This window comes from Burkholderia sp. Bp8992, assembly GCF_003853705.1.
In the GTDB taxonomy this organism is placed as follows: domain Bacteria; phylum Pseudomonadota; class Gammaproteobacteria; order Burkholderiales; family Burkholderiaceae; genus Burkholderia.
Genome location: NZ_QTQI01000013.1, coordinates 1 through 55,284, shown reverse-complemented (window position 1 = coordinate 55,284; position 55,284 = coordinate 1). Strand labels below are relative to the sequence as shown.

At 66.6% G+C, this 55,284-nt stretch carries 55 protein-coding genes (1 of these 55 only partly in view); 27 read left to right on the top strand and 28 right to left on the bottom strand.

Features of this window, described 5'->3' with window-relative positions; translation table 11 throughout:
• Positions 1–24: the end of a LysR family transcriptional regulator gene (locus tag DIE03_RS19805; protein WP_124453232.1), read on the top strand. It extends 897 nt beyond the left edge of the window; only the last 24 of its 921 coding nucleotides appear in the window; its start codon lies off the left edge, out of view; the stop codon is at positions 22–24.
• Positions 25–144: 120 nt separating this feature from the next.
• On the opposite strand, the gene DIE03_RS19800 is transcribed toward DIE03_RS19805, so the two are convergent.
• On the bottom strand, positions 145–2,313 hold the full coding sequence (locus DIE03_RS19800) for a M1 family metallopeptidase (RefSeq protein ID WP_124453230.1): 2,169 nt from the start codon (positions 2,311–2,313) through the stop codon (positions 145–147).
• Between DIE03_RS19800 and DIE03_RS38330 the strand changes: the two genes are divergently transcribed.
• The 5 genes from DIE03_RS38330 (at position 2,312) to DIE03_RS19775 (ending at position 6,191) form a co-directional block, all read left to right on the top strand.
• On the top strand, positions 2,312–2,539 hold the full coding sequence (locus DIE03_RS38330; protein ID WP_185658184.1) for a hypothetical protein: 228 nt from the start codon (positions 2,312–2,314) through the stop codon (positions 2,537–2,539). The genes DIE03_RS19800 and DIE03_RS38330 overlap by 2 nt on opposite strands.
• A gap of 415 nt (positions 2,540–2,954) precedes the next feature.
• Entirely contained in the window at positions 2,955–3,449 is a 495-nt protein-coding gene (locus DIE03_RS19790) for an LEA type 2 family protein (protein ID WP_124453229.1), read from the top strand.
• Positions 3,450–3,602: 153 nt separating this feature from the next.
• A complete protein-coding gene (locus tag DIE03_RS19785; RefSeq protein ID WP_124453227.1) occupies positions 3,603–3,935 on the top strand; it encodes a YegP family protein in 333 nt (110 codons plus the stop codon).
• 136 nt (positions 3,936–4,071) lie between these two features.
• Positions 4,072–5,205 (top strand): class I SAM-dependent methyltransferase, encoded by a 1,134-nt coding sequence (locus DIE03_RS19780; protein WP_124453216.1) that lies wholly within the window; start codon positions 4,072–4,074, stop codon positions 5,203–5,205.
• A 95-nt stretch (positions 5,206–5,300) separates the two neighbouring features.
• Complete coding sequence (locus DIE03_RS19775) at positions 5,301–6,191, top strand: SAM-dependent methyltransferase (RefSeq protein ID WP_124453214.1); 891 nt, start codon at positions 5,301–5,303, stop codon at positions 6,189–6,191.
• Positions 6,192–6,246: 55 nt separating this feature from the next.
• On the opposite strand, the gene DIE03_RS19770 is transcribed toward DIE03_RS19775, so the two are convergent.
• Together DIE03_RS19770 and DIE03_RS19765 are read right to left on the bottom strand one after the other, a co-directional pair.
• Positions 6,247–6,819 carry a DUF1415 domain-containing protein gene (locus DIE03_RS19770; RefSeq protein WP_124453212.1) on the bottom strand — a complete coding sequence of 191 codons (573 nt, stop codon included), beginning with the start codon at positions 6,817–6,819 and terminating at the stop codon, positions 6,247–6,249.
• A 76-nt stretch (positions 6,820–6,895) separates the two neighbouring features.
• Entirely contained in the window at positions 6,896–7,516 is a 621-nt protein-coding gene (locus DIE03_RS19765; RefSeq protein ID WP_124453210.1) for a TetR/AcrR family transcriptional regulator, read from the bottom strand.
• Positions 7,517–7,736: 220 nt separating this feature from the next.
• On the opposite strand from DIE03_RS19765, the gene DIE03_RS19760 reads away from it, so the two are divergent.
• The 3 genes from DIE03_RS19760 (at position 7,737) to DIE03_RS19750 (ending at position 11,223) form a co-directional block, all read left to right on the top strand.
• Positions 7,737–9,020: an MFS transporter gene (locus DIE03_RS19760; RefSeq protein ID WP_124453208.1), complete on the top strand. Its 1,284-nt coding sequence runs from the start codon at positions 7,737–7,739 to the stop codon at positions 9,018–9,020.
• 157 nt (positions 9,021–9,177) lie between these two features.
• Positions 9,178–9,783 carry a nitroreductase family protein gene (locus DIE03_RS19755; protein ID WP_124453206.1) on the top strand — a complete coding sequence of 202 codons (606 nt, stop codon included), beginning with the start codon at positions 9,178–9,180 and terminating at the stop codon, positions 9,781–9,783.
• Between the two features lie 189 nt (positions 9,784–9,972).
• Positions 9,973–11,223 (top strand): Hsp70 family protein, encoded by a 1,251-nt coding sequence (locus DIE03_RS19750; protein ID WP_124453204.1) that lies wholly within the window; start codon positions 9,973–9,975, stop codon positions 11,221–11,223.
• 103 nt (positions 11,224–11,326) lie between these two features.
• Here DIE03_RS19750 and DIE03_RS19745 read toward each other — a convergent pair whose 3' ends face one another.
• Positions 11,327–11,530, bottom strand: a complete 204-nt coding sequence (locus tag DIE03_RS19745) for a cold-shock protein (protein WP_006477070.1) — start codon at positions 11,528–11,530, stop codon at positions 11,327–11,329.
• A 420-nt stretch (positions 11,531–11,950) separates the two neighbouring features.
• Between DIE03_RS19745 and DIE03_RS19735 the strand changes: the two genes are divergently transcribed.
• A complete protein-coding gene (locus DIE03_RS19735; protein WP_124453200.1) occupies positions 11,951–13,549 on the top strand; it encodes an APC family permease in 1,599 nt (532 codons plus the stop codon).
• Between the two features lie 109 nt (positions 13,550–13,658).
• Here the strand turns inward: DIE03_RS19735 and DIE03_RS19730 are convergent, their stop codons facing one another.
• The 7 genes from DIE03_RS19730 to DIE03_RS19700 form a co-directional block, all read right to left on the bottom strand.
• The gene (locus tag DIE03_RS19730) at positions 13,659–14,450 is read right to left on the bottom strand and encodes a class III extradiol ring-cleavage dioxygenase (protein ID WP_124453198.1); all 792 of its coding nucleotides are present in this window, start codon (positions 14,448–14,450) and stop codon (positions 13,659–13,661) included.
• Positions 14,451–14,660: 210 nt separating this feature from the next.
• On the bottom strand, positions 14,661–15,257 hold the full coding sequence (locus DIE03_RS19725) for a UbiX family flavin prenyltransferase (RefSeq protein ID WP_059236411.1): 597 nt from the start codon (positions 15,255–15,257) through the stop codon (positions 14,661–14,663).
• A 24-nt stretch (positions 15,258–15,281) separates the two neighbouring features.
• Positions 15,282–15,593 (bottom strand): Grx4 family monothiol glutaredoxin, encoded by a 312-nt coding sequence (gene grxD / locus DIE03_RS19720; protein ID WP_006477066.1) that lies wholly within the window; start codon positions 15,591–15,593, stop codon positions 15,282–15,284.
• Positions 15,594–15,660: 67 nt separating this feature from the next.
• Positions 15,661–16,503 carry a peptide chain release factor N(5)-glutamine methyltransferase gene (prmC, locus tag DIE03_RS19715; protein WP_124453196.1) on the bottom strand — a complete coding sequence of 281 codons (843 nt, stop codon included), beginning with the start codon at positions 16,501–16,503 and terminating at the stop codon, positions 15,661–15,663.
• 7 nt (positions 16,504–16,510) lie between these two features.
• Positions 16,511–17,593 (bottom strand): peptide chain release factor 1, encoded by a 1,083-nt coding sequence (prfA, locus tag DIE03_RS19710; RefSeq protein ID WP_124453194.1) that lies wholly within the window; start codon positions 17,591–17,593, stop codon positions 16,511–16,513.
• A gap of 93 nt (positions 17,594–17,686) precedes the next feature.
• The gene (hemA, locus tag DIE03_RS19705) at positions 17,687–18,985 is read right to left on the bottom strand and encodes a glutamyl-tRNA reductase (protein ID WP_011350794.1); all 1,299 of its coding nucleotides are present in this window, start codon (positions 18,983–18,985) and stop codon (positions 17,687–17,689) included.
• Between the two features lie 26 nt (positions 18,986–19,011).
• Positions 19,012–19,776, bottom strand: a complete 765-nt coding sequence (locus DIE03_RS19700) for a response regulator transcription factor (protein ID WP_124453192.1) — start codon at positions 19,774–19,776, stop codon at positions 19,012–19,014.
• A 171-nt stretch (positions 19,777–19,947) separates the two neighbouring features.
• Here DIE03_RS19700 and DIE03_RS19695 point away from each other — a divergent pair, with 171 nt between their 5' ends.
• Genes DIE03_RS19695 through DIE03_RS19680 form a run of 4 tightly spaced genes read left to right on the top strand, consistent with a single transcriptional unit; the run spans position 19,948 to position 23,261 of the window.
• Positions 19,948–20,202, top strand: coding sequence for a hypothetical protein (locus tag DIE03_RS19695; protein ID WP_124453190.1), 255 nt, complete (start codon positions 19,948–19,950; stop codon positions 20,200–20,202).
• Between the two features lie 18 nt (positions 20,203–20,220).
• Complete coding sequence (locus DIE03_RS19690; protein ID WP_124453188.1) at positions 20,221–22,035, top strand: aminopeptidase P family protein; 1,815 nt, start codon at positions 20,221–20,223, stop codon at positions 22,033–22,035.
• Between the two features lie 54 nt (positions 22,036–22,089).
• Complete coding sequence (locus tag DIE03_RS19685) at positions 22,090–22,641, top strand: isochorismatase family protein (RefSeq protein WP_124453186.1); 552 nt, start codon at positions 22,090–22,092, stop codon at positions 22,639–22,641.
• Positions 22,638–23,261 carry an HAD family hydrolase gene (locus DIE03_RS19680; protein ID WP_124453184.1) on the top strand — a complete coding sequence of 208 codons (624 nt, stop codon included), beginning with the start codon at positions 22,638–22,640 and terminating at the stop codon, positions 23,259–23,261. The genes DIE03_RS19685 and DIE03_RS19680 overlap by 4 nt, the downstream gene beginning before the upstream one ends.
• A gap of 131 nt (positions 23,262–23,392) precedes the next feature.
• On the opposite strand, the gene ettA is transcribed toward DIE03_RS19680, so the two are convergent.
• The 3 genes from ettA to gcvA all read right to left on the bottom strand — a co-directional run bounded on the left by ettA (position 23,393) and on the right by gcvA (position 26,545).
• Positions 23,393–25,060: an energy-dependent translational throttle protein EttA gene (ettA, locus tag DIE03_RS19675; protein WP_124453182.1), complete on the bottom strand. Its 1,668-nt coding sequence runs from the start codon at positions 25,058–25,060 to the stop codon at positions 23,393–23,395.
• A gap of 186 nt (positions 25,061–25,246) precedes the next feature.
• The gene (locus tag DIE03_RS19670) at positions 25,247–25,555 is read right to left on the bottom strand and encodes a DUF3761 domain-containing protein (RefSeq protein WP_124453179.1); all 309 of its coding nucleotides are present in this window, start codon (positions 25,553–25,555) and stop codon (positions 25,247–25,249) included.
• Between the two features lie 51 nt (positions 25,556–25,606).
• Positions 25,607–26,545: a transcriptional regulator GcvA gene (gcvA, locus tag DIE03_RS19665; protein WP_124453177.1), complete on the bottom strand. Its 939-nt coding sequence runs from the start codon at positions 26,543–26,545 to the stop codon at positions 25,607–25,609.
• Between the two features lie 193 nt (positions 26,546–26,738).
• On the opposite strand from gcvA, the gene DIE03_RS19660 reads away from it, so the two are divergent.
• The 6 genes from DIE03_RS19660 (at position 26,739) to DIE03_RS19635 (ending at position 32,899) form a co-directional block, all read left to right on the top strand.
• A complete protein-coding gene (locus DIE03_RS19660; RefSeq protein ID WP_124453175.1) occupies positions 26,739–28,001 on the top strand; it encodes an MFS transporter in 1,263 nt (420 codons plus the stop codon).
• Positions 28,002–28,084: 83 nt separating this feature from the next.
• Entirely contained in the window at positions 28,085–28,429 is a 345-nt protein-coding gene (locus tag DIE03_RS19655; protein WP_124453173.1) for an MmcQ/YjbR family DNA-binding protein, read from the top strand.
• 403 nt (positions 28,430–28,832) lie between these two features.
• Positions 28,833–30,224: a GABA permease gene (gene gabP, locus DIE03_RS19650; RefSeq protein WP_124453171.1), complete on the top strand. Its 1,392-nt coding sequence runs from the start codon at positions 28,833–28,835 to the stop codon at positions 30,222–30,224.
• 273 nt (positions 30,225–30,497) lie between these two features.
• On the top strand, positions 30,498–30,998 hold the full coding sequence (locus DIE03_RS19645; RefSeq protein WP_124453169.1) for a lysozyme: 501 nt from the start codon (positions 30,498–30,500) through the stop codon (positions 30,996–30,998).
• A gap of 8 nt (positions 30,999–31,006) precedes the next feature.
• The gene (locus DIE03_RS19640) at positions 31,007–31,420 is read left to right on the top strand and encodes a lysozyme inhibitor LprI family protein (RefSeq protein WP_124453166.1); all 414 of its coding nucleotides are present in this window, start codon (positions 31,007–31,009) and stop codon (positions 31,418–31,420) included.
• 267 nt (positions 31,421–31,687) lie between these two features.
• Positions 31,688–32,899, top strand: coding sequence for an MBL fold metallo-hydrolase (locus tag DIE03_RS19635; protein WP_124453164.1), 1,212 nt, complete (start codon positions 31,688–31,690; stop codon positions 32,897–32,899).
• A gap of 73 nt (positions 32,900–32,972) precedes the next feature.
• On the opposite strand, the gene ychF is transcribed toward DIE03_RS19635, so the two are convergent.
• On the bottom strand, positions 32,973–34,067 hold the full coding sequence (gene ychF, locus DIE03_RS19630; protein WP_124453163.1) for a redox-regulated ATPase YchF: 1,095 nt from the start codon (positions 34,065–34,067) through the stop codon (positions 32,973–32,975).
• Between the two features lie 246 nt (positions 34,068–34,313).
• On the opposite strand from ychF, the gene DIE03_RS19625 reads away from it, so the two are divergent.
• The 4 genes from DIE03_RS19625 to DIE03_RS19610 all read left to right on the top strand — a co-directional run bounded on the left by DIE03_RS19625 (position 34,314) and on the right by DIE03_RS19610 (position 38,960).
• Positions 34,314–35,492, top strand: coding sequence for a UbiH/UbiF family hydroxylase (locus DIE03_RS19625; protein WP_124453161.1), 1,179 nt, complete (start codon positions 34,314–34,316; stop codon positions 35,490–35,492).
• Positions 35,493–35,582: 90 nt separating this feature from the next.
• Positions 35,583–36,311 (top strand): DsbC family protein, encoded by a 729-nt coding sequence (locus tag DIE03_RS19620; RefSeq protein WP_124453159.1) that lies wholly within the window; start codon positions 35,583–35,585, stop codon positions 36,309–36,311.
• A gap of 105 nt (positions 36,312–36,416) precedes the next feature.
• Positions 36,417–38,216 (top strand): M61 family metallopeptidase, encoded by a 1,800-nt coding sequence (locus DIE03_RS19615; RefSeq protein WP_124453157.1) that lies wholly within the window; start codon positions 36,417–36,419, stop codon positions 38,214–38,216.
• Between the two features lie 147 nt (positions 38,217–38,363).
• Positions 38,364–38,960 (top strand): FMN-dependent NADH-azoreductase, encoded by a 597-nt coding sequence (locus DIE03_RS19610; protein WP_096472359.1) that lies wholly within the window; start codon positions 38,364–38,366, stop codon positions 38,958–38,960.
• Between the two features lie 128 nt (positions 38,961–39,088).
• Here the strand turns inward: DIE03_RS19610 and DIE03_RS19605 are convergent, their stop codons facing one another.
• From DIE03_RS19605 to rpe, 8 genes are all read right to left on the bottom strand, one after another.
• Entirely contained in the window at positions 39,089–40,000 is a 912-nt protein-coding gene (locus DIE03_RS19605) for a uracil-DNA glycosylase (RefSeq protein WP_124453155.1), read from the bottom strand.
• Positions 40,001–40,013: 13 nt separating this feature from the next.
• Entirely contained in the window at positions 40,014–40,640 is a 627-nt protein-coding gene (locus tag DIE03_RS19600) for a CYTH domain-containing protein (RefSeq protein WP_124453153.1), read from the bottom strand.
• A complete protein-coding gene (gene trpC / locus DIE03_RS19595; RefSeq protein ID WP_124453151.1) occupies positions 40,640–41,425 on the bottom strand; it encodes an indole-3-glycerol phosphate synthase TrpC in 786 nt (261 codons plus the stop codon). The genes DIE03_RS19600 and trpC overlap by 1 nt, the downstream gene beginning before the upstream one ends.
• A gap of 29 nt (positions 41,426–41,454) precedes the next feature.
• Positions 41,455–42,486, bottom strand: coding sequence for an anthranilate phosphoribosyltransferase (trpD, locus tag DIE03_RS19590; RefSeq protein ID WP_124453148.1), 1,032 nt, complete (start codon positions 42,484–42,486; stop codon positions 41,455–41,457).
• A gap of 13 nt (positions 42,487–42,499) precedes the next feature.
• Positions 42,500–43,090 (bottom strand): aminodeoxychorismate/anthranilate synthase component II, encoded by a 591-nt coding sequence (locus DIE03_RS19585; RefSeq protein ID WP_124453146.1) that lies wholly within the window; start codon positions 43,088–43,090, stop codon positions 42,500–42,502.
• 13 nt (positions 43,091–43,103) lie between these two features.
• Positions 43,104–44,597, bottom strand: a complete 1,494-nt coding sequence (gene trpE, locus DIE03_RS19580; protein WP_124453144.1) for an anthranilate synthase component I — start codon at positions 44,595–44,597, stop codon at positions 43,104–43,106.
• A gap of 357 nt (positions 44,598–44,954) precedes the next feature.
• Complete coding sequence (locus DIE03_RS19575; RefSeq protein ID WP_124453142.1) at positions 44,955–45,719, bottom strand: phosphoglycolate phosphatase; 765 nt, start codon at positions 45,717–45,719, stop codon at positions 44,955–44,957.
• Positions 45,720–45,723: 4 nt separating this feature from the next.
• Positions 45,724–46,410, bottom strand: a complete 687-nt coding sequence (rpe, locus tag DIE03_RS19570; RefSeq protein WP_011883156.1) for a ribulose-phosphate 3-epimerase — start codon at positions 46,408–46,410, stop codon at positions 45,724–45,726.
• 178 nt (positions 46,411–46,588) lie between these two features.
• Between rpe and apaG the strand changes: the two genes are divergently transcribed.
• Together apaG and DIE03_RS19560 are read left to right on the top strand one after the other, a co-directional pair.
• Complete coding sequence (gene apaG, locus DIE03_RS19565; RefSeq protein WP_011350820.1) at positions 46,589–46,963, top strand: Co2+/Mg2+ efflux protein ApaG; 375 nt, start codon at positions 46,589–46,591, stop codon at positions 46,961–46,963.
• 81 nt (positions 46,964–47,044) lie between these two features.
• Positions 47,045–48,277 carry a murein transglycosylase A gene (locus tag DIE03_RS19560; protein ID WP_124453140.1) on the top strand — a complete coding sequence of 411 codons (1,233 nt, stop codon included), beginning with the start codon at positions 47,045–47,047 and terminating at the stop codon, positions 48,275–48,277.
• A 249-nt stretch (positions 48,278–48,526) separates the two neighbouring features.
• Here DIE03_RS19560 and paaK read toward each other — a convergent pair whose 3' ends face one another.
• From paaK to paaN, 5 genes are all read right to left on the bottom strand, one after another.
• A complete protein-coding gene (gene paaK, locus DIE03_RS19555) occupies positions 48,527–49,825 on the bottom strand; it encodes a phenylacetate--CoA ligase PaaK (RefSeq protein ID WP_124453137.1) in 1,299 nt (432 codons plus the stop codon).
• A 38-nt stretch (positions 49,826–49,863) separates the two neighbouring features.
• On the bottom strand, positions 49,864–50,316 hold the full coding sequence (paaI, locus tag DIE03_RS19550; RefSeq protein WP_124453135.1) for a hydroxyphenylacetyl-CoA thioesterase PaaI: 453 nt from the start codon (positions 50,314–50,316) through the stop codon (positions 49,864–49,866).
• A 1-nt stretch (position 50,317) separates the two neighbouring features.
• Entirely contained in the window at positions 50,318–51,109 is a 792-nt protein-coding gene (gene paaG / locus DIE03_RS19545) for a 2-(1,2-epoxy-1,2-dihydrophenyl)acetyl-CoA isomerase PaaG (protein ID WP_124453134.1), read from the bottom strand.
• Positions 51,110–51,154: 45 nt separating this feature from the next.
• Complete coding sequence (gene pcaF, locus DIE03_RS19540) at positions 51,155–52,357, bottom strand: 3-oxoadipyl-CoA thiolase (protein ID WP_124453132.1); 1,203 nt, start codon at positions 52,355–52,357, stop codon at positions 51,155–51,157.
• An 87-nt stretch (positions 52,358–52,444) separates the two neighbouring features.
• Positions 52,445–54,151, bottom strand: a complete 1,707-nt coding sequence (paaN, locus tag DIE03_RS19535; protein WP_124453130.1) for a phenylacetic acid degradation protein PaaN — start codon at positions 54,149–54,151, stop codon at positions 52,445–52,447.
• Between the two features lie 131 nt (positions 54,152–54,282).
• Between paaN and DIE03_RS19530 the strand changes: the two genes are divergently transcribed.
• A complete protein-coding gene (locus DIE03_RS19530) occupies positions 54,283–55,059 on the top strand; it encodes an enoyl-CoA hydratase (protein ID WP_124453128.1) in 777 nt (258 codons plus the stop codon).
• The last annotated feature ends 225 nt before the right edge of the window (positions 55,060–55,284 follow it).

Genomic DNA, 55,284 nt, shown 5'->3' with positions numbered 1-55,284 from the left:
GCGTGGGATGCCGCGTGGGCGTGACGGCAAGCGGGCGCCGGCCGCAAGAAAAAAGGGCCTCGCACGCGAGGCCCGTCAAAGGTCGGAGAAGCCGGTACGCCGGCCGGCGCCGCAGGCTGCGCGGCGCCGGCCGGCTGCGCACCGTTACTGCGTCACTACCTTGCGCGGCTTGAAGACGCCCTGGTAGTGCAGTGCCGGGCGTTCCTTCGTCGTCAGCTCGACGCCGCCGAAGGTCGGCGTCTGGCGCAGCTTCATCGCGGCCGGCGAAGCGACCGAGCCGATCGACGTCGAGCGCGAGGCCGGCGCGAGGTTGTTCGCGACGAGCAGCGCGGCTTCGCTCTTCAGGTTCGCCAGCAGCACCGGATCGGTCGAGCCGTTGACCTGCGTGAGCAGCCCGCTCCAGGCCGCGTCGCTGTAGTTCACGACGTAGTAGTCGAGACCGCTCGGGTCGGCGACTACGCCCGTGCAGCCGTCGATCCGCGTCTGCGTCTGCGTGTCCTTCAGCGCGAGCGTCGTGCGTTTCGCGAGACCCTGGCCGTACGCGAGCGTGATCGGCACCGTCCACTGCACGCCCGGATACGCGTTCTTGTTCGGGAACGGCTGCTGTTTCAGCGTGACGACCGTCTGGTTCTTCGTCAGGTCGCACTGCGTGTCGAGCGAGATCAGCGGCACGCCGGTCTGGCGCACGTAGCTGTCGCCGATCGCGCCGATCGACTGGCCGCTTTCCTTCGACAGCGCATCCCACAGGCGCTTCGGCGTACCGTTGCCGAACGAGTAGTCGACCAGGTACTGCTGCAGGCCGCGGCGCAGCGTCTGCTCGCCGAGATAGTTCTCGAGCGTTTTCAGCACGTGGCCGCCCTTGTCGTACGTGAACGCGCTGGCGCTCAGCACGAAGTCGTTCGACGCCCAGCCGTTGAAGTTCGGCGCGACCGGGAACGCGTTCGGGCCGATGTCACGATTGATCACGCGGTACTTGTTCTTCACCTGGTCGAGCCAGCTGAACTCGTTGGGGAAGAACTGGATCGTCGTCTTCGTCTCGAAGAACGTCGCGAACGACTCGTTGAGCCAGACGTTGTCCCACCAGTCGGCCGTGACGAGATCGCCGAACCACTGGTGCGCGACTTCGTGCGTCAGCACCTCGTTGCCGTAGTGCGACATCGGCTGGCCCGGCTGCGGCAGGATGTCGTCGGCGAACTCGAGAATCGAGCCCCAGTTCTCCATCCCGCCGAAGTTCAGGTCCTTCTGATCCTTGAACGCGTCGTTCGCGGCCACCGTGTCGAACTTCGTCAGCGGCAGCGCGATGCCGGTGTAGCGGTAGTAGAAGTCGAGCGCCTGCTTGGTGCGGTCCATCGCCGGCTTCGCCCAGTCGCTCATGCCCGGCGGCGTGAACACGCGCAGGTGCAGGCCGCCCTTGCCGCCCGGCAGCGGGCTCGTGAAGTCGTCCTCGTACGTGTCGAACAGGCCGCCGCCGAAGAACAGCAGGTATGACGGCATCGGCGGGGTCTTGTCGAACTGCACGAGCTTGTAGCCGCCGCCGACGTTGGTCGACGGCTTCTCGGCCGCGTTCGACACGACGCGCCAGTTCTGCGGCACTTCGGCCGTCACTTCATAGGTCGGGCGGAAGGCCGGTTCGTCCCAGCCGGGGAACCACTGGCGCGACAGGTTGGTTTCGCCCTGCGTCAGGATCGCGCCGCTCGTCTTGCCATCGGTGCCCTTCAGGTCGACGCGGAAGATGCCTTCCGCGGCCGAGCAGCCCGGATACGGATCGTCGCCGCAGCTGCCGCCCGTCTTCGCGACCGGATCGTCGTACGACTTGAAATTGATGATGCCCGACCATTCCATGTGCAGCGAATAGTTGCCCGGCGAGATCGTGCCGCTCACGGGGCGCAGCTGGTAGAAGTCGCCCTTGTCCTGCGGCGTCGCGATCAGCTGGATGTTGCCCGGCTGCAGCGTGATGCGGCCGTTCGTGAACTTGATCCGGTGGCCGGCGATCACGATGTTGTTGACCGGCTTCAACACCTTGATTTCGACGTCGGCGCGGCCGTCGAACGCGTTCAGCGCTTCGTTCGGGCGGAACCACAGCCGGTAGTTCACGGGCACCACGGTGTCCGGCAACTCGACAGGCGACACGCTCTTGTCGACGTTGGATGCGCTCGGCGGCGCGGTGACGGCGGGCGACGAGCCCGAATGCGGCGCGCCGGCGGAGCTGAGCGCGGAAGCGGAGCCCGCACCGCCGTCGTCGCCGCCGCACCCGGCGAGTGCCAGTGCGGCGACGAGCGGCAGATAACGCATCTTGCGAATATGGATCGACATGACTGAAACCTCGATTGTAGAAAGAATCGTTCAGTGCTGCGAAAACGCCGGACAAAGCAATCCCCTCGCCGTTAATCAACGACGAAAAAATGGCAATGACGGATTATTCGAAAAAAGCGGCGGCCGACTACGTGAAGGTAATCATGGTTTACTGCCCCCTCTGGATTTCCGGATATTGGTTAACTGGCCGGTTCAAAATGGCCGGACGCGTGTTGTACTGAATTGATTTCGCGCGCACGACATGGGGCCGCACGCCCGGCGCGGGCGCGCAATCCCTTTGAACCGACGACCTACGGGGCTGGCCGGGCCAGTCCGCAGGACGGAAGGAAGGCGTGTTGCCGTTCCGTAAATTCGCCGTCATGCGGCTTCAAGGTTTGTCGGCTTGCTCCAAGGATGCGTAAATATACTTGATGGTTTTGGGTAAAGGAAACGAAAAATTTAGAAAGAGCATCTATTGATTTCTGTGCGCTTCATTGAATGCTGGAAGTCGTTAATACGCTTCCGTCTGGCTGATGATTTCGTAGTTTTAATCTATTAACGATCTTGTGTTGCTGCAGAAACTACGAAATCCGGCGTGGCGCGGCACGCTCGGTACAATGCATCGACGACCCGTTCACCGATCGCCGCGAGGAGGCCCTCCTATGCCACGTACCCCGTTTCGTTTCGCGCCGCTGCGCGCCATGCTGATGTTGTTCGCCGCCGTGCTGCTGCTCGGCGGTTGCGCGGGGCTGACGCGGGCGCCGCTGAGCGTGTCGGTGGCCGGGCTCGATCCGCTCGTCGGGGAGGGGCTCGAGATGCGCTTCAACCTGAAGTTGCGCGTGCAGAATCCGAACGATGCCCCGATCGACTACGACGGCATCGCGGTTGCGCTCGACCTGAACGGCACGCCGTTCGCGAGCGGCGTCAGCGATCGTGCGGGCACCGTGCCGCGTTTCGGCGAGGCCGTGCTCGACGTGCCCGTTTCGGTATCGGCTTTCGCCGCCGCGCGGCAGGCGTGGAACCTGCCCGGCGCGGCCGCGAGCGGCGAACTGCCGTATGCGCTGCGCGGCCGGCTCGCGGGCGGCGTGCTCGGCACCGTGCACTTCAAGGACGCAGGCACACTGCGCATGCCTGCCATGCCGGGGTGGGGCGGGTAGCGTCTCGGGTCATGATTCAATGTCGGTCAAATGTGAGCAAAATTCACCATTTGACGGTCTTCAACACTTATCTCCATGGCATGTCGATTTTTGTCGGCGCGGCCCCTACACTTGCCGATGTCCGAGGGTCGGACATTCTTTTAAGGGAAATCCATGGCGGCAAAATTCGAGCTCATGAAGGCCACGAACGGTCAGTACTACTTCCACCTGAAGTCGGCGAACGGCGAGATCATCCTCGCGAGCGAGCGGTACGAGGAGAAAAGCGGCGCGAGAAACGGGATCGCGTCAGTGCGGGAAAATGCGCCGCTCGACGAGCGCTACGAGCGCAAGCTCGCCCGCAACGGCGAGCCCATGTTCAATCTGAAGGCGGCCAACCACCAGATCATCGGCACGAGCGAAACGTACAGCAGCGTGCAGGCACGCGAGAACGGCATCGCGGCCGTCAAGCGCGATGCGCCCGTTGCGGAAACGTTCGATCTCGCCTGATTGACGGTTGCGCCGCGGCGAACGCTTGCGGGCAGGCGCCGCGGCGCCTGTTTTGCCCGGTCGGGCAAAGCGCGGTATGGTGTGGTCCGCGCGGTGAATTCCCGCCGCCGTTGAAGCCAACCGTAACCGAGTTCGCGTGACCGATTCCCCTGTTTTCAACTGGACCGACGCCGACGGCGCCGATCATGCCGTGCGCTGGCGCTCCGAAGCCGGCGTGCAACCGCCGAAGCGCGCGGTGCCCGCCGACGATCGCCTCACTGCCGACGCGGCCTACCGCCTTGCGTGCGAGGGCACCGCGCTCGTCTGGCAGGGCGACTTCCAGAACGCGCGCCAGCTCGTGCAGGCGATGGCGCGCCGTGTCGAGCGCAAGCCGAAGAAGGCGAAAGCCGCGGCCGGCGTCGACGCATTCAACCTGCATCGTCTCGCGCAGTCGCAGCGCGCCCGCACGCTCGGGATGCTGCTGATTCCGCTCGACGCCGACTACACGATCCCGTTGCGCCGTGCGCCCGACGTGCGTGCCGCCTGCGAGGAGGCGTACGGCCCCGGCGGCGTGCCGTCGGTCGTGTCGCTGCGCGAGCTGCTCGGTCTCGTCGGCGCACATGAGTGGCGCAAGAAGGGCGTACCGATCCCGGCGCTCGGCGGCGCGCCGATCCACCCGCACTACGGCGTGTTCTCGCCGGTGCGCGGCGAATACGTCGACCTCGTCGCGCGCGCGCCGCTGCCGGGCACGTCGCTCGCATTCGACATCGGCACCGGCACCGGCGTGCTGGCGGCCGTGCTGGCGTCGCGCGGCGTCGAGCGCATCGTCGCGACCGACCAGGATCCGCGTGCGCTGGCCTGCGCGCGCGAGAACGTCACGCGGCTCGGCCATGCCGGCCAGGTCGACGTCGTCGAAGCCGACCTGTTTCCGGCCGGCCGTGCGCCGCTCGTCGTCTGCAACCCGCCATGGGTGCCGGCCCGGCCGAGCGCGCCGATCGAATACGCGGTCTACGACCCCGACAGCCGCATGCTGCGCGGCTTCCTCGCGGGGCTCGCCGCGCACCTCGAGCCGGGCGGCGAAGGCTGGCTGATCCTGTCCGATTTCGCGGAGCATCTCGGCCTGCGGTCGCGGGCGACGCTGCTGCAATGGATCGACGAGGCGGGCCTCGTCGTGCGCGGCCGCGACGACATCCGCCCCGCGCATCCGAAGTCGACGGACGCCGACGATCCGCTGCACGCGGCGCGCCAGGCCGAGGTCACGTCGCTGTGGCGGCTCGGCGCGCGCGTCTGAGCGTGGCCGCGCATTTTCGGTAAACTGTCGCCATTCCTCACGAATTCCCGCCGCCGGGCCGTGGTCGACCGACCGTGGCCCGGCGCCGCATCACGATGTCGAACAAGACCCACGAAATCCGCCCGGAGCAGTCCGTCGAACTGCTGAAGGAACTGCACATCCTCACTCGCGACGGGAAGCTGAACCAGGACAGCCGCCGCAAGCTGAAGCAGGTCTATCACCTGTTCCAGTTCATCGAGCCGCTGCTCGCCGGCGTGCAGGCCGACAAAGGCAGCGTGACGCTCGTCGATCACGGCGCCGGCAAGTCATACCTCGGCTTCATCCTGTATGACCTGTTCTTCAAGCAGCAGCCGGGGCACGGCACGCCGGCGTTCGCGTCGCACGTGTACGGGATCGAGACGCGCGAGGAGCTCGTCACGCGCTCGACCGAGCTGGCCGCCCGGCTCGGGTTCGGCGGCATGTCGTTCCTGAACCTGTCGGTCGCCGATTCGATCACGTCGCCGCAGCTGCCCGAAACCGTCGACGTCGTCACCGCGCTGCACGCGTGCGACACGGCGACCGACGACGCGATCCGCTTCGCGCTCGCGAAGCGTGCGCAGCACATCGTGCTCGTGCCGTGCTGCCAGGCGGAAGTCGCGGGCGTGCTGCGCAAGAACAAGGGCAAGTCGCTCGCGAACGCGCTGACCGAGGTGTGGCGGCATCCGCTGCATACGCGCGAATTCGGCAGCCAGATCACCAACGTGCTGCGCTGCCTGCAGCTCGAAGCGCACGGCTACCAGGTCAGCGTGACCGAGCTGGTCGGCTGGGAGCATTCGATGAAGAACGAGCTGATCATCGCGCAGTACAAGAACCTGCCGCGCCGGCGCCCCGGCGAGCGGCTGAACGAGATCCTCGGCATGTTCGGCCTGGCCGAACTGAACGAGCGCTTCTTCGTGGCGGAAGCCGCGGGAGCAGGCGGCGCGGCCGTCGAGCCGGCCGAAGGCTGACGCGCAGCCCGCGCGGCGCACGCCGCCCGTTGCACGCCGCACGTGACACGCCGTGTCAGACGTCGTCGCCCGGCCGGCGCATCCATTCGCGCCAGCCGTCGTGGCCGAGGCGGCGCAGCGTTTCCTGATTCCTTTCGTAGATCGCGGACGCGTCCGGGAACGCGTCGACCGCACGCGCGATGCTGTCTTCGCGCAGCAGGTGCAGGATCGGGTACGGCGCGCGGTTCGTGTAGTTCTCGATGTCGTCGGGCTCGCTGCCTTCGAACCGGTATTGCGGGTGGAAGCTCGCGATCTGCAGCACGCCGTCGAGCCGCAACTGCTGCACGAGCCGCTCGGCAAAGAACAGCGCGTCGTTGTAGTCGACGAAATCGGCGAACGCATGCGGGTAGATCACGAGCGTCGTATCGACCTGCTGCGGGTCAGCCGCCTCGAGCGCGCGCAGCTCGGTCTCGAGTTCGGCGAGCGCGTCTTCCAGCGTCGTCGCGTCGCTGATCGCGTAGCGCACCTGTTCCTTCACATAGACACTTTTCGCGAACGGGCACAGGTTGAGCCCGATCACCGCGCGCGCGAGCCAGTGCCGCGTGGCGGCGAGGATGTCGTCGTGCGATTCGGGGCGGGTGTCGGTCATCGTAAAACCAGTCGGGCGGAAGAGCGGCGAGGGCCGCATTGTAGCGGGCCCGCCGGGCTCGGGCGTATGCGCCCCGTCAAGCGCACGCGGCTTCGATCAACTGCGTGACGAGCGCGGGCGCCGTGCCGATCGGCGTTTCGCCGTGCCGGTACGTCTGGCTCGCCGCGTAGATGCCTTCGACGATCAACGCGAGCGCGTCGGCCAGCGCCTTCGGCTGCCGCGCGCCGGCGCCTTCGCATAGCGCGACGAGCCGATTCATCAATTGTTCCTTGTTCTGCGCGACGCGCTCGCGCGCCGGGTGCGACGCATCCGGGAATTCGGCGGCGACGTTGACGAACGGGCAGCCGCGATAGTCCTTCTGCGTCGCGCGCTCGGCAAGATCGACGAAATACTGGATCAGCTGCGCCTTCGGCTGGCCGGGATGCTTCGCGGCGCTCGTGTCGAGGCGCTCGAAGAAGCACGCGTCCATCCGTTCCAGATACGCGAGAATCAGTTCGTCCTTCGACGAGAACTGGCGGTACAGGCTCATCTTGTTGACGCCCGCGCGCTCCACGACGGCCTCGACGCCGACGGTGCGCACGCCTTCCTTGTAAAACAGCTCCTCGGCGGCGCGCAGCAGGTGCTCCTGCGCGGTGGCGCCGTCGATCGGCCGGCGCGTGCGGCGCGCCGGCGGTTTGGCGATCTCGATGCCCGACATGATGCCCCTCGGCTGCATAGTGGAATGGCTTGACATGTTACCGACTGGTCACTACGATCGCAACACACTTGTGACCGGTCGGTAACAATCGCGGCCGGATCAACAGACAAATGCCAAGCGTCGGCCCGGGTCAGCCGATGTTGAAATGTGCGGCGGAGGTGGCCTGGTTGGGGCGGGGCGGGCGCGATGGCGCCGGAACCGCCAACTGGAGAACGCGAAGATGAACTGGGCAGTGACACGAATCGGCGGGCGCTTCCACTACGGATGGCTCGCGGCGGCGGTGGTATTCCTGATCCTGTTGGCGGCAGCCGGCACGCGCGCGACGCCGAGCGTGCTGATGGTGCCGCTCGAGCGCGAGCTCGGCTGGAGCCGGGCGGCGATTTCGCTGGCGATCTCGGTGAATATCGCACTGTACGGCCTGACGGGCCCGTTTGCGGCCGCGGCGATGCAGCGCTTCGGGCTGCGCCCGACGATCCTCACGGCGCTCGTGACGATGAGCGCCGGTGTCGCGCTGTCGTCGATGATGACGCAGAGCTGGCAGATGGTCGTGATCTGGGGCCTGATGGTCGGCTGCTCGACGGGTGTCGTCGCGCTGACGCTGTCCGCGACGTTCGTCACGCGCTGGTTCCATGCGCGGCGCGGCCTCGTGATGGGGATCCTGACCGCCAGCACGGCCACCGGCCAGCTCGTGTTCCTGCCGATGCTCGCGGCGATCGCGCAGCGCCACGGCTGGCGGCCGGTCGTGCTGGTCGTCGCGGTGGCGGCCGCGATCGTGATTCCGCTGGTTGCCTTCCTGCTGCCCGAGCGGCCGGCCGACGTGCAGCTGCGCCCGTACGGCGAACCGGCCGATGCGCCGGCCGCGCCCGTCGCGTCGAAGGAGAACCCGCTCGCGGTCGCGTTCCGCACGCTGCTGATGGCGAGCCGTTCGCGCGACTTCTGGCTGCTGTTCTTCAGCTTCTTCATCTGCGGCGCGAGCACCAACGGCTATGTCGGCACGCACCTGATCGCGATGTGCAGCGACTACGGGATGAGTGAAGTGCAGGGCGCGTCGCTGCTCGCGGCGATGGGCGTGTTCGACCTGTTCGGCACGACGCTGTCGGGCTGGTTGTCCGACCGCTACGACAACCGCGTGCTGCTGTTCTGGTACTACGGGCTGCGCGGGCTGTCGCTGATCTACCTGCCGCATGCGTTCGGGATCGATTTCTTCGGGCTGCCGCTGTTCGCGATGTTCTACGGCCTCGACTGGATCGCAACCGTACCGCCGACCGTGCGGCTCGCGACCGACGTGTTCGGCAAGGCCGCGGCGCCGGTCGTGTTCGGCTGGATCGTCGCCGGCCACCAGCTCGGCGCGGCGTTCGCGGCGCTCGGCGCCGGGCTGCTGCGCGCGAGCCTCGGCACCTACACGATCGCGTCGATGATCTCGGGCGGGCTGTGCATCGTCGGTGCGCTGATCGTGCTGCGGATCAACCGCGGCCCGTCGCGCGCAGCCGCGCAGGCGGCCTGATTGCGGTGAACGCGGCCGGCCGCGCAGCCTGTGGCCGGCCAATGCAGGCAGGGAGATTTGCATAGCGCGGGAGGATCGGGCGCGCAGCCGCTCAAGCGGGTATGCTTGCGGTTCGCCGGGCGTTCGCGCCCCTTCATCGATGTCAGCGAGGAACCGCATGTCCGTCAAACCTGCTCCCACTACTGTTTCGATTCACGATCTGATCGCGGGCCGCTGGAGCCCGCGCGCCTATTCGGACGAGCCCGTCAGTGCCGGCGATCTCCACGCGGTGCTCGAAGCCGCGCGCTGGGCGCCGTCCGCGTACAACGCGCAGCCGTGGCGTTTCATCGTATTCGATCGCGCGCAGGACGAAGACGCGTTCAAGCGCGCGTTCGCGACGCTGGTGCCGTTCAACCAGGGCTGGAATGCGCCGGCGCCCGTGCTGATCGCGGTAACGGCCCACACGCTCACGCCGAAGGGCGAGCCGGCACCCACCGCGTCGTACGACACCGGTGCCGCCGCGATGTCGCTGGTGTTGCAGGCGCACGCGCTCGGCCTCGCCGCCCACCAGATGAGCGGTTTCGACACGAAGGCGTTTCGCGACGCGTTCGCGATTCCGGCCGACGTCGCGATCCTGTCGATCATCTCGCTCGGCCATTACGGCAACGTCGACAAGCTCGACCCCGTGCTGCGCGATCGCGAAAAGGCGCCGCGTACGCGCCAGGCGATCGGCGAAGTCGTGTATGCGGGCGCGTGGAAGAAGAGCTTCGACGCGGCAGCCTGACCACGCAAGCGGGCGGGCTGCACCCTCGTGCACCCCGTTCGCGCGTGTCCGCGGCGCGGCGCACCGCGCCGTTGCCATCGGCACCCGCTGAGCGGTACCGGTGGCCAGCCCCGGTTGTGATCCCGCGGGCTTCATGTTAAAAAGCCCGTCCTTTCCGTTTTCGCGCCGGCCCTGCTGCGGCAACTTCCCATGACTTACTGCGCGATCGATTTCGGCACGTCCAATTCCGCCGTGGCGCTGCCCGACGGCGACGGCATGCGCCTCGCGCCCGTCGAGGGCGACCACCTGACGCTGCCCACCGCGATCTTCTTCAACAACGACGAAGAGATGGTCGAATACGGCCGTGCGGCGCTGGCTTCCTATATCGACGGTTTCGACGGCCGGCTGATGCGCTCGATGAAGAGCATCCTCGGCTCGCCGCTCGCGGAAACGACGACCGATCTCGGCGACGGCAGTGCGATCGCGTACACCGAAATCATCGCGCGCTTCCTGACGCACCTGAAGCGCAAGGCCGAAGCGCGCGCGGGCGCGCCGATCGGCCGCGCGGTGCTCGGCCGGCCGGTGTTCTTCGTCGACGACGATCCGCGCGCCGACCGCCTCGCGCAGGATCAGCTCGAGGCGGCCGCACGATCGGTCGGCTTCGCGGACGTTCACTTCCAGTACGAACCGATCGCCGCCGCGTTCGACTACGAATCGCGCCAGCAGGCCGAGCGCCTCGTGCTCGTCGCCGACATCGGCGGCGGCACGTCCGACTTTTCGCTGGTGCGCGTCGGGCCCGAGCGGATGGCGCGGCTCGAGCGCAAGGACGACGTGCTGGCGCACCACGGCGTGCACGTCGCAGGCACCGACTACGACCGGCGTGTCGAGCTGGCAGCGATCCTGCCCGCATTCGGCTACCGTTCGCTCGACCCGGAAGGGCGCGAGCTGCCGAACAAGATCTACTTCGATCTCGCGACCTGGCACCTGATCAATACGGTCTACACGCCGAAGCGGATCGGCGAGCTGAAGCTGATGAAGCACCTGTACCAGGACGTGCGGCAGTACGACCGGCTCACGAGCGTGGTCGAGCAGCGGCTCGGGCATGCGCTGATGGCGCGCGCGGAAGAAGCGAAGATCGGTGTTGCGGCGGGCGGGGAGACGATGATCAACCTGAACGACGTGGAAGAAGACCTGCTGATCGCATTCGATGCCGATCGCCTCGTCGATGCGAGCCGCGACGACACCTCGCGGATCGTCGACGCCGCGCGCGAGACGGTGCGGCTCGCGGGCGTGGCGCCGCGCGACGTCGGCGCGCTGTATTTCACCGGCGGCTCGACCGGGCTCGCGTTCCTGTCGGGCGCGCTCGCGGGCGCATTCCCGGACGCGCAGCCGGTATTCGGCGACCGTCTCGCAAGTGTCGCGACGGGCCTCGGCATTCACGCGCAACGATTGTTCGGCTGAATGGCAATTGGCGGTTTGGCATAGCCGCCAATGCCGCTCCGGCGCCCAAAAACAAAAAGCCCCGCCGAAGCGGGGCTTTTTTACACGAATTATCGCGCCAAGCTTAGACCGGACGGATGTTCGCAGCTTGCAGACCCTTCGGGCCCGTCTTCACTTCGAATTCAACCTTCTGGTTTTCTTGCAGCGTCTTGAAGCCTTCGACGCGGATTTCCGAGAAGTGCGCGAACAGATCGTCGCCGCCGCCTTCCGGGGTGATGAAGCCGAAGCCCTTTGCGTCATTGAACCACTTGACGGTACCGGTTGCCATGTTACTTGTTCCTAAAAAGATAAAACGGGGCCGAAGCCCATGGGGTGCGGAAAATCAAGGAAGGGGTAATAGGACCAACCGGAGTACCGTTGATGGGCGAACTACGAAAGAACCAATTCACTCGCCACTTGAAATCCTGCGAAGTCCTTTATACGGCTAATCGGTCTGATGGTCAACCGTATTCCCATGCTCTCAGGGTTATTGCGGAGATCAGGTTTACAAAGCTTGCAAGCGATGCGAATTTTTTGTAGGGGTCGATCGATTTTGGCGCCACGCCGGAGGTGCAACCGTTAAACTACGCGCCGCGCGGACGGGTTGCCCCGATCGGATGACCCGTCCCCCCAAGAATGCGTGCGCGGTGCTGTCCGAGCCGATCCCGGACCGCAGGCCGACCATGCTTTTTGAGACATAGGAGAGGATGTGAAGAGTTCTATTCAACGGAACATCGGCCCGTTTGCATTGATGCTGACGGGACTGGGTTCGATTATCGGCTCGGGCTGGCTGTTCGGTGCCTGGAAGGCCGCGAAGATCGCCGGTCCGGCGGCGATCTGCGCATGGATCATCGGTGCTGTCGTGATTCTCGCGATTGCCCTGACGTACGCGGAGCTGGGTGCGATGTTCCCCGAGTCGGGCGGCATGGTGCGTTACGCACGCTACTCGCACGGTTCGCTGGTGGGCTTCATCAGCGCATGGGCCAACTGGATCGCGATCGTATCCGTGATTCCGATCGAGGCCGAAGCGTCGATCCAGTACATGAGCACGTGGCCGTATCCGTGGGCGCATGCATTGTTCGTGAACGGCGAGTTGCAGACACTCGGCCTGCTGCTGTCGGCCGTGCTGGTCGTCATCTACTTCATGCTGAACTACTGGGGCGTCAAGGCCTTCGCGCGGGCGAACACGGCGATCACGATCTTCAAGTTCCTGATCCCCGGCCTCACGATCCTCGGCCTGATGCTGACGAGCTTCCATGCGGAAAACCTCGGCACCGCCTCCAATGCGAGCTTCGCGCCGTATGGCTGGTCGGCCGTGCTGACCGCAGTCGCGACGAGCGGCATCGTGTTCGCGTTCAACGGCTTCCAGAGCCCGGTGAACCTGGCCGGTGAAGCGCGCAACCCGTCGCGCAGCGTGCCGTTCGCGGTGATCACGTCGATCCTGCTCGCACTCGTGATCTACGTGCTGCTGCAGATGGCCTACATCGGTTCGGTGAACCCGGCCGACGTCGCGAAGGGCTGGGCGCACTTCAACTTCTCGTCGCCGTTCGCGGAACTCGCGATCGCGCTGAACCTGAACTGGCTGGCGATCCTGCTGTACGTCGACGCGTTCATCAGCCCGAGCGGCACCGGGACGACCTACATGGCGACGACGACCCGCATGATCTACGCGATGGAGCGCAACAACACGATGCCGAAGATGTTCGGCAACGTGCACCCGATCTACGGCGTGCCGCGCCAGGCGATGTGGTTCAACCTGCTCGTGTCGTTCATCTTCCTGTTCTTCTTCCGCGGCTGGAGCTCGCTCGCGGCGGTGATCTCGGTCGCGACGGTGATCTCGTACCTGACCGGCCCGATCAGCCTGATGGCGCTGCGCCGCTCGGCGACCGACATCGAGCGTCCGTTGTCGATTCCGCTGATGAAGCTGATCGCCCCGTTCGCATTCGTGTGCGCATCGCTGATCCTGTACTGGGCGAAGTGGCCGCTGACGGGCGAAATCATCCTGCTGATGATCGTCGCGCTGCCGGTGTACTTCTACTTCCAGGCGAAATCGGGCTGGACCGGCTGGGGTGCCGACCTGAAGGCCGCATGGTGGCTGGTCGCGTACCTGCCGACGATGGCCGTGCTGTCGCTGATCGGCAGCAAGGAATTCGGCGGTCACGGCTACCTGCCGTACGGCTGGGACATGCTGATCGTCGCGGCGATCTCGCTGGTGTTCTACTTCTGGGGTGTGAATACGGGCTACCGGACCCAGTATCTCGACGAGCGCGAGTCGCACGACGAGATCCTCGAAGGGGTCGGTGTCTGACGCCTGACCTGTCGCCGGATTCGGCGGCGGCAGGATGCGGCGAAAAAAAGCCCGTCCGAGCGATGCTCGGGCGGGCTTTTTTGTTTGTGGCCGGCGGTTGCGTCGCGGCTCAGGCGTTGGCGCTCGCGAACACGTAGTTCGTCATCGCGAGCACGCGCTGGTAGGTGCCGAGCGACTGGATGCCGAGCTGGTAGTCGTCGTCCGCCGCACCGAGCGCCGTGAAGACCGGCAGCAGGTGCTCGTCGGTCGGATGCATCAGCGCCGCGTGCGGCGCCTGCCGGCGGTAGTCGAGCAGCGCGTCGACATCGCGCGCGGCAAGCTTTGCCTCGAACCAGTCGGTGAATTCCGCGACGCGCGGGTCCGCGTCCTCGGGCGCGGCGCCGAAATCGGCTGCGCGCAGGTTGTGCGTGATCTGGCCCGAACCGATCACCATCACGCCTTCGTCGCGCAGCGGCCGCAGCGCGCGGCCGAGCGCGAAGTGATGCGCCGCATCCGCGCGGGGCTGGATCGACAATTGGGCCACGGGCACGTCGGCCTCCGGGAACATCAGCAGCATCGGCACCCACGCGCCGTGGTCGAGCCCGTGCTCGGTCGTCGCGGTCGCGATGCCGGCCGCATTCAGCAACGTGGCCGCGCGCGCGGCGACATCGGGCGCGCCCGGCGCCGGATAGCGGATGTCGTACAGCGCCTGCGGGAAACCGTAGAAATCGTGGATCGTTTCCGGATGCGCGGCGACGCTCGCGACCGGCCGTTGCGTGCCCCAGTGCGCGGACAGCATCAGCACAGCGCGCGGGCGCGGCAATTCGGCACCGAGGTGCGTGAACGCGCCGGACGGCAGCGTCGGGTCGATCGGCAGCGTCGGCGCGCCGTGGGACAGGTACAGCGAAGGCAAGCGGTTCATGGTGGTGGCCTGCGAAAAAGGGTTTGCCTGTGACTATAGGCGCGCACCCGAAATTGATAAATCGGCGTTTCTGAATTTGATTGACGCTTGTTTGTTGATAATCGGCGCAACGCGATGCATGACGATGCGGGTAGTCGTCAGTTTGCGTGCAATCGAATGAGCTGCCGTGAAAATCGGCGAAGATGCGCGAAGAAGGGGGCGAAGTAGCGCTTACTGCGCGTGCCGGATGCCGGCCCACGGTGTCGTCTGCGGCGCGCTGAGCGCGAACAGGTCGAGCACGCGCGTGACGGTCTGGTCGACGAGTTCCTCGATCGTCTTCGGCATCGCGTAGAACGCGGGCAGCGGCGGAAAGACGATGCCGCCCATCTCGGTGACGGCGGTCATGTTGCGCAGATGCGCGAGGTTGAACGGCGTTTCGCGCACCATCAGCACGAGACGGCGGCGTTCTTTCAGCGTGACGTCGGCCGCGCGCGTGATCAGGTTGTCGGACAGCCCGTGCGCGACGCTCGCGAGCGTCTTCATCGAGCATGGCGCGATCACCATCCCGTCGGTCGCGAACGAACCCGACGCGATCGTCGCGCCGACGTCGCGCACCGAGTGCACGACGTCCGCACGGCTTTCGACATCGGCCTTCGGCAGCTTCAGCTCGTGCTGGATGTTGAGCCAGCCGGCGTTCGAGATCAGCAGGTGCGTTTCGACGCCGCCCGCGGCGCGCAGCAGGTCGAGCAGCCGGACGCCGTAGATCGCGCCGGTGGCGCCGGTGATCGCGACGATCAGCCGGCGTGGCGGCGCGCTGGGAGATGCCATCGAAAGGGGGGCGGGTTCCGCGTGTTAAGCGGCGGCGAACAGTTGCTGCAGTTCGCCCGACTGGTACATCTCCATCATGATGTCCGAGCCGCCGATGAATTCGCCCTTCACATAGAGCTGCGGGATGGTCGGCCAGTTCGAGAATGCCTTGATGCCCTGGCGGATTTCGTCGTCTTCAAGCACGTTGACCGTCTTGAACTGGTCGACGCCGCAGGCTTTCAGCACCTGCACGGCGCGGCCCGAGAAGCCGCACATCGGGAATTGCGCGTTGCCCTTCATGAAGAGCACGACCTGGTTTTCGTCGACGATTTGCTTGATACGTTGTTGGGTGTCCATGACTGACCTTGCGTTTGCGGGGCGTTAGATCGAAATGATAGCGGATTTCAACCGGGCGGGCCGGGCATCAGCCCGGCAGCCGGCCGCCTGTCGTGCGTTCGATCGCGGCGAGATCGGCGAGCGATTCGACCGCGACGAAGCCGTGCGAGGCGAGGATCGTGCGGACGGCTTCGGCCTGGTCGTAGCCGTGCTCGATCCAGAGCGTGCCGCCCGGTTTCAGATGGATGCCGGCGCCCGCGACGATCGTGCGGATCGCGCTGAGGCCGTCGGCATCGTCAGTGAGTGCGCCGCGCGGCTCGAAACGCAGGTCGCCCTGCGCGAGGTGCGGATCGTGCTGCGCGATGTACGGCGGGTTGCTGACGATCGTGTCGAACACGAGCGCCGGATCGAGCGCCGCGTACCAGTCGCTCTGCAGCCACTGCAGCGGGCCGCCGGGACGGCGTGCGTCGAGCAGCTTGTCCGCGTTGCGTTGCGCGACGGCGAGCGCAGCCGGCGAGCGGTCGAGCGCCCACACGCGCGCATCGGGGCGTTCCGCCGCGATCGACACGGCGATCGCGCCGCTGCCGGTACCGAGATCGAGCACGGCAGCGTGCGGCAGCCCGTCGATCGCATCGAGCGCGGCTTCGACGAGCAGTTCGGTTTCGGGGCGCGGGATCAGCACGTCGGGCGTCACGTCGAACGGGCGGCCGAAGAACTCGCGCATCCCGACCAGTTGCGCGACGGGCTCGCCGGCGACGCGGCGCGCTTCGAGCGCGCGGTAGCGTTCGACCGCGGCCGCGTCGAGCGGCGCATCGCCGCGCGTGATCAGTTGCGTGCGGGTCCAGCCGAGCGCGTGCGCGAGCAGTACGCGCGCATCGACCGCGTCGAGCGGCGACGCGCGCAGCAATTCGTCGGCAGTGGTGTCGGGCATCGCGGCCTCAGTCGGCGTCGCCGAGCGACGCCAGCAGCTCGGCCTGATGCTCGCTGACGAGCGCGCCGATCAGTTCGTCGAGATCGCCGTCCATGATCGCCTCGAGCCGGTACAGCGTCAGGTTGATCCGGTGGTCGGTCATCCGGCCTTGCGGGAAGTTGTAGGTGCGGATCCGCTCGGAACGGTCGCCGGAGCCGATCAGGCTCTTGCGCGTCGCGGCTTCCTTCGCATGCTGCTCGTGATACTGCTTGTCCTTGATGCGCGCGGCGAGCACCTTCAGCGCGCGATCCTTGTTCTTGTGCTGCGAACGGTCGTCCTGGCATTCGACGACGATCCCGGTCGGGATGTGCGTGACGCGCACGGCCGAATCGGTCTTGTTGATGTGCTGGCCGCCCGCGCCGGACGCGCGGAACGTGTCGATCCGCAGGTCGGCCGGATTGATCTCGACCTCGCCGATCTCGTCGGCTTCCGGCATCACCGCGACCGTGCACGCGGACGTATGGATGCGCCCCTGCGTCTCGGTCGCCGGCACGCGCTGGACGCGATGGCCGCCCGATTCGAATTTCAGGCGCGAATATGCGCCCTGGCCCGCGATCCGCACGATCACTTCCTTGTAGCCGCCCAGATCCGACGCGCTCTCCGACATCATTTCGACCTGCCAGCGCTGGCGTTCCGCGAAGCGCAGGTACATGCGCAGCAGGTCGCCCGCAAACAGCGCCGATTCGTCGCCGCCCGTGCCCGCACGGATTTCGAGGAAGATGTTGCGGTCGTCGTTCGGATCCTTCGGCAGCAGCATCTTCTGCAGCTCGGTCTCGAGGCGCGCCATGCCGTCGCGTGCGCTGCGGATTTCGTCTTCCGCGAAGTCTCGCATTGACGGATCGGCAAGCAGCTCCTGCGCGGCCGTCTCGTCGCTGCGCGACTGGCGCCACAGCGCGTATTGCTCGACGACCGGGCCGAGTTCCGCATGTTCACGCGTCAGTTTGCGGTACTGGTCGAGGTCGGCCGTGACGTTTTCGCGGCTCAGCAGATCGTTCAGTTCGGCCAGCCGTGTGGACAGCTGGTCGAGCTTGCGTTGCATGCTCGTCTTCATGGTGTGGAGCGGCGCTCCCGGGCAAGGGGTATTCGGAAAGGATAGGCCGGTGGCAGGACAACGACCGGCCGGCGGCAGGGCGAGCGGCCGGCGCTAGTGGCCGGACTGGTCGTTCGAGCGCGGCGCGTGCTGGTAGAAGCCGCGCATCAGGTCGATCAGCGAATCGCGATCGGCGCCGTTCACGCGGTTGAGCGCGCTCGTCGGGCCGTGGATCAGCTTGTTGGTCAGCGCCTGCGACAACGCTTCGAGTACGGCGGCCGGATCGTCGCCGCGTGCGAGCAGCTTCTGCGCCTTGTCGACTTCGGCGCGGCGCAGCGCGTCGGCCTGCGTATGCATGTGACGAATCACCGGCACGACGCTGCGCGTGTCGAGCCATTGCATGAAATTCTGCACGCGCGTCTCGATGATCGCTTCGGCCTGCGCAACCGCGGCCTGGCGCGACGCGTTGCCTTCACGCACGATCGCGCCGAGATCGTCGACGGTGTAGAGGAACACGTCCTTCAGCTTGCCGACTTCGGGCTCGATGTCGCGCGGCACCGCGAGGTCGACCATGAAGATCGGGCGGTGGCGGCGTGCCTTCACCGCGCGCTCCACTGCACCGAGGCCGATGATCGGCAGCGTCGACGCCGTGCACGACACGATGATGTCGAATTCGTGCATGCGGGTGGGCAGGTCGGCCAGCGGCATCGCGCGGCCGTTGAAGCGTTCGGCGAGCCGCTGGCCGCGTTCGGCCGTGCGGTTCGCGACGACGAGTTCGCGCGGGCCTTGCGCGGCGAAGTGCGTCGCGCACAGCTCGATCATTTCGCCGGCGCCGATGAACAGCACGCGCTGATCGGACACCTTTTCGAAGATCCGCTGCGCGAGGCGTACCGCGGCGGCTGCCATCGACACCGACTGCGTGCCGATTTCGGTCGTGCCGCGCACTTCCTTCGCGACCGCGAACGTGCGCTGGAACAGCTGGTTCAGATAGGTGCCGAGCGCGCCGGCTTCCGTCGCGGTGCGCACGGCGTCCTTCATCTGGCCCAGGATCTGGGTTTCGCCGAGCACCATCGAATCGAGGCCGGATGCGACGCGGAATGCGTGCCGGACCGCTTCGGACTGCGGCAGCGCGTACACGTGCGGCGCAAGCTCGTCGACCGGAATCCGGTGATACTCCGACAGCCAGCGGACCGCGCCTTCGCGTGCCGCGCGATCGTCGGTCGCGCAATACAGTTCGGTGCGGTTGCAGGTGGAGAGGATCGCCGCTTCAGGCGTATTGGGCGCCTGGGGGCCGAGAAACACATTCTTGAACGTGACGAGAGCCGGCTTGATCTGCTCGAGCGGAAACGCCACGCGTTCGCGCAGGGCGACAGGCGCAGTGTGGTGATTGATTCCGATCGTGAGGAGTTGCATATCAAGGGCTATCGTTTAGCCCCATATTATAGCGTTTCAGCGATTTCCTCACTCGCCGCATACCGGGCATCAGCATGGCGGGGCCGTGAATTTGGGGGCTCGATCGGCACGCGGTCGAGCTGGTAGCCGAAGCCGTAGAGCGGCAGCAACCGGTAGCCGCGCTCCGGAAGCAGCCGCAATTTGCTGCGCAGCCGGGACGCGTGCGTATCGAGCGTGCGCGACTTCATGTCGCGGCGGCGCCCCCATACCGTTTCGAGGATATGGGCGCGCGACACGGGCCGCGACAGGTTCGTGAACAGCAGCTGGGCGAAACGGAACTCCTTGGGCGTCAGGGAAACGATTGCGTCGCCGAAGCGCACGAGATCATGCGTGGCGTCGAATGCATATTCGCCATACATTTCGCGCGAGCGGGTGGGCGGGCGGCGTACGCCGGCGCGCCGGCTCAGCGCGTTGACGCGTGCAAGCAGCTCGGGGCCGCTCACGGGCCGCGCGAGGCAATCGTCGGCGCCCGCGTGCAGGCACGAGACGATTTCGCTTTCGCGCGGCGACTGCATCATGGCGATGGCCGGCAAACCGGGCAGGACTGCCTGCGCGCGCGGAATGACCTCCTGGGCCGGCTGGTCGCCGGCCCAGTGGCCGGTGATCAGCATGTCGCAGGTGTTGTCTGCGGCGAGCCACGCGAAGAATGCGGCGCTGGACGGAAACGCGTGGCACACGTGGCCGCCCGCGAAGAGCAGGCGGTTCAGGAGTGCGACATGACGCGACTCCGGATCGATCAGAGCGATTCGCATGAGAATTTCTTCAATACGGCAGCCGGTGCGCGCTTGCCATAACGTCGAGTCGGCCCCTACACTCGAATGTTCGCGGCACCCGGCTGGTCCCGGGTTCGATGGATGAATCGATGCTAGCCGCTGGTAACGTTCACGCCTATGGGACGAATCTGAATTTATAGAAGGCGTTGAATGAACTGGTTTGGAATCCTTGTCCTGGGAGCGGCCGTCGGGCTGTTCGGCCGCTGGCTGCATCCGATGCGGCGCACGGGCCGGCCGGCATGGTGGATCGCCGTGCTCGCCGGCATCGCTGGCGCGGTCGCCGCCCGCATGGCCGGCAACCTCTCGGGACTGTTTTACGATGGCGAGACGCTCGAATGGCCGGTCTGCACCGGCGTCGCGTTCCTTGCCGTAGCCGTGACGGTCGCGCTGTCGGCCCGTCGCTGAATGCTCTCAGGTGAAATCATGAATGCCCGTCTTCCCGAAGTCTCGCCGGTGCCGGCCCGCCTCGCGCTGCTGCGCGGCGCCATGGCCCGCGAGGATCTGGCCGCCTATCTCGTGCCGTCCGCCGACCCCCACCTGTCCGAATACCTGCCCGAACGCTGGCAGGCGCGCCGCTGGCTGTCGGGCTTCACGGGCTCGGTCGGCACGCTGGTCGTGACCGCGGATTTTGCGGGGTTGTGGGTCGACAGCCGCTACTGGGTGCAGGCCGACGCCGAGCTGGCCGGCACGGGCGTGCAGCTGATGAAGATGACGGGCGGGCAGCAGAGCGCGCCGCACGTCGACTGGCTGGCGCAGAACGTGCCGGCCGGCATGACGGTCGGCGTCGACGGTGCGGTGCTCGGCGTCTCGGCCGCACGCGGGCTGACGGCCGCGCTGAGCACGCGCGGCATCGCGCTGCGCACCGATCTCGACCTGCTCGACGCGATCTGGCCCGAGCGGCCGGGGCTGCCCGGCGACGCGGTGTTCGAGCACGTGGCGCCGCAGGCCGACACGACGCGCGCGAGCAAGCTGGCCGACGTGCGCCGCGCGATGCACGCGCAGGGCGCGCAGTGGCATTTCGTGTCGACGCTCGACGACCTCGCATGGCTGTTCAACCTGCGCGGCGCCGACGTCAACTTCAATCCCGTGTTCGTTGCGCACGCAATGATCGGCGCCGATCGCGCGACGCTGTTCGTCGCCGACGGCAAGGTGTCGCCGGCACTGGCCGCGTCGCTCGCGCAGGACGGCGTCGACGTCCATGCCTACGACGACGCGCGCGCGTCGCTCGCCGCGCTGCCCGCCGGCGCGACGCTGCTGGTCGATCCGCGCCGCGTGACGTTCGGCACGCTCGAGGCCGTGCCGGCCGGCGTGACGCTCGTCGAGGCCGTGAATCCGTCGACGTTCGCGAAGTCGCGCAAGACGTCCGCCGAGATCGAGCACGTGCGCGTGACGATGGAGCACGACGGAGCAGCGCTCGCGGAATTCTTCGCTTGGTTCGAACAGGCCGTGAACCGCGAGACGATCACCGAGCTGACGATCGAGGAGAAGCTCACGGCCGCGCGCGCACGGCGCCCCGGCTACGTGTCCGCCAGCTTCGCGACGATTGCCGGCTTCAACGCGAACGGCGCGATGCCGCATTACCATGCGACGCCCGAATCGCACGCGACGATCGCCGGCGATGGCCTGCTGCTGATCGATTCGGGCGGCCAGTACATGACGGGCACGACCGACATCACGCGCGTCGTGCCGGTCGGCACCGTCAGCGACCTGCAGCGGCGCGATTTCACGATCGTGCTGAAATCGATGATGGCGCTGTCGCGCGCACGCTTCCCGCGCGGCATCCGCTCGCCGATGCTCGACGCGATCGCGCGCGCGCCGATGTGGGCGGCCGGGCTCGACTACGGGCACGGCACGGGGCACGGCGTCGGCTACTTCCTGAATGTGCACGAAGGCCCGCAGGTCATCTCGCACTACGCGCCGGCCGAGCCGCACACGGCGATGGAAGAGGGGATGATCACGTCGATCGAGCCGGGCGTGTACCGCCCCGGCCAGTGGGGCATCCGGATCGAGAACCTGGTCGTGAACCGCGCGGCCGGGAAGACGGAATTCGGCGATTTCCTCGCGTTCGAGACGCTGACGCTGTGCCCGATCGACACGCGCTGCGTGCTGATCGAGATGCTGCACGACGAAGAGCGCGCGTGGCTGAACACGTATCACGCGACGGTGCGCGAGCGCGTCGGCCGGCACCTGAGCGGCGATGCGAAGGCGTGGCTCGACGCACGCACGCAGCCGATCTGACGCAACAAGCGACATCGGCCGGACGACGGCCGAACGCAAAACCGAGGGCTAGCAATGGCGGACACCGCAGTGATCGTGATCGACATGCAGCGCGGGCTGCTGGAGCGGGCGCAGCCCGCTTACCGGCTCGACGACGTCGTGTCGGGCATCAACCGGTTGGCGGCGGCGGCGCGCGCGGCGAACGCGCCCGTCTGCTTCGTGCAGCACGACGGCGATGCGGATGACGACGTCGTGCCCGGCACGCCGGGCTGGGAGTTGCATGCGGGGCTGGTCGTCGGCGACGACGACTGGCGCGTGCGCAAGCAGATGAGCGATTCGTTCCACGATACGCCGCTAGCGGCGCAGCTCGATCGCCACGGCATCCGTTCGGTGCTGATCTGCGGCTACGCGACCGAATTCTGCGTCGATTCGGCTGCACGCCGTGCCGCGCTGCTCGGCTACCGGACGACCGTCGTGTCCGACCTGCACACGACGAACGAGCGCACGCACCTGTCGGCCGCGCAGATCGTCGCGCACCACCACTTCATCTGGAACAACAACTCGCTGTCGGGCAACGCGGTGACGCCGCGCCCGCTTGCCGACGTACTCGCGACGGAGTTCGCATGACGATCAAGGCCGTGGTGTTCGATTTCGGCGGCGTGCTGATCGACTGGAGCCCCGAGTATCTTTACCGTGAACTGATTCCCGACGAAGCCGAGCGTCGCTGGTTTCTCACGCACGTGTGCGCGATGGACTGGGTGGTCCGCCAGGACGGCGGGCAGACGATCGACGAAGGCACGGCCGAGCTCGTCGCGAAGTTTCCGGAGCACGAGGCGCTGATCCGTGCCTTCTATGCACGCTGGCACGAGATGATCGGCGGTGTGCTCGAAGAAGGCGCCGCGCTGGTCGACCGGCTGGACGCGCAGGGGATGCCGCTGTTCGGGCTGACGAACTGGTCCGCGCAGACGTTTCCGTATGCGTGGGACAACTTCCCGGTGCTGCGGCGCTTCAAGGACATCGTCGTGTCCGGCCGCGTGAAGCTCGTGAAGCCCGATCCGGCGATCTATCGCGAGATGCATGCGCGGATCGAGCCGCACCTGCCGGGCATCGCGCCGCACGAGCTCGTGTTCATCGACGACAACGCGAAGAATGCGGAGGCCGCGACGGCGCTCGGCTGGCACGGCATTCATCATACGAGCGCGGCGGCAACCGAGGCGCGGTTGCGCGAACTGGGCGCGCTCGCGTAAGCGGCGGGCGAGCGCTCGGGCAAATGAAAAAGCGGGCCATCGGCCCGCTTTTTCTTGGTGCTGCTCCGGAAGCGAGGCCCTTCGGCATCCAGCCCCGCGTTGCCGCGGTGCCGGCGCCCGGGCCGCGCCGGTCAGCGGCTGATCGGCTTGTAGCGCAGACGCTTCGGCTTCGCGGCTTCCTCGCCGAGGCGCGCACGCTTGTCGGCTTCGTACTCCTGGTAGTTGCCGTCGAAGAACGTGACCTGCGAATCGCCTTCGAACGCGAGGATGTGCGTCGCGATCCGGTCGAGGAACCAGCGATCGTGCGAGATCACCATCACCGAGCCCGCGAATTCGAGCAGCGCGTCTTCCAGCGCACGCAGCGTTTCGACGTCGAGGTCGTTCGACGGTTCGTCGAGCAGCAGCACGTTGCCGCCCGAGATCAGCGTCTTCGCGAGGTGCAGGCGGCCGCGTTCGCCGCCGGACAGGTTGCCGACGATCTTCTGCTGGTCGCCGCCCTTGAAGTTGAAGCGGCCGATGTACGCGCGCGACGGCGTTTCGTACTTGCCGACCGTCAGCACGTCGGCGCCGCCCGAGATTTCCTCGAACACCGTCTTCGAGCCGTCGAGGGCGTCGCGGCTCTGGTCGACGTACGCGAGCTTCACCGTCGGGCCCATCACGACTTCGCCCGAATCCGGCTGTTCCTTGCCGGTCAGCATCTTGAACAGCGTCGACTTGCCGGCGCCGTTCGGGCCGATGATGCCGACGATCGCGCCGGCCGGAATCTTGAAGTTCAGGTTGTCGATCAGCAGGCGATCGCCGAACGACTTGCTGACGTTCTTGAACTCGATCACTTCGTTGCCGAGGCGTTCGCCGGCCGGAATGAAGATTTCCTGCGTTTCGTTGCGCTTCTGGTATTCCTGGCTGCTCAGTTCCTCGAAGCGCGCGATACGCGCCTTCGACTTCGCCTGGCGACCCTTCGGGTTCTGGCGCACCCACTCCAGTTCCTTCTTGATCGCCTTCTGGCGTGCCGATTCCGACGCTTCTTCCTGCTTCAGGCGCTCTTCCTTCTGGTCGAGCCAGCTGCTGTAGTTGCCCTTCCACGGAATGCCGTGGCCGCGGTCGAGTTCGAGAATCCACTCGGCCGCGTTGTCGAGGAAGTAGCGATCGTGGGTGACGGCGACCACGGTGCCCGGGAAGCGCACCAGGAACTGCTCGAGCCAGTCGACCGATTCGGCGTCGAGGTGGTTGGTCGGTTCGTCGAGCAGCAGCATGTCCGGCTTTTCGAGCAGCAGCTTGCACAGTGCGACGCGGCGCTTCTCACCGCCCGACAGGTGCTCGATCTTCGCGTCCCACGCCGGCAGGCGCAGCGCGTCGGCCGCCACTTCGAGCTGCTGCTCGGGGCTGCCGCCGTCGCTCGACGCGAGGATCGCCTCGTACTTCGCCTGCTCGGCCGCGAGTGCGTCGAAATCGGCGTCGGGTTCCGCGTAGGCCGCGTAGATTTCTTCCAGCTTCTTGTTGGCCTGGAACAGGTCGCCGAGGCCTTCCTCGACGGCTTCGCGCACGGTCTTCGTCGGATCGAGCTGCGGTTCCTGCGGCAGGTAGCCGATGTTCAGGTTCGGCATCGGCGTGGCTTCGCCTTCGATGTCCTTGTCGACGCCCGCCATGATGCGGATCAGCGTCGACTTGCCCGAGCCGTTCAGGCCGAGCACGCCGATCTTCGCGCCGGGAAAGAACGACAGCGAGATGTCCTTCAGGATCTGGCGCTTGGGCGGCACGATCTTGCCGACCCGGTTCATCGTGAAAACGTATTGGGCCATTTCGGTGTGAAAGTCAGAAGTGGTTGAGACGGCCGCGCAGCGCGCAGGCGTGGCGGCGTCGGGTGATTCGGTACGGAGCGTGCCGCGCGGGGCGCGGCGGCGTCGCCGCGTGTCGGCGGCGCGAGCGGGTATTGTACTTCGCCGCCGGCTGCCGCTGGCGCAGTGCAGCCATCCGGATGCGCCGCGTTACAGCCAGGCGGCGACGCCGCCATGCCCCGAGCACGTGCCGCGCCGATGGCGGCTGAAGCTGTACGTGCCGTCGCGGCAGCGTGCGCTCGCGCCTTCCGGCACGCGGCCCGATTTCGAATGCGCGGGCGCGTGCACGGTCTCGCCGTCGCGGTTGCGATAGGTGTCGTGACGGTCGAGATCGGCTTCGTCGCCGTAGCCGGGCGATGTGCGGTACGCATGCGCCGGCTGGGGCAGTGCGGCGCACGCGAAGAAGAGCGCGGTGGACAAGGTTGCGATGTGCGTCGCGCGGCGGAGCAGGGCGGGCATGGTCTCTCGGTCCGTTGTTATCGGTGTCGGGCCAGTGGCCCGCGCCGCATGTTAGCGGATCGGGGCCGGATCGGTATCGGCGCCGGACATCGACGCCGCGCCGTCGGCCCGCGCGGCATCGAGAATCCAGCGGCGGAACGCGGCCACCTTCGGCCGTTCGGCGTGATGCGGCGGATAAACGAGGTAGTACGCGAAATCGTCGAGCCACGCGGCGTCGGCGAGTTGCACGAGCCGCCCGCTCGCCAGTTCGCCGCGTACCATCGCGGCCGGCAGCAGCCCTGCGCCCTGGCCGGCGACGATCGCCTGCAGCAGCAGGCCCGAATCGTCGAACGCAGGGCCGCGCGGCGGGCCGAAATCGTCGATCCGCTGCGCGCCGAACCAGATGTGCCAGCCCTTGCGCTCGGCGTCGTGCAGTTGCGGCCAGCCGACGAGATCGGCCGGCGTCGCCGGCATGCCGAGCCGCGCGACGAGCTCGGGCGCCGCGAGCGCGACGATCTCCACGGTCAGCAGACGTTCGCTGCACAGCCCGATGTAGCGTCCGAGGCCGTGACGGATCGCGACATCGACGCCGTCGCGCGAGAAATCCGCGAGCGCATGGCTCGTGACGACCTGCAGGTCGACGTCCGGGCATGCGTGCCGGAACTGCGCGAGGCGCGGGACGAGCCACGCGGACGCGAAGAACGGCGTGACGCTCACCGTCAGCACGCCGCTGTCGGCGGCGCCCGACACGCGCTGCGACGCATCGGCGATCTGCCGGAACGCGTTGCGCACCGGCGGCAGGTAGTCGCGACCGGGGGCCGTCAGCAGGATGCCCCGGTTCACGCGCTCGAACAGCTGCACGCCGAGATGCGTCTCGAGCGTGCGGATCATCTGGCTCACCGCGCCGGGCGTGACCGACAACTCCTCGGCCGCCGACTTCACCGACAGGTGGCGGGCGGCCGCTTCGAAGGCGCGCAGCGCGTTGAGCGGCGGCAGGCGGGAACGATTCATTCAGTTTTTCTAAAGCGAATGGCCGACGAAATATCGTTTGAGGCGATGCGTATGCGCGAGTACCGTTGACGCATCGGATCGCATGCTTCGTGGCCGTTTTACAGTGGCCGATGCGATCAACATAGTTCATCTATATCTACGAGGCAATCCGGACGCCATCCGGCGGACGGTGGAACCTGAGAGGAGCATCGTCATGAACCGCCCGGGCGCATCGCGCCTCTTCTACGGCTGGTACGTGGTCGCGGCCGCGTTCGCCGTCACGTTCGTCGGGTTCGGCAGCGCGTACACGTTCAGCGCGTTCGTCGAGTCGCTGCAGCGGGATTTCGCCGCGTCGCGAGGGCAAATTTCGCTCGTGTTCTCGCTGGCCGGCTTCCTGTATTTCGGTTTCGGCATCGTCAGCGGGCCGCTGGCCGATCGCTTCGGCTCGCGGCGGCTCGCCGTCGCCGGGATGCTGCTGACGGGTGCGGGGCTCGCGGCTGCCGGCGCCGCACAGTCGCTGCTGCAGGTCTATGTCGCGTACGGGCTCGGTGTCGGCCTCGGGGTCGGCTGCGCCTACGTGCCGGCTGTCGGCGCGGTGCAGCGCTGGTTCGTGCGCCGGCGCGGCTTTGCGTCGGGGCTCGCAGTCGCGGGGATCGGCGTCGGCACGCTCGTGATGCCGCCGCTCGCGTCCGCGCTGATCGCCCATGTCGGCTGGCGCGGCGCATATTTCACGCTGGCCGCGATCGCGGTCGTGCTCGGAGCGGGCATGTCGCTGCTGATCGAGAACGATCCGCGCGGGCGAGGCGTGTTGCCGGACGGCGATGCTGCCGGCGACGGCGGCCGGAACGCCGCTGCTGCGTCGGCCGGCGTGAACGTGCGGGCCGGCGCGACGGTGCGTGAAGCCGTCACGTCGCGGCCGTTCGCGAGCCTTTACGCGGCCTGCCTCGTCTGCTCGTTCGGCGTGTTCGTCCCGTTCGTTCACCTCGTACCGTATGCGCTCGATCATCGCGTCGCGCCCTCGACGGCCGTATTGCTGCTCGGCGCGATCGGCGTCGGCAGCACGGCCGGCCGCTTCTTTCTCGGCGGCCTGGCCGACCGCTTCGGCCGCCGCGCGTCGCTGCTCGCGATGTTCGCCGGCATGGCCGTTGCGCTCGTCGCATGGGCGGGCGCCGGGACCGTCGCGACGCTCGCCGCGTTCGCGCTCGTGTTCGGCGTGTTCTACGGCGGCTGGGTCGCCGTGCTGCCGGCCGTCGTGATGGACTACTTCGGCGGGCGCAACGTGAGCGCGATCATCGGCATCCTGTACACGAGTGTCGCGTTCGGCACGCTGATCGGGCCGGCCGCCGCCGGTTTCATCTACGACGCGGGCGGCGGTTATCTCGTGCCGATCCTCGCGAGCGCCGCGGCGAATGCGATCGCATTCGCGATCGTCGCGACGACCGGACGGGCGCCGGCGGTCGCGCGCGCGGCCGGCTGACAGCGCACCCGGCTGGGCGCGCCGCGCGATTTCCGGTAGGGTGGGCGGACCGTCGATCATCGACGAACGCTCGGGGAGGCATCGTGACATTCGACGAAGTCCGGCAGATCGCACTGGCGTGGCGCGGCGTCGAGGAAGGCACGTCGTACGGCACGCCCGCGCTCAAGGTGAAAGGCAAGATGCTCGCGCGTCTGCGCGAGGACGGCGACACGCTCGTCGTGAAGGGCGTCGGCCCCGACGAGCGCGCCTGGCTGATCGAATCGGAACCCGACGTGTACTACGTGACCGATCACTATGTCGGCTGGCCGATCGTGCTGGTGCGTCTGTCGGCCGCGCATCCCGACGCCGTGAAAAACCTGCTTCTGCGAGAATGGGGCGCGATCGTACCGGCGAAGTGGCGGGACGAATCGGCGCACGGCACGAACTGAGTGCCCGGCTCACGCCGTGGCCGGCATGCCCGTGATGGGCGCGCGAGTCGTCGCCGAGCCGCAGCAAGCGTTGCATCGGTTTGCATCGATGCAACAAGTGGTTCCATCGAAATTCTTCAATTGGTTCTTAGTGAAGAACCGTTTGATGCTTACACTCCTTCGCTTCGAAGGCGGCAGACGATAGCTGACGGAAAGGGCGCACGCGATGCGCCGGCGCCTTGTGCGCCGCATCGCACCCGCAGCTTCGCAGACTGCGCGGGCGCACCGACCCGTACGGCCCCATCCGGCCTCATGCCCGCGTGCGACGCACGCGCGGCCGCAGCCGGATTCAACAACGACAACTCCCCGCGCCGCCTTCATGCGACACCCGGTCATATCGGAACCGTTTTTTGGAGAGAGACAGATGAGTGGAAGCAACACAGGCCTCGGCACGGGCCTGAAGCAGCGTCACGTGACGATGATGTCGATTGCCGGCGTCATCGGCGCGGGCTTGTTCGTCGGCTCCGGCCACGCGATCGCGGAAGCCGGGCCGGCATCAATACTCGCGTATGCGATCGCGGGCGTGCTGGTCGTGCTGGTGATGCGCATGCTCGGCGAAATGGCCGTCGCGCATCCGGACAGTGGTTCGTTCTCGACCTACGCCGATCGTGCAATCGGCCATTGGGCCGGCTTCACGATCGGCTGGCTGTACTGGTGGTTCTGGGTACTCGTGATCCCGATCGAGGCAACGGCCGCCGCGACCATTCTCAATGCGTGGTTCCCGGGTATCGCGACGTGGATCTTCGCGCTCGGCATCACGCTGCTGCTTACCATCACCAACCTCTTTTCCGTCAAGAACTACGGCGAATTCGAATTCTGGTTCGCGCTGATCAAGGTCGTCGCGATCGTCGTGTTCCTGTGCATCGGCGGCGCGGCGATCGTCGGCATCATTCCGGCGCCGGCCGTGTCGGGCGTGTCGAACCTGTTCGTGCACGGCGGCTTCATGCCGCACGGCGCAAGCGCGGTGCTGGCGGCAATGCTGACGACGATGTTCTCGTTCCTCGGCACCGAGATCGTGACGATCGCGGCCGCCGAATCGGACAACCCGCAACGCCAGATCGTGCGTGCGACGAACTCGGTCATCTGGCGCATCACGCTGTTCTATCTCGGCTCGATCCTGATCGTCGCGGCCATCGTGCCGTGGAACGACCCGCTGCTGCCGAAGCACGGCTCGTATCAGCGCGCGATGGAACTCATCGGGATCCCGAACGCGAAGGCGATCATCGACGTGATCGTGCTCGTGTCGGTCGCGAGCTGCCTGAACTCGGCGCTGTACACGGCGTCGCGGATGCTGTTCTCGCTGTCGAAGCGCAAGGACGCGCCGGCGTTCCTGCATCGCACCGATTCGACCGGCACGCCGCGCGCGGCCGTGCTCGCGTCGACCGCATTCGGTTTCGTGACCGTGATCGCGAACTACCTGATGCCGGAACAGGTGTTCGGCTTCCTGCTCGCGACGTCGGGCGCGATTGCGCTGCTCGTCTATCTGGTGATCGCGATCTCGCAACTGCGGATGCGCAAGACGCTCGAATCGACCGGCGCCGACCTGACGCTGCGGATGTGGCTGTTCCCGTGGCTCACGTGGGCGGTGATCCTGTTCATCTGCGGCACGCTGACCGTGATGTTCGTCAGCGAGGATCACCGGATGGAAGTCGGTGCGACGGCCGTGCTGGCGTTGATCGTGCTGCTCGCGTCGTGGCTGAACAAGCGCGGTCGCGATGCGCAGGCGAACGCGGGGCGGCGGGTGTCGGCGACGTGATGAAGTGACGTGACGGCGGGGCGGGGAGCTCCGGTCATGAAAATGGCCCGATCGGCGTTTGCCGGTCGGGCCATTTGTTTTGCCGGATTAAACGAACCTGCTTACCCGTGACGAAGGGTGTCGCAACACAGTGCGGCATTGAGATCCGGACTCACAAAAATCGAACTCGTCTGATTTCATCGACAACGACAACTTCATACATTGATCGCTTCGACAACCGAAGTGAACGATGAGGTCGACTCGCGATTCGCGGTCGTGCCGGGAGGGTGATAGATGGCGAATGCGAGCTTGCGATTGAGTGACGCAGGGTGGGTGGAGCTGCGGAGGCGGGAGAGCGCGGTCATGGCTTACTACAACGATCAGGCGAACAACTGTACCTATGGTATCGGAACGCTGGCTCACACCGGCCCGTGCACCCCGGAAGAATTGCGCACGCCGGTTACGACGACGCAAGTAAATGCACAACTCGCGGTCCGGGTCCGTCGGGCAGAAGCCGCCGTGCGACGACATGTATCGGTTCGGCAATTGACGCAGCTGCAATTCGATGAGCTCGTCAGCTATGCCTACAATACCGGCAATACAGGTGCGCTGGCCGTGTTCCGTTCAGCGAATCAGAGCGACGACGCGGGCGTCGTGTCGCACATGAATCAGCGCGTCTGGATTCATCCACGAGACGATAACGGGCGTCGTCTGGCGCCCGTTCGTTCAAACGGGCTTGTCAACCGGCGCCGACTTGAATCGGCGCCGTTCCAGCCACAACAGAGGGCACCGTGAGAACGGCCATGATCGGTTTGCTCGTGCTGGCGTCGACGCATGCATTTGCCGGCCCGACGGCAGCGGACGAGATAGCGGCGCGCAGTGGTTTGCCGGCAAGCGAGGTCAGTGCGCTGCTAAGGGACTGCGACTCGAGCCAGACGAGCATGAATTTTTGCGCGTGGCGCGATCAGATCGTCGCCGAGCGGGAATTGCAGCGGATCGTCGATAAACAGGTGAGCGAGCAGCCACGGCGCAAGGCGGCGCTCGACGCACAGATGGCGAAGTGGAAGAAAGCACGCGACACATCCTGCGAAAAATCGGCGCGTAATGCATGGGGAGATGGTTCGATGCGACCTGCGGCACAGGCGATTTGTGCAACGGCGGCAACGAAGGAAATGGTGAAAAGGTTGTCCGCTCGCGCTTCCCGCAAACCTTCGTGAATCGGTCCGACATGACAAAAGGCCGCTGCGTTCGCGATCCCGTACTGCCGATATGCGTGTTCGCCATGTCATGCAGGCGTGACGCCCTCGCGTACTCGCGTCCTGTATCAGGAGATCAGGTCGGCCGGCGTTCGCTCAAACGGCCGTGTCGCGATGTGTGACGATCGATTCGTTCCTGTTGGGAAATAAATCACCGACAAGCGGGTTATTTGTTACTGAAATAGTTTCACTTATTCTACGGGCTCACCACCAATCAAGAGTCCGACCATGTCGATCCGTCATCTGTTTTCTTCCGCATTCGTGGCGACTGCGCTGCTCGGCGCCGCATCCGCGAGCATCGCCGCCCCGCTGACCGTCGATGTCTACAATCCGGGCGCGCATGCGATCTTCCCGGTTTCGTCTGAAATCGTTTCGGGCAAGACCGAGGCGATCCTGATCGACGCCCAGTTCCAGCGCAACGACGCGCAGGCGCTGGTGAGCCGGATCAAGGCGAGCGGCAAGACGCTCAAGGCCGTCTACGTGAGCCACAGCGACCCCGACTATTACTTCGGGCTGGAAACCATTCACGCGGCTTTCCCGGATGCGAAGATCGTCGCGACGCCGCAGACCGTCGCCGCGATCGAGGCCAGCAAGGACGGCAAGCTCGCCTACTGGGGCCCGATCCTGAAGGACAATGCGCCCACCTCGGTGATCGTGCCGCAGCCGCTCGACGGTAATACGCTGCGCGTCGACGGCGAGCCGCTGCGCATCGTCGGGCTCGACGGCCCGACGCCCGATCGCACGTTCGTGTGGATTCCTTCCACACGGACCGTGGTCGGTGGCATCCCGGTCGCCGCGAACATTCACGTCTGGATGGCCGACACGCAGACGCCGCTGTCGCACGCGAACTGGCTGACGACGCTCGACCGGATCGATGCGTTGAAGCCGGCGCGCGTCGTGCCCGGCCACTTCCTGCCGAACCGTGACGGCAGCCAGCCGTTCACGACCGGCGTCGCGTTCACGCGCAATTACGTGAAGGCGTTCGACGAGGAAACGGCGCGCGCGAAGGATTCGGCGACGCTGATCGCGGCGATGGAGGCGCGCTACCCGGATCTCGGCGAGAAGTCGTCGCTCGAGCTGAGCGCGAAGGTTGCCAAGGGCGAGATGCAGTGGCCCGCGCCGGCGCCGTTCCCCGCGGCGGGCAAGACGGTGCGTGCCCAGTTCGGCGCTACCGCGTTCGACCTGCACTTCCAGGACGGCAAGACGATGTCGTTCGTCGGCACGGCCGGCCAATTCAAGGGTGTGACGGATACGGTGCAGTACACGGCGCGCGAAATCCGCCCGCAGGTGTACATGGTGTACTGGCATGAGCCGTCCACCGGTTCGAACGTCGTGCACGTCGAGGATTTCGAACGCGGCACGGTGGATACGAACATCGCGACGAAGGACGGACAGTTCCTGCATATGTCCGGGACGCTGAAGATCGTCGGTCGGGAATGAGCCGGTCTTCCGTCATCGAAAAGAAAAAGCCCGCATTCAGCGGGCTTTTTTATGCTTGATGCGGCAGCAACGCTCAGACGTTGAACAGGAAGTTCATCACGTCGCCGTCGTGCACGACATATTCCTTCCCTTCCGCGCGCATCTTGCCGGCTTCCTTCGCGCCTTGCTCACCCTTGTACGTGACGAAGTCGTCGAACGCGATCGTCTGCGCGCGAATGAAGCCGCGCTCGAAGTCGGTGTGGATCACGCCGGCCGCTTGCGGCGCCGTGTCGCCGATATGGATCGTCCACGCGCGCACTTCCTTCACGCCCGCGGTGAAATAGGTTTGCAGCCCGAGCAGCTTGAAGCCCGCGCGGATCACGCGGTCGAGGCCCGGCTCTTCCATGCCCATGTCGGCGAGGAACGCTTCCTTGTCCGCGTCGTCGAGATCGGCGATTTCGGCTTCGATCGCCGCGCACACGGCAACCACCGGCGCGTTCTCGCTCTCCGCGTACTTGCGCACTGCATCGAGGTGCGGGTTGTTCTCGAAACCGTCGTCCTTCACGTTGGCGACATACATCGCCGGCTTCGCGGTGATCAGGCAGAACGGCTTGAGCAGCGCCTCTTCGTCGTCCGACAGCGCGAGGCCGCGCACGGCCTTGCCCTGGTCGAGCTGCGCGCGCACTTTCTCGAGCACCGCGACGAGCTTCGCCGCTTCCTTGTCGTTGCCCGACTTCGCGGCCTTCGAGTAGCGCGTGAGCGCCTTCTCGACGGTGCCCAGGTCGGCCAGCGCGAGTTCGGTGTTGATCACTTCGATGTCGTCGATCGGGCTGACCTTGCCGGCCACGTGAATGACGTTCTCGTCCTCGAAGCAGCGCACGACGTGCGTGATCGCATCGGTCTCGCGAATGTTCGCGAGGAACTGGTTGCCGAGGCCTTCACCCTTGCTCGCGCCCGCGACGAGGCCCGCGATGTCGACGAATTCGACGACGGCCGGCACGACACGCTCCGGCTTGACGATCTCGGAGAGCGCCTTCAGGCGCGTATCGGGCACTTCGACGATGCCGACGTTCGGCTCGATCGTGCAGAACGGGTAGTTCTCGGCGGCGATGCCGGCCTTGGTCAGCGCATTGAACAGGGTGGACTTGCCGACGTTGGGCAAGCCGACGATGCCGCATTTGAGACTCATGGAATCCTTCGGACGGGTAAGGCGGCGCGGCCGGACAGGGCACGGCGGCGCGGGAAAAAAGGGCGGCCGGCGCGTGGGGCGCGGCGGGCCGACGGGCAAAAACGCTATTGTACCGTGCCGACGCCCCGGATTCCGGGGTTGCGCCGAACGGCCGATGCGGCGGGCCGCTGCGCCGCGCCGGCCGCCTGCGATTCTGCTGATTTCCCGCAAAGTCCGGCCGCGTAAGGGTTTGGCCCCGCAGCTATAATGCCCGCCATGACTGCCCACCACTCCTTCGACGTCGCCGTGGTCGGCGGCGGGCTCGTCGGCAAGACGGCCGCGCTCGCGCTGACCCAGTCCGGCTACAAGACCGCCTTGCTCGCCCAGCCGGCCACACCGCGCCCCGCCGATCTCGCGTTCGACACGCGCGTCTACGCGCTGTCCTCCAGTTCGCAGGCGCTGCTCGAGCGGCTGCGGGTCTGGCAGGCGCTCGACCACGGCCGGCTCGCGCCCGTCTACGACATGCGCGTGTACGGCGATGCGCACGCGGAACTGCATTTCTCCGCGTACCAGGCCTCCGTGCCGCAGCTCGCGTGGATCGCCGAATCGTCGCTGGTCGAGACGTCGCTCGACGCCGCCCTGCGGTTCCAGCCGAACCTCACGTGGTTCGATGCGCGCGCGCAGGGCTTCGACGTGCGCGACGACGCGGCCGTGCTCACGCTGTCGTCGGGGCAGGTGCTGGAAGCCGACCTGATCGTCGGCGCCGACGGCGCCCATTCGTGGGTGCGCTCCCAAATGGGGGCCAGGGTCGAGCGACGCGATTACCGGCAGACGGGCGTCGTCGCGAACTTCAAGGCGTCGCTGCCGCACCGCGAGACGGCCTACCAGTGGTTTCACGAAGGCGAAATCGTCGCGCTGCTGCCGCTGCCGGACGGTCATGTCTCGCTCGTGTGGTCCGCGCATACCGCGCATGCCGATGAATTGCTCGCACTCGATCCGGCGCAGCTCGCGGCCGAGGTCGAGCGCGTGTCGCACGGCCAGGTCGGCACGCTAGAGTGCGTGACGCCGGCCGCCGGTTTCCCGCTCGCGCTGCAGACGGTCGACAAGCTGATCGCGCCGCGCGTCGCGCTGGTCGGCGATGCCGCGCACCTGATCCACCCGCTCGCGGGGCAGGGGATGAACCTCGGGCTGCGCGACGTCGCGGCGCTCGCCGATGCGATCGCGGGCAAGGAGAGCTTCCGCAACCTCGGCGATACGGTGCTGCTGCGCCGCTACGAGCGTTCGCGCCGCGAGGACATCCGCGGGCTGATGGTCGCGACCGACGGCCTGCAGCGGCTGTTCGCGGTGCCGGGCGCGCTCGCGAAGGCGGTACGCAATGCGGGGATGGCCTTCGTCGGCGCGCAGCCGCTCGTGAAGCGCTGGCTCGTGTCGGCCGCGCTCGGCTGAGCGAACCTTCGGCTGTTTCGCCGGTCGGACTCCGTTCCGTTACGGCGTACACTGTGCCGTGCACTCCGATTGAGCTGAAGGAAGATTTCGATGAAAAAAACGATCCGCATCGCGTCGCTGGCGCTCGCCGTCACGATGGCGACGCTCGGCTGCACCGCGCAGGCCGACCAGACCACCGACAAGCTGAAAGCCACGCTGCAAGCCCGCCTCGGTAACGACGCGCCGATCAAGAGCGTGGCGAAATCGCCGGTCGCGGGCCTCTACGAAGTGAACCTCGGTACGCAGATCATCTATAGCGACGCGGCGGGCGATTACGTGCTGCTCGGCGACCTCGTCGACACCAAGTCGCACAAGAACCTGACCGACGCCCGCCTGTCCGAGATCAACAAGATCGACTTCGCGAGCCTGCCGTTCGCGAATGCGATCAAGATCGTCAAGGGCAACGGCGCACGCAAGATCGCGGTGTTCTCCGATCCGAACTGCCCGTACTGCAAGAAGCTCGAGACGACGCTGCAATCGGTCGACAACGTCACTGTCTACACGTTCCTGTACCCGGTGCTGTCGCCGGATTCGACCGCGAAGTCGAAGGCGATCTGGTGCGCGACCGACCGTGCGAAGTCATGGGAAGGCTGGATGCTCGACCACCGTGCGCCGTCGGGGGCCGGCACCTGCGATACCAGCGCGCTCGACAAGAACCTCGCGCTCGGTCGCGGCATGAACGTGACGGGCACGCCGACGATCTTCCTGCCGGACGGCCGCCGTCTGCCGGGCGCGGTCTCGGCCGACCAGCTCAATCAGGCGCTCGCCTCGAGCAAGTAACCGACCACACGCCGGGCACATGGCCCGGCCAGCGAGGGGCGCCCGCATGATCTGCCGGCGCCTCTCTTCGTTTTCGCTGCCGTATTCGACCGACCGATTGCCACGATGACCCAGCCGATCCGCTATTCGATTGTCCCGAAAGATCTCGCCGCGCACCTGTTCGAAGTATCGGTGACGGTCGCCGATCCCGATCCCGAAGGCCAGCGCTTCTCGCTGCCGGTGTGGATTCCGGGCAGCTACCTCGTGCGCGAGTTCGCGCGCAACATCGTGACGCTCGGTGCGTTCAACGACGCGGGCCGCAAGGTGCGCATCGCGAAGACCGACAAGCACACGTGGCAGGCCGCGCCCGTGACCGGCGCGCTGACGCTGCGCTACGACGTGTATGCGTGGGACCTGTCGGTGCGCTCCGCGTATCTCGACGAATCGGGCGGGTTCTTCAACGCGACGGCCGTGTTCCTGAGCGTCGCCGGGCGCGAGGACGCGCCGTGCGAAGTCGACATCGCGAAACCGGCCGGCGCGGCGTTCCGCACGTGGCGCGTCGGCACCGCGCTGCCCGAGGCGCGCGGCACGAAGCGCTATGGCTTCGGCACGTACCGTGCAGCGAACTACGACGAGCTGTCCGATCATCCGGTGACGATCGGCGAATTCGCGCTTGCGACGTTCGACGCGCACGGCGTGCCGCACGACATCGTGATCGCCGGGCGCGTGACGCAACTCGACATGGAGCGGCTGCGTACCGACCTGAAGCGCGTATGCGAAGCGCAGATCGCGCTGTTCGAGCCGAAGTCGAAGAAGGCGCCGATGGACCGCTACGTGTTCATGACGCTCGCGGTCAGCGACGGCTACGGCGGCCTCGAGCATCGTGCATCGACCGCGCTGATCTGCAACCGCACCGACCTGCCCGTGAAGGGGCGGCCCGAAACGACGGAAGGCTATCGTACGTATCTCGGCCTCTGCAGCCACGAGTACTTCCATACGTGGAACGTGAAGCGCATCAAGCCGGCGGCATTCGTGCCGTACGACCTGTCGAAGGAAAACTACACGTCGCTGCTGTGGCTCTTCGAGGGCTTCACGTCGTATTACGACGACCTGATGCTGGTGCGCAGCGGGCTGATGTCGCAGGACGAATATTTCGCGGCGCTGGGCCGCACGATCGGCGGCGTGCTGCGCGGCACGGGCCGGCTCAAGCAGAGCGTCGCGGAAAGCTCGTTCGACGCGTGGATCAAGTACTACCGCCAGGACGAGAACGCGACCAACGCGATCGTCAGCTATTACACGAAGGGTTCGCTCGTCGCGCTCGCGTTCGATCTCGCGATTCGCGCGCAGACGCGCAACCGGAAGTCGCTCGACGACGTGATGCGCCTGCTGTGGCAGCGCTACGGCCGCGATTTCTACCGCGGCAAGCAGGCGGGCGTCGAGGAAAACGAAGTCGAGGCGCTGATCGAAGAGGCGACGGGCGTTGCGCTAGGCCGCCTGTTCACCGACGCCGTGCAGGGTACGCGCGACCTGCCGCTCGTCGAGCTGTTCGCGCCGTTCGGCGTGACGCTCGCGCCCGATGTCGCGAACGGCGCGGCCGCGAAGCCGACGATCGGTGCGCGCCTGCGCGGCGGCGCGGACTGCACGTTCGCGGCGGTTTATGAAGGCGGCGCCGCGCATCGCGCGGGGCTGTCGGCCGGCGATACGCTGATCGCGGTCGACGGGCTGCGCGTGACGGGCACGAACCTCGATGCGCTGCTCGCGCGCTACCAGCCGGGCGACAAGGTCGAGGTTCACGCGTTCCGCCGCGACGAGCTGCGCACCGCGAAACTGAAGCTCGACGGCCCGGAAGTCACGCGCTACCGGCTGACGGCGGCCGCGAAGCCGGCCGCGGTCTCGAAGGCACGGGAAGCCTGGCTGAAGGGTTGAACGCCAGGAGGCGGGTATCGGGGCGCGATCGGGGATTGTTCTGCTGCTGCAACAATCCGTCGCCCTGAACCCGCTTTTTCGCGGTCATGCGGCCACGCACAATGGGGTCACTCGCGCTACCGAAGCGCAACCCTACTGGAGCCTGACATGACGACCATTCTGCAAATCAATTCCGCTGCACGTTCGCAAGGTGCGCAATCGACGCTGCTGGCCAACGAGCTGACGGCAAAACTGCAACAATCGAACCCCGGCGCGAAAGTCGTGGTTCGTGACCTGCTGGCCGACGCGCTGCCGCACCTCGACGAATCGGTGCTCGGCGCGTTCTTCACGCCGGCCGAGAACCGCACCGCGGAGCAGAATGCGATCGTCGCGAAGAGCGATGCCCTGATCGCCGAGCTGCAAGCCGCCGACATCATCGTGATCGGCGCACCGATGTACAACTTCGGCATCTCGTCGCAACTGAAGACGTACTTCGACTGGATCGCCCGCGCAGGCGTCACGTTCCGCTACACGGAGAACGGTCCGGAAGGCCTGATCAAGGGCAAGAAGGTTCACGTCGTGACGGCCCGCGGCGGCAAGTATGCCGGTACGCCGAACGACAGCCAGACGCCGTACCTGCGCACGTTCCTCGGCTTCGTCGGCATGACCGACGTGAGCTTCATCTTCGCGGAAGGCCTGAACCTCGGACCGGATGCGCAAAGCGCCGCGCTGGCCAGCGCGCGCGAAGCGATCGCCGCTGCGTAAGGACGGTCGACGCAGGTGCGGCGCACCTGCTGCATCGCCCGATAAGGAAACGCCGCGTCCCCCGAAAGGGGCGCGGCGTTTTTTTGCATGCCGGCCGGCTGCCGGCTCGAAGGAGCCGGCGCGGTGCGTTACGCGAGCGTTTCGGCCACGTCCGGCAGGCGCCAGTCGATCGGTTCGCGGCCGGCGTCGACCAGATAGTCGTTCGCGAGCGCGAAATGGCGGCAGCCGAGGAAGCCACGGTGCGCGGACAGCGGCGACGGATGCGGCGCCTCGAGCACGCAATGCGCGTTCGCGTCGAACAGTGCGCGCTTCGCCTGCGCGTGCGCACCCCACAGCATGAAGACGAGCCCGCGATGGCGGCCGGCGAGTTCGCGAATCAGCGTGTCCGTGCATTGTTCCCAGCCGCGCTTCGCGTGGCTCGCGGCCGCGCCGCGCTCGACCGTCAGCACGGTGTTGAGCAGCAGCACGCCCTGGCGCGCCCAGGTGTCGAGACAGCCGTGGCGCGGCGTGTCGTGACCGAAGTTCGCGGCGATTTCCTTGAAGATGTTGCGCAGCGACGGCGGCGTGCGGACGGCCGGCGGCACCGAGAACGCAAGGCCGTGCGCCTGCGGCGTGCCGCGATCGTCGCCGTGGTACGGATCCTGGCCGAGGATCACAATTTTCACGTCGTCGGGGCTCGTCAGGCGCAGCGCGCGGAACACGTCGGTCGGGTAGACCGTCTTGCCGGCTGCGCGCTCGTCGTCGACGAAGCGGCACAGCGGCGCGTACGCGTCGCTGTCGGTGAACGGCTTCAGCACATCGCGCCAGACGGCCGGCAGCGCGTCGAATTGCGCGGCGAGATGCGGAACGTCGGCGGCAGCGGGCCGCGGCGCTGCCGCGGCGGCCGGAGCGGCCGGTTCAGCGGCTTTCTTCGCGGATTTGCGTCCGGCCGCGGGCGTTTCAGGCGCCGGGGACGGAACATCGGCCGGTGCCGTTTCCGGCACGGGATCATCGAACAGCGACGCCTGTTGCGGCGCGCGGGAAGTCTTGCGGGTTGCCATGCGTGATGCGTGTTTATTGCGCGCGCAGCCGGTAGCCGCGCTGCGCCTTGCTGATGTTTTCGGGAACGAGGCCCGGCAGCGCCTGCTGCAGTTCGGCGGCGAGCGTCGAGAGCGCTGCTTCCGGGCCGTCGATCAGTTCGAGTTCGATTTCGCTGATCGGTTCGCGGCGCGTTTCGTGTTCCGCCTGGACGACGATCTCGCCGAGGTCCACCGCGGCTTCGACGGTTGCGCCGCCAATTGCGATGCGCCACAGCGTACGCGAAAAATCCGTTCGGAACAGCGCGTACAGTGCGCCGGCCGCGTCATTCAGCGCGGCGGCGGCCTCCGGCACGTCGCAGGCCGCGACGAGCGCGTCGATCTCGAGCGCGTCGCCGGCGACCGGCAGTTCCCATTCGTGGCGGCGATGCAGGCCGCCTTCCGCGCTGCCGACCGTCTTGAACGTCTGCAGCCAGCCGTCCGGCGTGCGGCGCACGCGCACCGCGCTCTTCGAGCGCGCGAGTGCGAGATCGGGCGTGTCGTAATAGACGTTCGCGAGCGTGATGCCGTGACCGGGCTCGCCGGTCAGCGTCTCGAAGAAACGTCGCGCGGCGTCGGCCTGGTCGGCCGGCAGCGCGAGCTTGATTTCCTTTTCGATCGCCATCAGAAGAACATCCGCGCGAGTTCCTCGCCCGGCTGCTCGGCGCGCATGAACGCTTCGCCGACGAGGAACGTGTTCACGTTCGCCGCGCGCATCGTGTCGACGTCGGTGCGCGACAGGATGCCCGATTCGGTCACGACGATGCGGTCCGCCGGAATCATGTCGAGCATGTCGAGCGTGGTCTGGATCGACGTCTCGAACGTGCGCAGGTTGCGGTTGTTGATGCCGAGCAGCGGCGTCTTGAGCGTCAGCGCCTGTTCCATCTCGTTGCGGTCGTGCACTTCGACCAGCACCGCGAGGCCCAGCGAGTGCGCATACGCTTCGAGATCCTGCATCAGCGGCGTGTCGAGCGCGGCGGCGATCAGCAGGATCGCGTCGGCGCCCATCGCGCGGGCTTCGACGATCTGGTACGCGTCGACGATGAAGTCCTTGCGCAGCACCGGCAGCGTGCACGCCGCGCGCGCTTCCTCGAGGTAGCGGACGCCGCCCTGGAAGAATTGCTCGTCGGTCAGTACCGACAGGCACGCGGCGCCGTGCGCCGCATACGAGCGTGCGATGTCGGCCGGCACGAAGTGCTCGCGCAGCACGCCCTTCGACGGGCTGGCCTTCTTGATTTCGGCGATCACCGCGGCGTTGCCGGCCGCGTGCTTCGCACGCAGCGCGCCGACGAAGTCGCGCAGGTCGCGCGCGGAGGCGTCCAGCTTCAGTGCCTCGAGCGGCGTGCTGCGCATGGCCGCCGCGATTTCTTCGCGCTTGACGGCGATGATTCGGTCGAGAATGTCGCTCATGTGGATTCCTGCTTGATTCGTAAGGGGAGTCAGCGCTTGAACTGCTGCGTGAAGCGCACGAGTTCGTCGACTTTCGCGCGCGCCTTGCCGCTCGCGATCGCTTCGCGGGCGAGCTGGATGCCGTCGGCGATCGACTCGGCGACGTTCGCCGCATAGAGCGCGGTGCCCGCGTTCAGCGTGACGATCTCGCGCGCGACGCCCGGCTGGTTGTCCAGCGCGCCGAGCAGCATCGTGCGCGATTCATCGGCATTTTCCACCTTCAGCGTGCGGTTCGACACCATCTGCAGGCCGAAGTCCTCCGGATGGATCTCGTATTCGTGCACCTTGCCGTCGCGCAGTTCGCCGACGAGCGTCGCGGCGCCGAGGGACACCTCGTCCATCCCGTCCTTGCCGTACACGACGAGCACGTGCTGCGCGCCGAGGCGCTGCATCACGCGCACCTGGATGCCGACGAGGTCGGGGTGGAACACGCCCATCAGCTGGTTCGGCGCGCCGGCCGGATTGGTCAGCGGGCCGAGGATGTTGAAGATCGTGCGCACGCCGAGCTCGCGGCGCACGGCCGCGATGTTCTTCATCGCCGGGTGATGGTTCGGCGCGAACATGAAGCCCATGCCCGTCTCCGCGATCGACGCGGCGACCTGCTCCGACTGCAGGTCGATGTTCACGCCGAGCGCCTCGAGCACGTCGGCGCTGCCGGACTTGCTCGACACGCCGCGGTTGCCGTGCTTCGCGACCTTCGCGCCGGCCGCGGCCGTGACGAACATCGACGCGGTCGAGATGTTGAACGTATGCGAGCCGTCGCCGCCGGTGCCGACGATGTCGACGAAGTTCGAGTTGTCCTGCACCTCGACGTGGTTCGCGAATTCGCGCATCACGGTCGCGGCGGCGGCGATCTCGCCGATCGTCTCCTTCTTCACGCGCAGCCCGGTGATGATCGCGGCCGCCATCACGGGCGACAGGTCGCCGCGCATGATGAGCCGCATCAGGTGCAGCATTTCGTCGTGGAAGATCTCGCGGTGTTCGATCGTGCGCTGCAGCGCTTCCTGCGGGGTAATCGTCATCGTGCGGCTCCCGTCAGGCGGCTTGCGCGGCCGCGGCGCGCGCCAGCTTCAGGAAATTCTCGAGCAGCGCATGGCCGTGCTCGGACAGGATCGATTCCGGGTGGAACTGCACGCCCTCGATCGGCAGCGTCTTGTGGCGCACGCCCATGATTTCGCCGTCGTCGGTCCACGCCGACACCTCGAGGCAGTCGGGCAGCGATTCGCGCTCGATCGCGAGCGAGTGGTAGCGCGTGACGTCGAAGTGCTTCGGCAGGTCGGCGAACACGCCGCGGCAGTCGGTTTCGATCCGGCTCACCTTGCCGTGCATGATGGTCGTCGCGCGCACGACGCGGCCGCCGAACGCTTCACCGATCGCCTGATGGCCGAGGCAGACGCCGAGGATCGGCTTCTTGCCCGAAAATTCGCGCAGCACGTCGAGCGTGATGCCCGCGTGTTGCGGATTGCTCGGGCCCGGCGACAGGCAGATTGCGTCGGGATTCAGGCGCGCGATCTCGTCGAGCGTGATTTCGTCGTTGCGGTAGGTACGCACGTCCTCGCCGAGTTCACCGAAGTACTGGACCAGGTTGTAGGTAAACGAGTCGTAGTTGTCGATCATGAGCAGCATGGTCAGTCTCCGGTCAGAAGTCGCTATCGAGGCCGTCCTGGACCTGTTCGGCCGCACGCAGCACCGCGCGCGCCTTGTTCTCGGTCTCTTGCCATTCGGATTCGGGCACCGAATCCGCGACGACGCCGGCCGCCGCTTGCACATACAGGTTGCCGTTGTGGATCAGGCCGGTGCGGATCGCGATCGCGAGATCCATTTCGCCCGAGAACGACAGGTAGCCGACCGCACCGCCGTACAGCCCGCGCTTGACCGGCTCGAGCTCGTCGATCAGTTCCATCGCGCGCACCTTCGGCGCGCCGGACAGCGTGCCGGCCGGGAAAGTCGCGCGCAGCACGTCGTAGTTCGTCATGCCGGGCTTCAGCTTGCCTTCGACCGAGCTGACGATGTGCTGCACGTGCGAATACTTCTCGATGACCATCTTGTCGGTCACCTGCACCGAGCCGATTTCCGCGATGCGGCCGACGTCGTTGCGCGCGAGGTCGATCAGCATCACGTGCTCGGCGATTTCCTTCGGATCGTTGAGCAGCTCGGTCGCGAGTTCCGCGTCGCGCTCGGGCGTGTTGCCGCGCGGGCGCGTGCCGGCGAGCGGACGGATCGTGACGATCTGGTCTTCGCCGCGCTTTTCCTGGCGCACGAGGATTTCCGGCGACGCGCCGACCACGTGGAAATCGCCGAAGTTGTAGTAATACATGTACGGCGACGGGTTCAGCGAACGCAGCGCGCGGTACAGCGACAGCGGATTGTCGCGGTACGGCTTCGTCAGCCGCTGGCCGACCTGGATCTGCATCAGTTCGCCGGCCGCGATGTATTCCTTCGCCTGGCGCACGGCGGCGAGATAGTCGTCCTTCTTGAACTCGCGGAACGTCTCGGTGCGCACGCTCGCCGACGTGACGGGCGGCTGCACGGTCGTGCGCAGGCGCTGCTTCAGTTCGCGCAGGCGCTGTTTCGCCTTCGCGTAGGCTTCGGGCTGGCCCGGGTCCGCGTAGATGATCAGGTACAGCTTGCCGGCGAGGTTGTCGATCACCGCGACTTCCTCGGTCAGCAGCAACTGGATGTCGGGCAGGCCGAGATCGTCGCGCGGCGCGGTATTCGCGAGCTTCTTCTCGATATAGCGCACCGCGTCGTAGCCGAAGTAGCCGGCGAGACCGCCGCAGAAGCGCGGCAGGCCCGGGCGCTGCGCGACCTTGAAGCGCGCCTGGAACGATTCGATGAACCGGAACGGGTCGCCGTCGTGCGTCTCGACGACCTGGCCGTCGCGCACGACTTCCGACACGCCGTTGCGGGTGCGTACGAGCGTGCGGGCCGGCAGGCCGATGAACGAGTAGCGGCCGAAGCGTTCGCCGCCCACCACCGATTCGAGCAGGAACGAGTTGGCGCCCGCGCGTTCGGGCTGGGCCAGCTTCAGGTAGAGGGACAGCGGCGTTTCGAGATCGGCGAGGGCTTCCGCGATCAGCGGGATGCGGTTGTAGCCTTCGTTCGCGAGCGATTGGAATTCGAGTTCGGTCATGTTCCGGTCCTGTTCGGGACGAGCGGCGCGTGCGCCAGGGATCACTTGACGCTGCGCGGGTTGCCGTCGGCGAAAGGGCGGTCGAACGAGAAGTGCCTGTTGCCGGCCGGCACTCCGGGCGTGAACGTCGCGAGCCTGCGGCCGCTCCTGAACGCAAGCGTTCGGACGCGGTGGAACTCGAGGTGGTGCGACGGTCGGCGCGCGGATGCGCAGCGAGATAAAAAACGGCGCTGAAGACGTGCTTCAGCGTACCTCATCGAAGAGGTTAGCGCGACCAGCGACGCCAGGGCCAGGCTCCCCGGTCGATGCTGCTCAGACTCCGTTTTTTATTCAGAAACATGCAGATGGAAGAAATAATCAGAGGGTTGGCCGGCCGGCGTTGTGCGCGGAAATTGCGCGAGCCGCGACCAGCAACGAATCGACTATACCATCCGAATTTATCGTTTGTATAGCTTTGCCGTGGTTGTAGCCGTACGGCACAGTCAGCGTCGCCATCCCGGCCGCGCGGCCTGCCAGCGCGTCGTTTTCCGAGTCGCCGATCGCGACCGCCGCGTCAGGTGCGACGCCGAGCGCGTCGCAGGCCGTCAGCATCGGCAGCGGATCGGGCTTCTTGCGCGCCACGCTGTCGCCGCCGAGCACGATGCCGAAGCAGCCGGCCAGCCCGTATTGCTCGAGCAGCTCGACCGCGAAGCGGTGCGGCTTGTTCGTCACGCACGCGAGCCGGATGCCGGCCGCGCGCAGCGCGTCGAGGCCGGCGGCGACCTCCGGATAGAGGCGCGCATGGCGGCCGTTGATCTTCGCGTATTCGGTCTGGTAGATCGCCAGTGCGTCGTCGAAGCGCGCATGCGCCTCGTCGGCCGGGAAGCGCGGTTTCAGCACGCTCTGGATCAGGTGCTCGGAGCCCTTGCCGACGTAGCCGATCACCTCGTCGCGCGACGTGGCCGGCGCGCCGAGCTGCGCGAGCATCCCGTTCAGGCCGGCCGTGAAATCGTCGGCCGTATCGACCATCGTGCCGTCGAGGTCGATCAGCGCGGCTTCGATGCGCGGCGCGGTGAAGCGGATCGGGGCGGCGTCGGTGGCGGCCCCGGACGGCGCATGGCCGGCAAGCGACGAATCGGCCACGGCTTCAGCTCCGCTCGACGGTGGCGAGCGCCGCGCGCATCTCGTCGATCACCTTGCGGTAGTCGGGCTTGCCGAAGATCGCCGAACCCGCGACGAACGTGTCGGCGCCGGCCGCCGCGATTTCCGCGATGTTGTCGGTCTTCACGCCGCCGTCGACCTCGAGCAGGATCTCGCGGCCCGTGCGTTCGGTGTATGCGTCGATGCGTGCGCGTGCTTCGCGCAGCTTGTTCAGCGTTTCCGGAATGAACGACTGGCCGCCGAAGCCCGGGTTGACCGACATCAGCAGCACGAAGTCGAGGCGATCCATCACGTGGTCGAGGTAGTTCAGCGGCGTGGCCGGGTTGAACACGAGGCCGGCCTTGCAGCCGTGGTCGCGGATCAGCGACAGCGTGCGGTCGATGTGATCGGAGCCTTCCGGGTGGAAGCTGATCAGGTTCGCACCGGCCTTCGCGAAATCGGGCACGATCCGGTCGACCGGGCGCACCATCAGGTGCACGTCGATCGGCACCTGCACGTGCGGGCGGATCGCTTCGCACACGAGCGGGCCGATCGTCAGGTTCGGCACATAATGGTTGTCCATCACGTCGAAGTGGATCCAGTCGGCGCCGGCGGCGACGACGTTGCGGACTTCTTCGCCGAGCCGTGCGAAATCGGCCGACAGGATGCTGGGAGCGATACGGAATTGGGTCATGGCAGGGGAGCGGGGACGTTGCGGCGCAAAACCGTCATTCTACCGTCCGGCGACCCGGTGCGCGGCGGCAGGCCGTGCGGCCGAGGCCCGATTGCGCATAGAATGCCGAACCAATGCGGCGCGCCCGCGGCCCCGTTGCCCATGCCGGCACGGACAGTCACCTTCCACCGGAAACATCATGAGTCAGTATCAGTTCACCGTTTCGGTGAAAACCAGCTACTTGCCGGAACAATCCGACCCCGATCGCCGTCAATACGCATTCGCGTACACGCTGACGATCCGTAACACGGGACAGGTCGCGGCGCAGCTGATCGCGCGTCACTGGATCATCACGGACAGCGAGAACCACGTGCAGGAAGTGAAGGGGCTCGGCGTCGTCGGGCACCAGCCGCTGCTGCAGCCGGGCGAGCACTTCGAATACACGAGCTGGGCCGTGATCGCGACGCCGGTCGGCACGATGCGCGGTGCGTACTTCTGCGTGGCGGAAGACGGCGAGCGTTTCGAGGCGCCGGTCGACGAGTTCGCACTGCACATGCCGCGCACGCTGCATTGAGCGTGCGAAGCGCGTCAGCGCAGCAGGCGGTCGTTGTTGCCGCGGGCGTGCTTCTTTCTGCCCGACGACGTCCACACGACGATGAAGATCAGCAGGGCAAGCGCTACGAAGGCTTCGAGCGCGAAGATGAGCATCGGATATTGGTCGAGAAAATCTGACATGGCGGTTTCCATCAAGAACGGACATTGTATGTGGTTTGGGCCCCGGTTGGCCGGGTGGGTGGCAGCGGCCGCGGCGGCGGCGCTGCTTGCCGCGTGCGGCGGCGCACCGACGCGGACCTCGTCGCTGAAGCCGCCGACCGGCGCGGCGATCGTGCCGGGGCAGATCGCCGCGAAGCGGCTCACGCCGGTCGCGTGGCAGCAGGTGCCGGGCTGGCAGGACGATTCGCTGATCGGCGCGACGGCCGCGCTGCGCCAGAACTGCGTGCGGCTTGCGCGCCAGCCGGCCTGGGCGCGTGCCTGCGCGGCCGCCGACCGCCTCGACGAGCTCGACGTCAGCAGCGCGCGCACCTTCTTCGAAACGTATTTCACGCCGTTCCAGCTCGCGAACACCGACGGGACGCTCGACGGGCTCGTGACTGGCTATTACGAGCCGCTGCTGCACGGTTCGCGCGTGCGTCGCGGCCCGTATCAGTACGCGCTCTATCGCTGGCCGGCCGGCTATCGCGCGGGCGCCGCGCTGCCGGCTCGCTCGCAGCTCGAGCGCGCCGGCATCCTGAACGGCAACGAACTCGTGTGGGTCGACGATCCGATCGAGGCGTTCTTCCTGCAGGTGCAGGGCTCGGGGCGCGTGCTGCTCGACGACGGCTCGGTGATGCGGGTCGGCTTCGGCGGCACCAACAACCAGCCGTACCGTTCGATCGGCAAGTGGCTGCTCGATCGCGGCGAGCTGACGCCCGCCCAGGCGACGATGCAGGGCATCAAGGCATGGGCGAAGGCGAACCCGACCCGCGTCGACGCGCTGCTCGACACGAATCCGCGGTTCGTGTTCTTCCGCGACATGCCGACCAAGGAAGACGCGCCGCACGGCGGTGCGGACGGCCCGATCGGTGCGCTTGGCGTACCGCTGACGCCGGAGCGTTCGATCGCGGTCGATCCGTCGGCGATCCCGCTCGGCACGCCCGTGTTCCTGCAGACCACGCGCCCGCTGACGAATACGCCGATGAATCGGCTCGTGTTCGCGCAGGATACGGGTTCGGCGATCAAGGGCGGTGTGCGCGCCGACTATTTCTGGGGGCTCGGCGACGACGCGGGCGATCAGGCCGGCCGGATGAAGCAGGTCGGCCGGATGTGGCTGCTGTTTCCGAATTCGTGATTTGGGGCGGCGCGGGCTGCCCGGATGGTGGCTCGTGAACGAGACGCGGCATGGATGGCGCACCTCATGCGCGTGGGGCGTGCCGGTCTGATCGCTGGTGTCCCCATGTGATTTTCGTTCGCGTGATGCTGTGCGTGTCACGTCGAACGACGCTTTGGAGTAGAACAGCCCGATCGGCGTCGGCCGACCGGGCTGTTTCGTTTGCAGGCACGGATTCGTCGCTGCGCGACGCACGCGCGGCGAGCGACCTCAGCCCTTGCGCTTGTCGACGACGCGGCGCGCCTTGCCGACCGAGCGCTCGATCCCGTTCACGGGCAGCACGTTGATCACGGCCGTCACGCCGATCAGCGACTTGATGTCGTACGCGAGCGCCTGCTTTGCCGCATGGATTGCCGCCGTATCGGGTGCGGAGTCGGGGCAGGGCTCGACGTTGAGCGTCAGCACGTCGAGCGGGCCTTCCTTCGTCAGTACGATCTGATAGTGCGGCGCGAGCGCGCGTTGCTTGAGCAACTGTTCCTCGATTTGCGTCGGGAACACGTTGACGCCGCGCACGATCATCATGTCGTCCGAGCGGCCGGTGATCTTCTCCATCCGGCGCATCGTGCGGGCGGTGCCGGGCAACAGGCGCGTGAGGTCGCGGGTGCGATAGCGGATGATCGGCAGAGCTTCCTTCGTCAGCGACGTGAACACGAGCTCGCCGAGTTCGCCGTCCGGCAGCACTTCGCCGGTTTCCGGGTCGATGATTTCCGGATAGAAGTGGTCTTCCCAGATGGTCGGGCCGTCCTTGGTCTCGACGCATTCGGACGCGACGCCGGGGCCCATCACTTCGGACAGCCCGTAGATGTCGACCGCATCGATGCCCATCCGCTGTTCGATCGCGACGCGCATGTCGTTGGTCCAGGGCTCCGCGCCGAAGATGCCGATGCGCAGCGAGCTCTGAACGGGATCGAGGCCCTGGCGCTCGATTTCGTCGGCGATCGACAGCATGTAGCTCGGCGTCACCATGATGATGTCGGGCCGGAAGTCCTGGATCAGCTGGACCTGCTTCTCGGTCTGGCCGCCGCCGAACGGGATCACGGTCAGCCCTGCGCGTTCGGCGCCGTAGTGCGCGCCGAGCCCGCCCGTGAAGAGGCCGTAGCCGTAGCTGACGTGCACCTTGTCGCCGCGGCGCGCGCCGGCGGCGCGGATCGAGCGCGCGACGAGATTCGCCCACGTGTCGATGTCGCCGGCCGTATAGCCGACGACCGTCGGCTTGCCGGTCGTACCCGATGACGCATGGATGCGCGAGATCTGGTCTTGCGGCACCGCGAACATCCCGAACGGGTAGTTGTCGCGCAGGTCGCCTTTGGTCGTGAACGGGAAGCGCGACAGGTCGGCGAGCGTCTTCAGGTCGTCCGGATGCACGCCCGCGTCGTCGAATTTGCGACGATAGACGGGCGAGTGATCATACGCATGCCGGAGCGACCACTTGAGGCGTTCGAGCTGTAGTGCGATCAGCTCGTCGCGTGAGGCGGTCTCGATCGGCTCGAGCGGTAGCGGGGTAGTCATGCCTGTCTCCAGTGTTTGTTATGTGCGAGCCGTCGACGTCAGCGGTCTTCCGGGATGACCGTGCCCTTGATCTGGGCGGATTTGCCGCGAAACATCGCGACCGTTTCACCGGTCTGGTTCGTGACGCGGATGTCGTAGATGCCGTGGCGACCGGCGCGCGCCTGTTCGATCGCCTCGGCCGTCAGCACGTCGTCGCCGTGCACCGGGCGCAGGAACTCGATCGAGCAGCCGGCCGCGACCGTGTTCAGGTTGTACGAGTTGCACGCGAACGCGAACGTCGAATCGGCGAGCGTGAAGATGATCCCGCCGTGACAGGTCCGGTGTCCGTTCAGGAATTCGGGCCGTACGCGCATCTGCAGGCGGGCGTAGCCGGCGCGTACTTCGGCGATTTGCATGCCGAACGCGCGGCTGCATGCATCTGCGTCGTACATGGCCTGCGCCGTGGCGCGGGCCAGCGAATCGGGATCGAGCGTCGCGGTGGCGTTCGTCATGTCAACGCCCCTCGAAGCGCGGCGCGCGCTTCTCGATGAATGCCTTCACGCCTTCCGCATAGTCATGCGACTGGCCGAGCTTGCGCTGATGGTCGCGTTCCAGGTCGAGCTGCTGGTCGAGCGTGTTCGTGACGCTGTCGCGCATCGATTGCTTGATCGACGCGATCGCGAGCGTCGGTTGCTGCGCGAGCTGGTTCGCGAGCTGACGGACCGTCGCGACGAGCGCGTCGTCATCGACCGCGCGCCAGATCAAGCCCCATTGCTCGGCCTGTTCGGCACCGAGCTTGTCGCCGGTCAGCGCGAGCCCCAGCGCGCGTGCCATGCCGACGCGCTGCGGCAGGAACCACGTGCCGCCCGAATCCGGTACGAGCCCGATCTTGACGAAGGCCTGGATGAAACTGCTCGAACGGGCGGCGAACACGAGATCGCAGGCGAGCGCAAGATTCGCGCCGGCGCCCGCCGCGGTGCCGTTGACGGCAGCGATCACCGGAATCGGCAGGCGCTGCAGGCGGCGGATCAGCGGATTGAAGTGCTCGTCGATCAGCGAGCCGAGGTCGGTGGACGCGCCCGGTGTGAAGTCGAGGTCGGCCAGGTCCTGGCCCGCACAGAAGCCGCGCCCCGCACCCGTCAGAATCAGCGCACGCGCGCCGGCCGCTTCGACTTCATCGAGTGCCGACTGCAGTTCGCGATGCATCGCCCGCGTGAAGCTGTTCAGCTTGTCGGGGCGGTTGAGGGTGATCGTGGCCACGCGCGCGACCTGATCGATATCCAGCTGAATCGCCTGATAGGACATGCAGTGTCTCCGTCATGACTTCGTTATAGGCGCGCGGCGCGTCGGTTACACGCGTTCGATCGCGAGGGCGATCCCCTGGCCGACGCCGATGCACATCGTACAGAGCGCGAAGCGGCCGCCCGTACGTTCGAGTTGATGGAGCGCCGTGGTCACGAGCCGGGCACCCGAAGCGCCGAGCGGGTGGCCCAGCGCAATGGCGCCGCCGTTGGGGTTCACGCGCGGATCGTCGTCGGCGACGCCGAGCATCCGCAGCACCGCGAGGCCCTGCGATGCGAACGCCTCGTTGAGCTCGATCACGTCGAACTGGTCGATGGTCATGCCGAGTTGTCGCAGCAGCTTTTGCGTGGCCGGCGCGGGGCCGATGCCCATCACGCGCGGTTCCACACCGGCGGTTGCCATGCCGACGACGCGCGCGCGGCGGCGCAGGCCATATTGATCGGCAGCCTGTGCGTTGGCGAGCAGCAGCGCACATGCGCCGTCGTTGACGCCCGATGCATTGCCTGCCGTCACCGAGCCGTCCGGACGCACGACACCCTTCAGCTTCGCGAGCGCCTCGAGCGACGTCTCGCGCGGATGTTCGTCGCGCGACACGACGATCGCGTCACCTTTCTTCTGCGGAATCGTGACCGCGACGATTTCGTCGGCGAGCGTGCCGTCCTGCTGCGCACGCGCGGCCTTCTGCTGGCTGCGCAGTGCGAACAGATCCTGGTCGGCTCGGCTGATGTTGTAGTCGACCGCGACGTTCTCGGCCGTCTCCGGCATCGAATCGACGCCATGCAGCTGTTTCATCAGCGGATTGACGAAGCGCCAGCCGATCGTCGTATCGAAGATGTCGGCCTGGCGTGCGAACGCGCTCGTGGCCTTGCCCATCACGAACGGCGCGCGCGTCATGCTCTCGACGCCGCCCGCGATCATCAGGCGCGCTTCTCCCGCCTTGATCGCGCGCGCGGCCGTGCCGACCGCGTCCATCCCGGAGCCGCACAGCCGGTTCAGCGTCGTGCCCGGCACGTCGGTCGGCAGGCCCGCGAGCAGCGCCGACATGCGCGCGACGTTGCGGTTGTCCTCGCCGGCCTGGTTCGCGCAGCCGTAGATCACGTCGTCGATCGCCGACCAGTCGACGTTTCGGTTGCGTTCGACGAGCGCCTTGAGCGGCACAGCGCCGAGGTCGTCGGCGCGGACGTCTTTCAGGGCGCCGCCGTAGCGGCCGATGGGGGTGCGAATCGCGTCGCAGATGTAGGCGTCTGTCATGGGCGTATCGATGAGCAACGAACCCGCCGGGTGGCGGATTCGTTCATGGTAGAGAACGTGGCGGCGTTTGCACGTCGGCCATTCGGGTTATGCCGTCTGGCCGGCTTCCGCGGGGACCGCCTTCGGGGCAACATGAACGCGGCTTTGCACCACACGGAAGCGGTTGGCGACGAACGCCGGGTCGGCCAGGGCCGCGTTGGCCGCCGGGTTCGCACCGGTGCCGTGGAAATCGGAGAATGCGGCCGACTGGTTGACGAACACGCCGCCCGTCAGGTTGATCGACAGCGCGACACCGCCGCGTACCGCCGCGTCGTGCGCCGCGTCGACGATCGCGTCGTCGGTGCTGTACACGGAGAGCGTCAGCGCGCCATGTTCAGCTGCGATTTCACCAGCGAGATCGAGCGACTGCGCGGTCGAGTCGGTCGCGATCACGAACGAGATCGGGCCGAACCACTCCTGCGTGAATTTCGCGCGGTCGGCCACGTCGAGCTGCAGCACGAGCGGCGTGCGCACGCGGGCATCGGGGAAGGCCGGGTGCTGGAGGGTCAGGCTGTCGGCGAGCACGCGGCCGAGCTTGCGGGCATCGTCGATACGCGCGGTTACGCCTTCGTTCTGGATCGCGCCGATCAATTCGACCGAGCGTGCCGGGTCGCCGGTGAGTTTCTGCACGGAAACGGCGATGGCCTGGGCAACCTCGTCGAAGCTCGCATGACCGTCCGCCGTGCGGATACCGTCGCGCGGCACATAGATATTCTGCGGCGCGGTGCACATCTGGCCGGAGTACAGCGCCAGCGAGAACGCGATGTTCTTGGCGGCGGCCTTCAGGTCGTCGGTCGAGTCGATCACGATCTGGTTGACGCCCGCCTTCTCGGTATAGACCTGCGCCTGGTGGGCATGGCGTTCGAGCCACGTGCCGTTCTGCGTGCTGCCGGTGAAGTCGATCAGCTTGATCTCGGGGCGCAGCGCGAGATCCTGGACGAGGGCGCCGTCGTTGGGCTCGGTCGCCAGGAGCGTGACGACGTTCGGATCGAACCCGGCCTCGCGCAGCACGTCACGAGCGATCCGCACCGTGATCGCGAGCGGCAGGATCGCGCCCGGATGCGGTTTGACGATCACGGTGTTGCCGGTTGCGAGGTCGGCGAACAGGCCCGGGTAGCCGTTCCAGGTCGGGAACGTGCAGCAGCCGAGCACGAGCCCCGTGCCGCGCGGGACGATCGTGTAGCGCTTGTGCATCGCGAGCGGCGGGTTCTTGCCTTGCGGCTTTTCCCAGTGCGCGTCGGCGGGGATGCGGCGCAGTTCGTCCCATGCGTAGGCCACTGCCTCGAGCGCGCGGTCCTGCGCGTGCGGGCCGCCGGCTTGGAACGCCATCATGAACGCCTGCCCGGTGGTGTGCATCACGCTGTATGCGATCTCGAAGCTCGCGCGATTCAGGCGCGCGAGGATTTCGAGACTGACGCCGACCCAGGCGCTCGGGCCGGCTTCACGCCACGTGCGTTGCGCGGCGGATGCGGCGGCGATCAGTGCGTCGGGCGTCGATTTCGGATACCGGATGCCGAGCGCGATGCCGTATGGCGACTGCTCTGCACCGACCGTTTCGCCGGACGCCGGCTGGTCGAGCACGAACGTCTTGTCGAGGTGCGACTTGAACGCGGCCTCGCCATCGGCGTTCGCGCTTTCCCCGTACACTTTGGGGCTCGGCATCTCGACGAACGGGCTCCAGTACCCGCGGCTCTCGATGGCGGCGAGAGCGTGTTTCAGCGTGTCTTCGTGCTTCGTGAACAGTGCATGGGTCATGGCGGCGGCCTGATGAACATTGAGAGGGATTGGATCGATTAATTAACCGACCGGTTGGTCGGAGAATGGTAGCATCAAACTATTCGCATGTGTGCGAGGCGTTTCTCATTTCATTGATCGAGGAGAAATAGATGGCTTACGAGAACATCCTGGTGGAGACCCAGGGGCGTGTCGGGCTGGTTACGCTGAACCGCCCGAAGGCGCTGAATGCGTTGAACGATGCGCTGATGGACGAGTTGGGTGCCGCACTGAAGGCGTTCGATGCGGACGACAACATCGGCGCGATCGTCGTGACGGGGAGCGAGAAGGCATTCGCGGCCGGCGCGGACATCGGCATGATGGCGACCTACTCCTATATGGATGTTTACCGGGGCGACTACATCACGCGCAACTGGGAGACGGTCCGCGAGATCCGCAAGCCGATCATTGCGGCGGTTTCGGGCTTTGCGCTGGGTGGCGGCTGCGAGCTCGCAATGATGTGCGACATCATCTTCGCGGCGGATACGGCCAAGTTCGGCCAGCCCGAGATCAAGCTGGGCATCATGCCGGGCGCCGGCGGCACGCAGCGGTTGCCGCGTGCGGTGTCGAAGGCGAAGGCGATGGACATGTGTCTGACCGCGCGTTTCATGGACGCCGCCGAAGCCGAGCGTGCCGGGCTCGTGTCGCGCGTGCTGCCGGCCGACAAGTTGCTCGACGAGGCGCTTGCTGCCGCGGCGACGATTGCCGAGTTCTCGCTGCCGGCGGTCATGATGGTCAAGGAGTCGGTGAACCGTGCATACGAGACGACACTGGCGGAGGGTGTTCACTTCGAGCGTCGGCTGTTCCATTCGTTGTTCGCGACCGAAGACCAGAAGGAAGGGATGGCGGCATTCGTCGAGAAGCGCAAGCCGGTGTTCAAGAACCGCTGATCGGGTTGAGCGACGGCAGGTGCCCGACGTCTGTTTGGCGTCTGCTGTCAGTACGATCGCCCGGCGTGTCGGGCCCCCAAGCCCCGTGCGCGTCAGCGCACGGGGCTTTTTCAAATTTCTTCACAAAAAGGCTTGCGGGAATGGCGTGAGGTGCATAGAATCACGCCTCTTTCGCGCTAACGGAAACGCGGCGCGGGAGGAAGGGAAGCGGTGCTGTTGAGGCTC

Excerpts from the sequence above, each read along its gene's own strand:
- DIE03_RS19685 (WP_124453186.1), top strand. The coding sequence starts at position 22,090 with ATGGCGGACACCGCAGTGATCGTGATCGACATGCAGCGCGGGCTGCTG.
- DIE03_RS38330 (WP_185658184.1), top strand. The coding sequence starts at position 2,312 with ATGACTGAAACCTCGATTGTAGAAAGAATCGTTCAGTGCTGCGAAAAC.
- paaI (WP_124453135.1), bottom strand. The coding sequence starts at position 50,316 with ATGACGAACGCCACCGCGACGCTCGATCCCGATTCGCTGGCCCGCGCC.
- prfA (WP_124453194.1), bottom strand. The coding sequence starts at position 17,593 with ATGAAGACGAGCATGCAACGCAAGCTCGACCAGCTGTCCACACGGCTG.
- DIE03_RS19790 (WP_124453229.1), top strand. The coding sequence starts at position 2,955 with ATGCCACGTACCCCGTTTCGTTTCGCGCCGCTGCGCGCCATGCTGATG.
- DIE03_RS19605 (WP_124453155.1), bottom strand. The coding sequence starts at position 40,000 with ATGGCAACCCGCAAGACTTCCCGCGCGCCGCAACAGGCGTCGCTGTTC.
- rpe (WP_011883156.1), bottom strand. The coding sequence starts at position 46,410 with ATGACCCAATTCCGTATCGCTCCCAGCATCCTGTCGGCCGATTTCGCA.
- DIE03_RS19530 (WP_124453128.1), top strand. The coding sequence starts at position 54,283 with ATGGCTTACGAGAACATCCTGGTGGAGACCCAGGGGCGTGTCGGGCTG.
- gabP (WP_124453171.1), top strand. The coding sequence starts at position 28,833 with ATGAGTGGAAGCAACACAGGCCTCGGCACGGGCCTGAAGCAGCGTCAC.
- DIE03_RS19745 (WP_006477070.1), bottom strand. The coding sequence starts at position 11,530 with ATGGCAACCGGTACCGTCAAGTGGTTCAATGACGCAAAGGGCTTCGGC.
- DIE03_RS19560 (WP_124453140.1), top strand. The coding sequence starts at position 47,045 with ATGAAGATCAGCAGGGCAAGCGCTACGAAGGCTTCGAGCGCGAAGATG.
- DIE03_RS19775 (WP_124453214.1), top strand. The coding sequence starts at position 5,301 with ATGTCGAACAAGACCCACGAAATCCGCCCGGAGCAGTCCGTCGAACTG.
- DIE03_RS19760 (WP_124453208.1), top strand. The coding sequence starts at position 7,737 with ATGAACTGGGCAGTGACACGAATCGGCGGGCGCTTCCACTACGGATGG.
- ychF (WP_124453163.1), bottom strand. The coding sequence starts at position 34,067 with ATGAGTCTCAAATGCGGCATCGTCGGCTTGCCCAACGTCGGCAAGTCC.
- DIE03_RS19695 (WP_124453190.1), top strand. The coding sequence starts at position 19,948 with ATGAACTGGTTTGGAATCCTTGTCCTGGGAGCGGCCGTCGGGCTGTTC.
- DIE03_RS19670 (WP_124453179.1), bottom strand. The coding sequence starts at position 25,555 with ATGCCCGCCCTGCTCCGCCGCGCGACGCACATCGCAACCTTGTCCACC.
- DIE03_RS19680 (WP_124453184.1), top strand. The coding sequence starts at position 22,638 with ATGACGATCAAGGCCGTGGTGTTCGATTTCGGCGGCGTGCTGATCGAC.
- hemA (WP_011350794.1), bottom strand. The coding sequence starts at position 18,985 with ATGCAACTCCTCACGATCGGAATCAATCACCACACTGCGCCTGTCGCC.
- prmC (WP_124453196.1), bottom strand. The coding sequence starts at position 16,503 with ATGCCCGACACCACTGCCGACGAATTGCTGCGCGCGTCGCCGCTCGAC.
- DIE03_RS19770 (WP_124453212.1), bottom strand. The coding sequence starts at position 6,819 with ATGACCGACACCCGCCCCGAATCGCACGACGACATCCTCGCCGCCACG.
- DIE03_RS19690 (WP_124453188.1), top strand. The coding sequence starts at position 20,221 with ATGAATGCCCGTCTTCCCGAAGTCTCGCCGGTGCCGGCCCGCCTCGCG.
- DIE03_RS19600 (WP_124453153.1), bottom strand. The coding sequence starts at position 40,640 with ATGGCGATCGAAAAGGAAATCAAGCTCGCGCTGCCGGCCGACCAGGCC.
- DIE03_RS19765 (WP_124453210.1), bottom strand. The coding sequence starts at position 7,516 with ATGTCGGGCATCGAGATCGCCAAACCGCCGGCGCGCCGCACGCGCCGG.
- DIE03_RS19700 (WP_124453192.1), bottom strand. The coding sequence starts at position 19,776 with ATGCGAATCGCTCTGATCGATCCGGAGTCGCGTCATGTCGCACTCCTG.
- paaK (WP_124453137.1), bottom strand. The coding sequence starts at position 49,825 with ATGACTACCCCGCTACCGCTCGAGCCGATCGAGACCGCCTCACGCGAC.
- ettA (WP_124453182.1), bottom strand. The coding sequence starts at position 25,060 with ATGGCCCAATACGTTTTCACGATGAACCGGGTCGGCAAGATCGTGCCG.
- DIE03_RS19750 (WP_124453204.1), top strand. The coding sequence starts at position 9,973 with ATGACTTACTGCGCGATCGATTTCGGCACGTCCAATTCCGCCGTGGCG.
- paaG (WP_124453134.1), bottom strand. The coding sequence starts at position 51,109 with ATGTCCTATCAGGCGATTCAGCTGGATATCGATCAGGTCGCGCGCGTG.
- grxD (WP_006477066.1), bottom strand. The coding sequence starts at position 15,593 with ATGGACACCCAACAACGTATCAAGCAAATCGTCGACGAAAACCAGGTC.
- paaN (WP_124453130.1), bottom strand. The coding sequence starts at position 54,151 with ATGACCCATGCACTGTTCACGAAGCACGAAGACACGCTGAAACACGCT.
- DIE03_RS19610 (WP_096472359.1), top strand. The coding sequence starts at position 38,364 with ATGACGACCATTCTGCAAATCAATTCCGCTGCACGTTCGCAAGGTGCG.
- DIE03_RS19625 (WP_124453161.1), top strand. The coding sequence starts at position 34,314 with ATGCCCGCCATGACTGCCCACCACTCCTTCGACGTCGCCGTGGTCGGC.
- DIE03_RS19645 (WP_124453169.1), top strand. The coding sequence starts at position 30,498 with ATGGCGAATGCGAGCTTGCGATTGAGTGACGCAGGGTGGGTGGAGCTG.
- DIE03_RS19620 (WP_124453159.1), top strand. The coding sequence starts at position 35,583 with ATGAAAAAAACGATCCGCATCGCGTCGCTGGCGCTCGCCGTCACGATG.
- DIE03_RS19635 (WP_124453164.1), top strand. The coding sequence starts at position 31,688 with ATGTCGATCCGTCATCTGTTTTCTTCCGCATTCGTGGCGACTGCGCTG.
- DIE03_RS19725 (WP_059236411.1), bottom strand. The coding sequence starts at position 15,257 with ATGGCATCTCCCAGCGCGCCGCCACGCCGGCTGATCGTCGCGATCACC.
- DIE03_RS19800 (WP_124453230.1), bottom strand. The coding sequence starts at position 2,313 with ATGTCGATCCATATTCGCAAGATGCGTTATCTGCCGCTCGTCGCCGCA.
- trpE (WP_124453144.1), bottom strand. The coding sequence starts at position 44,597 with ATGACCGAACTCGAATTCCAATCGCTCGCGAACGAAGGCTACAACCGC.
- DIE03_RS19785 (WP_124453227.1), top strand. The coding sequence starts at position 3,603 with ATGGCGGCAAAATTCGAGCTCATGAAGGCCACGAACGGTCAGTACTAC.
- DIE03_RS19615 (WP_124453157.1), top strand. The coding sequence starts at position 36,417 with ATGACCCAGCCGATCCGCTATTCGATTGTCCCGAAAGATCTCGCCGCG.
- apaG (WP_011350820.1), top strand. The coding sequence starts at position 46,589 with ATGAGTCAGTATCAGTTCACCGTTTCGGTGAAAACCAGCTACTTGCCG.
- DIE03_RS19730 (WP_124453198.1), bottom strand. The coding sequence starts at position 14,450 with ATGAACCGCTTGCCTTCGCTGTACCTGTCCCACGGCGCGCCGACGCTG.
- trpD (WP_124453148.1), bottom strand. The coding sequence starts at position 42,486 with ATGACGATTACCCCGCAGGAAGCGCTGCAGCGCACGATCGAACACCGC.
- DIE03_RS19585 (WP_124453146.1), bottom strand. The coding sequence starts at position 43,090 with ATGCTGCTCATGATCGACAACTACGACTCGTTTACCTACAACCTGGTC.
- trpC (WP_124453151.1), bottom strand. The coding sequence starts at position 41,425 with ATGAGCGACATTCTCGACCGAATCATCGCCGTCAAGCGCGAAGAAATC.
- DIE03_RS19660 (WP_124453175.1), top strand. The coding sequence starts at position 26,739 with ATGAACCGCCCGGGCGCATCGCGCCTCTTCTACGGCTGGTACGTGGTC.
- gcvA (WP_124453177.1), bottom strand. The coding sequence starts at position 26,545 with ATGAATCGTTCCCGCCTGCCGCCGCTCAACGCGCTGCGCGCCTTCGAA.
- pcaF (WP_124453132.1), bottom strand. The coding sequence starts at position 52,357 with ATGACAGACGCCTACATCTGCGACGCGATTCGCACCCCCATCGGCCGC.
- DIE03_RS19640 (WP_124453166.1), top strand. The coding sequence starts at position 31,007 with ATGATCGGTTTGCTCGTGCTGGCGTCGACGCATGCATTTGCCGGCCCG.
- DIE03_RS19755 (WP_124453206.1), top strand. The coding sequence starts at position 9,178 with ATGTCCGTCAAACCTGCTCCCACTACTGTTTCGATTCACGATCTGATC.